We start from the raw sequence: 57,671 nt of genomic DNA on the forward strand, positions 1-57,671 counted from the left end.
CAGAGAGAGTGAACATTCTGAAGCAGGACATGGTAATGGGCTATTCAAGCTATGTGAACGAGAAAGAGAAGCCGGCTTTCATGGTAGATGGCGACGAAAACACAAAGTGGTGTGCTATTGCTGAAATGCCCCACTACGTAGACTTTGATTTGGGCGGTGAAAGAAGCATTAATGGCTGGAAGTTACTGAACGCTGCCGGCGAAAACCATTCCTACGTCACTTCCTCCTGCTTTCTGCAAGGTAAGAGCGACAAGAATGGTGAATGGCGCACACTGGACTATGTTTCTGGTAATGGTAAGAATGTACTGAATCGCACGCTAAATAAGTCTGAAAGTGTTCGCTACCTGCGTCTTTTAGTGACACAGCCCATGCAATCGGCTTCTGGTAAAGATGTGCGCATTTATGAAATGGAAGTATACGAATAAACAGTTATTATATTCCCATTTTTCAGATCCTTGTGTCTGTCACCACAGACACAAGGATCTGATGATTCTCAGGTGTAAGTGCTTAATGTGAGTAAGTTAACAACTCTATTGAAGTAAATTTATTGGAAATAACAAATACCTTGAAAAATGAAAATTAAAATATTTGCTGTTGTATGTTTATTAGCTGCTAATCTCTTTACAATATCTGCTCAAAAGTGGTTTACGCCTGAGGCGGAGAAACAAGTGGATGCTCTTTTGAGCCAGGTAGTAGAAGGAAACTACAAGAATAATCGCTATCCTCTACTCCGTAAGCCCTTAATGGAACTTCCTTTAGGCAGTATCAAACCTAAAGGCTGGTTGCACGAAATGCTGGTTCGTCAGAAAAATGGCGCCAGTGGTCAGATGGATGTTCTTTACCCTTCGGTTATGGGCAAACGCAATGGTTGGTTAGGTGGTGATGGAGACCAGTGGGAACGCGGTCCATACTGGATAGACGGTCTACTTCCTTTGGCGTATATACTGGATGATGATGTCTTGAAAGCCAAAGTGCAACCTTGGATAGAATGGGCTTTGCAGAGCCAGCGTGAGGACGGATTCTTCGGTCCTGAAAAAGATTATCCGGGAGAGCCTGGACTGCAACGTGATAACTCGCAAGACTGGTGGCCGCGTATGGTCGTGCTGAAAATCCTACAGCAGTATTATTCGGCAACGAACGATAAGAGAGTCGTCGCTTTTATGACAAAATATTTCCGTTATCAACTGAATACCTTGCCGCAAAAACCTTTAGGACACTGGAGCAGTTGGGCAGAATTCCGTGCTTGTGACAATTTGCAAGCTGTATATTGGCTTTATAATCTTACGGGGGAGGATTTTTTGCTTGAATTGGGGCATTTGCTGCACCGGCAGAGTTTCAGTTTCATAGATATGGTAGATAGGGGAGACTTGCGCAGACCCTGCACTATACACTGTGTTAATTTGGCACAAGGCATCAAAGAACCGATTATTTATTATCTGCAAGATACCGACCGGAAATATATTGATGCTGTCAAGGAAGGCTTTCGAGATATTCGCCGGTTCCACGGACAGCCGCAAGGCATGTATGGAGGCGATGAGGCTTTGCATGGAAACAATCCTACACAAGGCTCGGAGTTGTGTTCGGCCGTAGAGTTGATGTACTCGCTGGAAAAAATGGTGGAGATTACAGGAGACATAGACTTTGCCGACCATTTGGAACGCATTGCTTTTAATGCTTTACCAGCCCAAATATCCGATGACTTTATGACTAAGCAATATTTCCAGCAACCGAATCAGGTGATGGTAACACGCCATCGTCGCAACTTCGACCAGGATCATGAAGGGACAGACCTTGCTTTTGGCACTCTGACCGGATACCCATGTTGTTTTTCGAATATGCACCAAGGTTGGCCAAAATTTACACAGCACCTATGGTATGCCACACCTGATAACGGCATTGCAGCCATTGTCTATTCTCCGTCGGAAGTAACAGCCAATGTGGGTGATAATGTACCGGTGGTTATCAGTGAAGATACTTACTATCCGATGGATCATCAGATAACTTTTACCATTAAAGAGGTGAGGAATAAGGTGAAACAAGTGAAATTTCCATTTCACCTGCGTGTTCCGAAGTGGTGCAAGCAAGCTGAAATACGGGTAAATGGAAAGATGGAGCAAACTGTCAAAGGTGGGAAAATAGCTATCGTAGACCGTATATGGAAGCGGAATGATAAGATTGAACTGTATCTGCCCATGGAGGTCTTTACTAGCACTTGGTATGAAAACGCAGTATCTATTGAAAGAGGTCCGTTGGTATATGCCCTGAAAATGGAAGAAAATTGGGAAAAGAAAGAGTTTAAGGATAGTTGGTATGGTTCTTATTATTATCAGGTGACTTCTTCGGATCCATGGAACTACGGATTGGTGGATTTTGACCGTAACAGAATGAACGAGGTGGCCCAAGTAAGTATCAATAGCCAAAAACAGCAATTGGACTTTCCTTGGAATCAGGAAAATGCACCGGTTGAAATAAAGATGAAGGCTCGTCTTATCCCTACTTGGACAGTATATAATGAAATGGCAGGGCCCCAGCCTTTCTCTTTCTGTGGCAGTGCCGAAGGAGGAGAGCAAGAAATCACGCTGATACCCTACGGTTGTACAACCCTGCGTATTTCAGAATTTCCAGTTGTTGGGAAATGATGTTTCCGAAGTATGGGGGAAACGGTGTGTCTGTTTTGTGACAAACTTGTTTTAGAATTCTGCCATGTCCGGAATGTGGACGGTTATGTCACGGATTTATAGTTGGCTTTTAACCTTACTGTCTATTTTTGCAATCGTTTTTAATAGGGTTTATATATTATATAAAAGAAGACTCCTGCAACGGAGTGAAAAACAAGTCGAACAATTTAATGCCGTAGAAAAAAGATGAAAAATTCCAAGAAAGCACTCCTCTGCCTATTGGCATGCGCCTTGGCAGTAACCGGATGCAAGACACAGAAAGAACCGGCTGTGGCAGACAACGCAATGCTGGTCAGATCTACACAAACACTTGATTCCTTATATGCTCACTATTCCGCACCGGGCACTTGTCTGTTGCGTGAGAATTATCCTTCGGACGTGGAAGGCTATACCGCTACTTATCTGGCTTCCGAGGAACAGAAGAACCGTCCCAATCTTTACTCTTATTTGTGGCCTTATTCCGGTACCTTCTCCGCAGTGAATGCGTTGATGGAGGCCACTAAAGATAACAAGAAAGATTTCGGGAACTATCAGAAGTTGCTTGATGAGAAAGTGCTTCCGGGACTTGCTGAATATTTCGATACTCGTCGTATGCCCAAAGCGTATGCTTCTTACATCAAGGACGCTCCGTTGTCCGACCGCTTTTACGATGACAACGTGTGGCTCGGCATTGACTTCACAGACGTCTATCTGATGACTAGCCAAGAGAACTATCTGCAGAGCGCCAAGCTTATCTGGAAGTTTATAGAAAGCGGTATGGACGATTGTTTGGGAGGAGGTATCTATTGGTGCGAACAGAAGAAGGAATCAAAGAACACTTGTTCCAACGCCCCTGGTTCCGTCTTTGCCCTGAAACTTTTCAAGGCTACGCAAGACAGCTCCTATTTTGAGAAAGGGAAGAGTTTGTACGAGTGGACTAAAGCAACATTGCAGGACACAACAGACTGCCTTTACTTCGACAACATGCGTTTGGACGGTGAGATAGGACGTGCCAAATTTGCCTATAACAGCGGTCAGATGATGCAGTCGGCTGCTTTGCTCTATCAGCTTACCGGTAATGGGCAGTATCTGAAGGATGCGCAAGCGATTGCTGCTGCTTGTCATAATTATTTCTTCATGGAATTCACCCCCGGACAGGGAGAACCGTTTCATATGCTGAAGAAGGGTGATGTGTGGTTCACCGCCGTTATGTTGCGTGGTTTTATGGAACTCTATCAGGTGGACGGTAACAAGGTTTATCTTGATTCCTTTGCCCGCAGTCTGGACTATGCTTGGACGCATGCCCGTGAAGAGAACGGCCTTTTCAATACTGATTTCACCGGCAAGAGCCGCGACAATCGTAAATGGCTGCTGACACAAGCCGCCATGGTAGAGATGTACGCGCGTTTGGCCGTGTTCGCTAATCAGTCTTTATAATTAAAACGAATCAGACCAAATGAAAAAGAGAAACATTACCTTGTGCGCTGTTGCCATGCTCTGTATGCAAGGCTATGCTAAGGCAGACACTTTTATCCTGAAAGGTGACAACACTTGTGTGGAGAACTATGCTCAGATGACTGCTGCTTACAAGAGCAATCGTCCAAAAATGAAGAAACGCCTTTTCACCTCAAAAGCGGTGGAAGCTGAGATTGTTCGCGTGAAGAAACTGCTTACCAATCCTAAGTTGGCGTGGATGTTTGAGAATTGCTTTCCTAATACGCTTGACACTACTGTACACTTTCGCATGCTGGACGGTAAACCCGATACTTTTGTTTATACCGGTGACATCCATGCTATGTGGCTGCGTGACTCCGGTGCGCAGGTGTGGCCATATGTGCAGTTAGCCAACAATGATGCGCAATTGAAAGAGATGCTCGAAGGTGTCATTCGCCGTCAGTTCCTTTGCATCAACATTGATCCGTACGCCAATGCTTTCAACGACGGACCTACGGGTGGCAACTGGATGACTGACTTGACAGATATGAAGCCCGAACTGCACGAGCGCAAATGGGAGATAGACTCTCTTTGTTACCCGCTTCGTCTGGCTTACCAGTATTGGAAAGTAACTGGTGACAGCAGTATCTTCGACGGTGAATGGATGAAGGCAATTACTGCTATCCTGAAGACTTTCAAGGAACAGCAGCGTAAGGACGGTGTAGGCCCTTACCGTTTCCAACGTAAGACGGAACGTGCTCTGGATACGCTGAATAACGACGGCTTGGGTGCTCCGGTCAAACCGGTGGGACTGATTGTTTCCGCTTTCCGCCCATCGGACGATGCCACTACGCTTCAGTACCTGGTCCCTTCCAACTTTTTCGCTGTCTCTTCTCTGAGAAAGGCTGCTGAAATTCTGACGGAAGTAAACAAGGAAACATCCTTGGCCAAAGAATGCACCGATTTGGCAGCCGAAGTGGAGGCAGCCCTGAAGAAATATGCCACTTACAATCATCCTGAGTTTGGGACAATCTATGCATTTGAAGTAGATGGATTCGGCAATCATCTGTTAATGGACGATGCCAATGTACCCAGCCTTCTTGCTATGCCTTATTTGGGTGATGTGGACGTAAACGATCCTATCTATCAGAATACACGCCGCTTTGTGTGGAGTGGCAGCAACCCTTACTTTTTTAAAGGTAAAGCCGGTGAAGGTATCGGAGGTCCGCACATTGGTTATGATATGGTATGGCCTATGAGTATCATGATGAAGGCATTCACCAGCCAGAATGATGAGGAGATAAAGATTTGTATCAAAATGCTGATGGATACGGATGCCGGTACGGGATTCATGCACGAGTCTTTCCACAAGGATGACCCCACTAACTTTACCCGTGCATGGTTTGCTTGGCAGAATACGCTGTTTGGAGAATTGATTTTGAAATTAGTGAACGAGGGTAAAGTGGATTTGCTGAACAGCTTGTAAAAACAGGAATTATTTAAAATCAATAAAGTGCGCTGGAAGGAGGATTAGGATACAAATTGCATGAATTGGTTGTTCGTTGGTATTATTTGTGTTCTTTTCCTTTTTTTATCGTGATTTATTATAATGTTTAATCTTAAAGAATATGAAAAAGAATCGAGTGTACACAGTAAATTCATTGCTGGCTCGGATAGGTGGGAACTATAAGTTCTGGCTTATTGCCTTGCCTGCTGTGACTATGCTGGCGCAGGCTCCTGCGGTTTATGCACATGCGGAGACTATTACTGTGGTGCAGCAAAACAATGCCACGGTGAGAGGTTCCGTTAAGGATGCCACAGGTGAAAGCCTGATTGGAGTGAGTGTTACTGTTAAGGGTAAAGAAGGTGTGGGTACCATTACAGATGTGGATGGAAACTATTCCATTGTTTGTAGTGCCCAAGATGTTCTCGTCTTTTCCTATGTGGGATATGCCACTCAGGAAATTGCTGTGAAAAATCAAAAACAATTGAATGTTGTCTTAAAGGAGGATACCAAGGTGCTGGATGAAGTTATTGTCATCGGTTATGGTACTACTACCCGCAAGAGTGCCGTAGGTGCTGTAGACCAGGTAAAGGCTTCCATGATCGAAGACCGTCCCGTGGCTAACATGACAGATGCTTTGCAAGGGGCTGCGCCCAACGTGGTTATCCAGCAGCGCAGTAGCAATCCTAATGATCGTAAGACTAACTTTAATATTCGTGGTATCAGCACTGTGAATGACAATAGTCCGCTTTTTGTCATAGACGGATTGGTAGCTGATGGTGGTAGTTTCGATAAATTGAATCCCAATGATATTGAGAACATTTCCATCTTGAAAGATGCCGGTACAGCTGCTATTTATGGTTCACGTTCTTCCAATGGTGTAGTTTTGGTTACTACTAAGAAAGGTAAGAAGAACCAGCGTGCGACAGTTCGGTTAAGTGGTATGATGGGATGGCAGAATCCGGATATCTTGTTTTCTCCGGTGAAAGGCTATCAGAACGCTACTTTGCGCAATTTAGCTGCCACCAATGCTGGAGAGGCTCCTTTGTATACACCCGATCAAATCCGTGACCTGGCTGCCCATCAAAATGAAGAAAGCTGGTTTTTTGATCAGATAGTCCGCACAGCCTTACAGCAGAATTACAATCTAAGCGTATCTGGAGGTAGTGATAAAACTACTTACATGGTGTCCATGGGTTATTATGACCAGGAAAGTAATTATGTGGGCAACAGTGATTTTGGCGTGCAGCGTTATAATTTTCGTACCAATGTTAGCACGGAAGTGGGACGTTTGAAACTGAATGCTATTTTGGCTTATACACGTAATAATAGTGTAAGTACCACCGGTGGGAGTTTGGAAGTGGATGCCGCCCGTGTACCTACTTATTATTATTACAAAATGAAATCGGAAGATGGAAGATATTTGTTAAATGATGTATTGACTGAATTTAACCCATTGGGAGCATTGGAAGCTGGTGGCCGTAACAAGTATCGTAACAATTATCTGAACGCTAATGTCAATGCTGAATTCCGGCTTATTGACGGATTGAAGTTGCGTGGAGTGTTGGGTGCGGATGTGATAAACGACATGCGTTCTACCCGCAATTTGGGCGTATCCTATTACTTGAATGAAGAGGCTACCGAACCACGTCCAGTGAAAGATACTGACTATCGGACCAGTAACTGGAATCATACGGCTTACCTTATTAATAGCCAACTTTTGTTGGATTACAACAAGACATTCGGTAAACACAATGTCAGCGGGCTTTTTGGAGTAACCAATGAATCGTTTACTTCGTCTAGCAATGAGATTGAGAAGAAGGGGGTAGATCCCGACTTGGGTATCGGTACAGACATTACCAATAGTACTGTGGGAAACATCACAGGAAAAACATTTGTAGATGAATCCAACCGTACCAGTCTGACTTCTCTGTTGGGACGTGTGGGGTATTCTTACGCTGACAGATATTATACAGAATTCAGCTTCCGTTATGACGCTTCTTCCAAGTTTCATAAAGACTACCGATGGGGTTTCTTCCCTTCTGTTTCATTAGGCTGGCGTTTGAGCGAGGAGAACTTTATGCAGGCTTACAAGGAACGTGTGGGTGACTTGAAACTGCGTACTTCTTTTGGTATCTTGGGTAACCAGTCTATTGGTACTTATGACCGTTTTACTGTTTACGAACTGTACAACAACTCTTACGCATACAACAACCAGACAGTATCGGGCGCAGGTTTTAAGTTAGGTAAGGATAATTTGACTTGGGAAAAGACCAAAACCTTCAACGTGGGTGTAGACGCTTCGTTCTTCAATAACGCTTTGAATGTGACGTTCGACTATTTCTACAAGCGTACGAGCGACATTTTAATGAAGCCCCTTGTGCCTTCGGTATTCGGTACGGATATGGCGATGGACAACATTGGTGAGATGCAGAATCAAGGTTGGGACCTCTCTATCAACTATCGTTTGAAAACGGGAGCTGCAAATCATAACTTCAACTTCAATCTTGGTGACTCTTGGAATGAAGTGCTGAAGTACCCTGGTCACGAAAGAATCTCACAAATAGAGGAGTTGAGCCGTATCACCCGTGAAGGATGTCCGTTGGAGTCTTACTACGGTTACAAGATGGACGGCTTTTTCCAAAGCTACGAGGAGATTGAGGCATCGGCTATTCCTGTAGGTGGAAAGGTACAGCCGGGTGACGTGAAGTTTGTAGACCGTAACGAAGATGGTGTCATCGACTCGAAGGATAAGTTTATCTTGGGTAATGCCTTCCCTCGTCTTACTTTCGGTTTCAACTACAATGTAGAATGGAAAGGATTCGATTTCGGTATGTTCTGGCAGGGTGTGGGCAAGCGTGACATGATGCTTCGTGGTGAATTGATTGAACCGTTCCACGCCAATTACTCTTATAATATCTATAAGCATCAACTGGATTTCTGGACTCCTACCAACACCGATGCACGTTGGCCGAGACTTACTGCTCCGGGTTCTACTTCCAACAGAAACAACTACGGAAACGGACAAGGTTCCGACCTATTCTTGATGGATGGAAAATACCTGCGTCTGAAGAACTTGCAGATTGGTTACACATTCCCCAAAACATGGAGCCGCAAGGTGGGCATGGAAAAGGCACGTATCTATGTCAACGGACAAAACTTGCTGACTTTCAGTAATAACTCGTTTATTGACCCTGAATCTTCTGAGTTCGACTCTAAGATGGGTAATAGTGGCGCCAATTCTGGTAGAAACTACCCGACGCTCCGTTACTATGGTTTCGGTATAGACATTGAATTCTAAAAACAACAGATAACTATGAGACTAAGAAAATATATAGCTTTTGCCGGAATGGCTGTTCTGATGCTTTGCAGTTGCAACGAGATGGAGAACGCACCGACAAACAAATTTACGGATAACTCTTATTGGACTTCCACCACCAAAGCCCAGTATGTGGTGAACATGGCTTACAGCCAGATGTACAATGCAGGCCGTATGTGGAGCGATGAAAGTTTGAGTGACAATGCTTACGACGGTCGCAGTGTGGACGACCAACGTGCCATTCGCAAAGGTATGGCTACTCCCTCGCTCGACATCTTCAAGAATGAATGGAAAGACCTTTACGGAGGCATAAAGACCTGCCACGTGTTCCTTGAAAAGGTGGATCTGGTACCCAACATGGACGCATCTGTTAAAGCACGTATGATTGCCGAGATACGCTATATCCGTGCAAGCCTCTACTTCCGTCTGACTAACCTTTATGGTGCAGTACCTTTCTTTACGGAGGACATCACGCTGGAAGAATCGCGGAGTGTAAGTCGTACAGACCGCGAAACCATTATCAGCTTCATTCACCAAGAATTGGAAGACATCAAGGATGCGCTTCCCACTCGCGACCAATTGCCCGAAGAAGACAAGGGCAAAATTACTAAAGGTGCCGTTTGTGCTTTGCAGGCTCGTGTCTACTTGATGGATAGCGACTGGAACAATGTGATGCTTTATTGCGACAATCTGATGAACAAACAGGGCGAATATGGTACTTATGCCTTATTTCCTGATTATGCCGGGCTTTTTGATGAAGCCAATGAGTATAATGAAGAGATTATCATGGACCGTTCTTATGTACCCAATTTGATTACTTGGGGTGAGATGGTAGACATGATTCCTTTGTCAAGAGGCGGACGTGCCGTGAACCGTGTGCCGCAACAATCATTGGTAGATACTTATCTGATGCTTAGTGGAAAGACTATCAGTGAAGCCGGGACAGATTATAACCCTGCTTATCCTTACGACAACCGTGACCCACGTCTCACCGCTACTATCATTTATGATGGCTATGACTGGAGTGGCAATGTGGACGATGGCAGTAAAGACGTAGTCATCAACATTCGTCCGGGTTCGGGAACCGATGCCTACGATGGTGGTGGAAACGGCACTTCTACCGGTTATTTCACCCGTAAGTATTATAATCCGCAGGCTTCCGGTGATCAGAATTCCGGTATGAACATCATCACTATGCGCTATGCTGACATCTTGCTGATGTATGCTGAGGCTGTTCACGAAACAAGCGGTATGACTGAAGCGGTATGGAACAAGACCATCCGTCCCATCCGCGAACGTGCCGGATTCACTGCCGATGCAGCCTTGAACTTTCCTGCCGGAAAGAGCAAGGAAGAGATGAGGCAGATTATTCGCGACGAACGTCGTGTAGAAATGGCGATGGAAGGTTTGCGCTGGTATGATATTAAGCGTTGGAAGGCTGGCAACGAATACTTGTCGGGCAAGGTGCGCGGTGCAAGCTTCGTGGACGAGAATAAGCTTGACACTCGCAAGTTCGAAGAGGCAAGAGATTACCTTTGGGCAGTTCCTATCAGTGAAATCAATTTGAATCCCAATCTGGCGCCTAACAATCCAGGATATGGAAATTAACGTGTATCTAAACTCATTAAAAACAATAGAACAATGAAAACAATATTCTCAACAATAGCTCTTTTTTCGGCAGTCCTCTTTGCTACGTCTTGTACGGAAGACATGGAATACAAGGATTCCAAAGTTTCCTCAGTAAATCAGTTGTATGAACCCACTGACGGCAAGGAAGTAGTCTTGCAATCGTCGGCCAGCGCCAGCCTGTTCTTTGAATGGGAGTCGGCCAAGGCTGAAGATAGCGGTGCCCCTCTTTATGAAGTGGTATTTGATAAAGAAGGTGGAGATTTTTCTAAGCCTATTTACAAAGTGCTTTCTGACAATGGCGGTTCTTTGAGCTATGCTACCATCAGCCACAAGACATTGAACAAGGTTGGTGCGGCTGCCGGATTGAACAGTGGTGAGACGGGTACACTTGTTTGGACAGTAATGGCTTCCAGAGGTTTGAATTCTGTAATGGCAAAGGAAAGCAAGAAGCTCACCATCACTCGCTTGGTGGGATTTGAAGAGATTCCGGCACAGCTTTACTTGACCGGAAGTGCTACTGAAGGTGGTATGGATGCTTCTAAGGCCGTGGCGTGTGCTTCACCCGAAAAGGATAAGTTCGAAGTCTTTACGAAGTTGGAAGGCGGAAAGACTTACAAACTGGTAGATAGAGCAGCCGAAGGTGCCAAGGTGTTTTATATCAATGGCAATAAGATTATGGAAGGCGAAGGCGAGACAACCGTAGAAAAGACGGGAGTTTACCGCATTGAGATGGATTTCTCCATTGCATCTGTAACCGTCAGGGAAGTAAGTAAGATGGAATTCTACTTCTGTCCGAGTGGTGCCGCAACTTTTGAATTGCCTTATGTTGGAAACGGTGTGTTCTGCGGTCAGGATAAAATTGAGTTCAAGCAAGAAGGATGGGGGCGCGACCAACGCTATAAGTTCTTGATGACTTATGCTGATGGTAGTATACAGTATTGGGGAACCAAGAATACTACAGACTCTAATCCTGGTGCGGCTACTCCCGAAGATCCTTATTTCTATATTATGGAGACTCCTGATAACCAATGGGATCAGAAGTGGAAACTGAACGATGAATTCGATGGTGCGGCCGATGGCCACAATCCGGGTGCCATCACCAAGATTAGTGTGATATTCAATGTGGAGAACTATACTCATAAAGTGGAATTGGCCAACTAATTTAAGGAGAGATTATGAAAAAAATATTATTTTGTCTGCCCCTGCTTCTTTTGGCACTTCAATCGTGCGAGATAGAAGATGAGTATATGTATGATAAGGGGCTTTACACCATAGATTGGGATGCGGCTGCCGATAGCAGTTCTGTGACCCTGATAGATCGTTTCTGGAATACGGAAGAGAATTATTTCAACTACGGGAATGACGGTTCAATCAAGGATTTCCATTATTGGCCGCAGGCTCATGCTATGGATGTGATGATAGATGCTTACAATCGTACCGGAGATAGCAAGTACAGCGACTTGTTCGACAAATGGTATGTCGGTATCAAGGCAAAGAACGGTGGCAGTTATTGGAACAACTTTTATGATGATATGGAGTGGATTGCTCTCACCATGATTCGCTTGTACGAAGTTACTGATGAAAACAAGTATCTGGAAACTTCTCAAGAGATGTGGAATGAAATCAAGACCGGTTGGAACGATTACGCAGGTGGTGGCATTGCTTGGACTCACGACCAGCTATGGAGCAAAAATGCTTGTTCCAACGGCCCTGCTGCTTTGATTGCTGCTCGTCTTTACCGTATTAACGGGAATCAGGAGGATTTGGATTGGGCTGTCAATATTTATAAATGGGAGCGTGAAAATTTATTTAACCCTGCTACCGGCGCCATCTATGATAATGTGAACGGTGAGACGGGTGAGTTGAGTACACTTTCTCTTTCTTATAACCAAGGTACATTCTTGGGTGCTGCTTACGAACTGTATAAGATCACAGGAGAAGAGTCCTATTTGAAAGATGCTCGTAAGGCTGCCAATTTCGCTATCAGTAATAGCAGCATGATAGATACTGGAAATAATTTACTTCGTGATGAAGGCGATGGGGACGGAGGTTTGTTTAAGGGTATTTTCATGCGTTATTATGTGCAGCTGATTATGGAACCGAATTTGGACCCCATATATAAGAAGAAATTCATCACTTTCTTTAACAATAATGCTGAAATCTTGTGGCGAAAGGGAATCAATAAACTTGATTTGCTGTATAATACTAACTGGGCAATGAACAATAGCGGCAACAACCATCTGACTACGCAGACAAGTGGTTGTACTTTGATTGAAGCCAAAGCTCTCTTTGAAAAGAGCCTGAAATAAGTTAGCAATTAAAAGTGTGTCGAAACTCAATCTGGTTATTGGGTTTCGGCACATTTTTTTTTAGAGCCAGTTTTAATTGGCAGTTATTTTGGAAATAATGTTTTTAGAGACAACAGTTTTTTATATAAAATAAATACAAAAGATGAAACAGAATCAATATTTATTTCTACTGTTCGCCCTGATTGTTCTGACGGGCTGTGGCGGTACGCAGAAGAAATTAACCGAATATGTCAATCCTTTCTTGGGTACGGCTACTTTGTGGGAGCCTGAGGACTTAGGGTATACGCGCAAAATAAAGTCACGTACATGGGGTGCGGAAACTTATCCGGGTGCTACCTTGCCCAACGCAATGGTGCAGCTCAGCCCCGTTACACAGTTTCGTAGCGGTGCGGGCTATCAATATGAGGACACTGTGATTTATGGTTTTTCACATACAGCTAAAGGGCATTGGAACTTGTTGCATGTCCCCATGTTGCCAGTGGTGGGAACTATCGCTCCGGGTAATTATTGCTCCGGGTTTAGTCACGAGAAGGAATCTGCGCATCCGGGGTATTACCAAGTTTATCTGGAACGCTATAAAGTGAATGCCGAGTTGACCAGTACCTTGCGTTGTGCCTACCATAAATATACTTTCGGCAAGGGCGACGATAAGTCATTATTGGTAGACATCCGCCGTTCTAATAATGATGTCCGTGATTGGAAGATTGAGAAGGTTGACGATAATACGTTCACGGGTTATCAAGATGGCGATGGTAAAATCTACTTTTACGCTAAGACCAACTATAAAATAGGCCAAGTGGAAATGGTAAAAGACGACAAACATGAGGTGGCTGTGCTGCGTTTTATCGACAGCAAAGGTGTTGAACCTTTGGAAGTGAAGGCTGGTTTCTCGTTTGTGAGTATAGAGAATGCTCAAATGAATTTGAAGGCCGAAATGTTGAACAAAAGTTTTGCACAAGTGGCAGAAGAAGCCGATGCGGCTTGGGAAGCACTCCTCTCCAAGATTCAAGTTGCAGGTGGCACGGAACGTGAAAAGAGATTGTTTTATTCTACTTTCTTCCATGCTTTTAAATGGCCGGCTTTGCGTAGCGATGTGAATCATGAATATACTGATGTCCGTGGCGAAGTAGTGAATAACGGCTTCCACTATTACACTGACCCTTCTTTTTGGGACGATTATCGCAACAAACTGGTACTCATAGGTATGATTTCTCCCGATGTGACTACTGACATCATTAGGTCTATTATTGACAAAGGTGAGAAGCGTGACGGCTACATGCCCACCTTCTTCCATGGTGATCACGCTTCCACTTTTATTTCTGGTTCTTGGTTGCGTGGTTTGCATGATTTCGATCTGGAGCGTGCTTATAAGTTGATTCTGAAAAATGCTACGGTGCCCGGTAAAGGAGGACGTCGCTATTTGGATGAGTATATGGAGCGAGGTTGGATTGCTGAAAAAGACACAGTGAATGTACCCACATGGGACGAATACAAAGGGGCTGTGACCAAGACCCAGGAATATGCTTACGATGACTATGCCGTAGCCTTGGTAGCCAAGGAGCTGGGAGATGAAGCCAACTACAAACTGATGATGGAACGCTCCAACAACTACAAGACGCTATTCGACCCCTCTACCGGCTTTTGGAGAGGTAAGATTGACGATGGTAGCTGGATTCAGGATTTCGATCCGTATTATCCCTATTACCAGTACATGTACCGTGAGGCCAATGCATGGAACGCCCTCTTCTTCGCCCCCCACGACCCCGAAGGCATGATTAAGCTCTATCCCAGTAAAGAGGCGGTGGAGGCTAAACTGGATTCCTTATTCAGCGAACCGTGGAGAGGTTACGAGGCCCACAACCTGACCGGATTCATCGGAAACTATTGCCACGGAAACCAGCCGGGACACAGCATTCCTTACACCTATTATTTCATAGACAAACAAGAGAAAGCCCAATGCATTCTCGACAGCCTGATGAACCACTACTATGACATGGGTGCCGACAAGCTGGCTTATGCAGGGATGGATGATGCCGGCGAGATGTCTTCGTGGTATGTGCTCAATGCTATTGGACTTTACACTTATTCGCCTGCCGATCCTGAATATATTGTTACTGTTCCCTTGTTCGATAAAGTGACGTTCAATCTGAATGGTCGTCCCTTTACGATTGTGAAGAAAGGAAGCGGCAAGAAGATTATTGACATTACTTATGACGGTAAAAAGATTGACGGTTACTTTATCACCCATGACCAACTGAGGGAGGGCAAGGAACTGGTGATTACTACGGAATAGATAAACAATGGAGTTATGAAAAGAAATATACTGCTTCTATTCACATTCTTTGCTTGCATTACTGTACAAGGGCAGACTCCGGTTCGTTTGGTTGATCTGAGGAGCGAACATCTTGACAGACCTATAGGTTTGGATAATCCCGTTCCACGCCTTTCTTGGCGGATGGAAGATGGTAGGCAGGGAGCTGTGCAGACTTCCTGGCGGATTGTGGTAGACGAAGACTCGTTGAATGTGGTCAATGGCTGTGGCAGGATGTGGGATAGTGGAAAGAACGATTCCCGTAATCAGCTTGTGGCCTATGCGGGCAAAAAACTGCAGCCTTTCACTAGATATTATTGGAAAGTAATCTGCAGCGACATGGAATATAAGGAGACTGCTTCTCCTGTCTCTTACTTTGAAACGGGCATGATGGGGATGCAACATTGGCAAGGTGCTTGGATTGGCGATGGCAAGGATATTCATTATGGGTCTGCCCCTTACTTCCGAAAAGAGTTCAAGACCGGCAAAAAGGTAAAGTCAGCGCGTGCTTATATTGCCGCTGCTGGACTATATGAGCTTTACATCAATGGCGAGAAGATAGGAGACCACTGCCTTGCCCCTCTCTATACCCGCTTTGATCGCCGCAACTTGTATGTGGCTTATGATGTGACTTCACAATTACAGAATGGTGACAACGCTATTGGCGTACTTTTGGGTAACGGCTGGTATAACCATCAATCCAAAGCAGTGTGGGACTTCGACCGTGCCCCTTGGCGCAACCGTCCCACTTTCTGTCTGGACTTGCGCATTACCTACACCGATGGAAGCGTGGAGACTATTCCCACCGATCTCAGTTGGCGGACAGCGTCGGGTGCAATCACTTTTAATAGTATCTATACTGGCGAGCACTACGATGCACGTCTGGAGCAGAAAGGATGGAGCACTCCGGAATTCGATGATTCCAAGTGGCGCGGAGTAGCCTATCGGAGTGTACCTTCTTCCAATGTCACTGCCCAGCAAGTACATCCCATCCGTAATGTAAAGATTTTCCCCGCCGTCTCTTTCCGCAAAGTGGACGAGAAAACATACATCTATGATTTCGGGCAAAATATGTCCGGTGTGACTTGTATTCATGTTTCGGGTGAACGGGGAACGGAGGTCAGAATCAAACATGGCGAACGCTTACATCCAAATGGCCGCCTCGATCTCTCGAACATTGATGTCTACTTTCGAGGCGATAAGGAGAAAGACCCTTTTCAGACGGACATTCTCATTCTGAGTGGAGAAGAGGATGAGTTCATGCCCCGATTTAATTACAAGGGATTTCGTTATGTGGAGGTAGTGGCAGATAAGCCTATTGAGCTTGACCAAAACAGCTTGATTGCTTACTTCATGCACAGTGATGTGCCGGCAGTAGGTAGCTTGGAATCTTCGAGCCCACTGATAGGCAAGCTGCTCCATGCTGCCAATCACTCTTACCTTTCCAATCTGATGGGCTACCCCACCGATTGCCCTCAGCGCGAGAAGAACGGTTGGACTGGTGACGGTCATTTTGCCATTGAGGCAGCATTTTATAACTTTGATGGAATTACCGTTTACGAAAAATGGTTGGCCGACCATCGTGACGAACAGCAGCCCAACGGAGTGCTGCCCGATATTATTCCAACTGGTGGATGGGGATATGGTACAGACAACGGGCTGGACTGGACTAGTACTATTGCCATCATCCCTTGGAATATCTACCTCTTCTACGGTGATAGCAAGCCCTTGAGCGATTGTTACGAGAGCATCAAACGTTATGTGGATTATGTGGAGCGTATCTCTAACAATCATCTCACTACGTGGGGGCGCGGAGACTGGGTGCCGGTGAAGTCAAAATCCAATAAAGAGCTGACTTCCTCGGTCTACTTTTATGTAGATACCAAGATTTTGGCCGCTGCTGCCAAACTCTTCGGCAAACAGGCCGATTACGAATATTATAATGCCTTGTCGGAGGAGATAAAGCAAGCTGTCAATGATAAGTTCCTGAATCGAGAAACAGGCATCTATGCCGAAGGTTCACAAACCGAATTGAGTGTTCCCTTGCAATGGAAGATTGTGCCCGAAGAGTTGATAGGAAAAGTGGCAGCTAACTTGGCACATAAGGTAGAGGAGGACGGTTTTCACTTGGATGTGGGTGTATTAGGAGCTAAAGCTATTCTGAATGCACTCAGCGAAAATGGTTATGCTGAAACAGCTTATAAGGTGGCTGTACAGGACACTTATCCTTCATGGGGTTGGTGGATGGTGAACGGTGCCACTACGCTGCTCGAGAACTGGGATTTGCAGGCTACTCGTGACATCTCGGACAATCATATGATGTTCGGTGAAATAGGTGCTTGGTTCTACAAGGGGCTGGGAGGTATTTTCCCTGATCCCGTGCAACCTGGTTTTCAAAACATTCTGCTCCGTCCCCATTTCATAAAGGGATTGAAACGGTTTGAAGCTCGTCATCGGTCGCCTTACGGTGAAATTGTTTCTCGCTGGGAATGGAAAGGGAAATGTGTGCATTATGAAGTTACAGTGCCCGCTAACAGTACAGCTACACTCACTTTACCTGACAAGGCCGAGAATGTACGGGTGGTGGAACTGGCGGCAGGAAGATATGAGTTTATTGTAAAGTGACCTTGTACTTCATTTATGCTTGCAAATATGTAATTAGCGGGTTTGCCACGTTGTTGTGGCATAACTCGCTAATTTTTATAGTCGGTATGTTAAGGGATGGCTTTTTCATTCTTATAGCCTGATCTTTCCCTCCAACCGTATATCTTCCGATGAAGCCCCTATCAGCAGCTTCACCGTTCCGGGTTCTACAACGAACATCTGCTTTCCTTCGTTCCAATAGCCGAGCTCTTCTTTGGGCACGGTAAGCGTCACTTTCCGGGTTTCGCCGGCCTTGATGGGGATACGCCTGAAGGCGCGCAACTGCTTGGAAGGACGTTCCACTTTGGAGTCCGGATAGCTGGCATAGAGCTGTACGACTTCTTCTCCGTCGCGTCCGCTGGTATTCTTCACTGATACCGTCACGCGGATGTTCTTCTTGTCTTGCTTGACGGATTCAATCTTCTCGTACGTAAAGTCGGAATAGCTCAGACCATAGCCGAAAGGATAGAGCACAGGGCCTTGGTGGTACATATACGTACGTCCGTTGCGGATGTCGTAGTCCATTATGTCGGGTAGGTCGGTGATGTCTTTCACCCACGTCTGTACGGTACGTCCGGCTGGATTTACCTTGCCGAAGAGTACGTCGGCCAGTCCGTTGCCCTGCTCCTGGCTGCAGTGGGTGATGTGGACGATGGCAGGCACGTGCTCCTGGCTCCAGTTGATGGTGTAGGGGAAACTGCTGACGAGCACCAGTATGGTATTGGGATTGGCTTTGAGCACCAGCTTCACCAAGTCTTCATCGGGCAGCATCAGCGATTTGCGGTCCACGGCTTCGCGGCCGTCACTGGGGACGGGAGAGAACTTCCAGTCCGCACGCGTGCCGTAAGGATGGTTTCCTACACACACGATGGCAACGTCGGCGGCTGCAGCAGCCTTTTCTGCCTGGCCCATGCGGTTGTCTTCGGCGTGGATGATTTCGGTTCCTTCTTTCACAGCATTGCGTATGCCACTCAGAATCGTTGTTTCGTAAGGCGGGGTACCACTATACCAGTCTTGCACGATTTTGTCCGAATACGGGCCTATAACGGCTATTTTACGCAGCTTTCCGGCATCGAGTGGCAGGAGTTTTTTGTTTTTCAATAACACCACGGACTTGGCGGTGACTTCCCGTGCCAGCCTGCGGGCTTCTGCTGTCATGAAAGGCGGTGTCTCCGTACTGTTCTTTCCGATAGAGAGATAAGGGTTACGGGAGTTGTCCCCGTCCAGCAAGCCGAGCTTGAGGGCGACGAAGATGTTCCCGCGGATAGCCTTGTCGATGTCGACTTCGGTCAGTAATCCCTTTTCCAGAGCTTCCTTGACGTAAGGAACGTATGCGTCGAGAAATTGTCCTGTGGTGGCTTTTACTACGGCAGCAGCACCCTCCGCAAAGCTCGGAAAACTCTTGTGCGCTTCAATCAGCAGTTTCAGGGCACCGCCGTCCGTACAGATGATACCGTTGTTGCCCCACTGCTTGCGGGTAATCTCTTCGAGGCAGGGATGGATGGACATGGGGATGCCGTTCCAACTGTTGTAGGCGGCCATGAAGGCACGGCTGCCTCCCTCGGTGATGCCTTTATAGAAAGGATAAGCATAGTATTCATGGAACAAGCGCGTGTCGAAGTCGGAGGAAGTGCTGTCCCGTCCGTCCTCGTTGCTGTTGGCAAGGAAATGCTTCATCAGAGAGGCGGTTTTCCAGTAGCGGGGATGATTGCCTTGCAGGCCGCGTACGCTGGCAATGGTGAGTTGGGCGGTGAGGAAAGCATCTTCTCCGAAACTCTCCTCGGTGCGTCCCCAGCGTGGGTCGCGGGCAAGGTCGGCATTCGGAGCGCGCATCACGAGGGCATGACGCTTGTTGCCGGTGGTCTGCATGTAGTAGCGGGCTTCTTCAGCGGCTTGTTCCGCTACTTTCTGCACCAAATCGGTGTCCCATGTGGAGCCCAGACCGTAGGACTGGGGGAATATGGTGGTGGGGCAGTCGGTAGGGACTACTTTCCCGTCTTCCGTTCTTTGGCGTCCACCCCACATGGCAGGACCGCCGAGGGTCAGCCCGTGCAGTCCTTCGTAGTGTCCGCAACGGGGAATGTTGAAGCGGGGGACACCGAGGTCGGTGGAAAGAAGGTTTATCTTTTCATCCAATGTCAGGATGGAGAGAAGATGTTCCACGCGCTGTTCGTCACTGAGCGTGGTATCTTGAAAGGCTTGTGTGTGTTGTGCGCTTGCCTGTAAGCCGAATAGCAGGGGCAAGGCGAGGAACAATAACTTGTTTCGCATGGGGTATTAGGGTTTAATGTGTTTGATATACCGGTTATGGGATTGATATCCGTTGTAACTGTCCGTCCTGCGGCAGGCAGAGCAATCCTTCAGCTTTCTTTTCGTCTGCCAGATACTTCTTCCACGTAATCTTGTCCCATTTCATCTGGTCTGTGCATTGTGCCACGGGGATATGGGGGATGGCCGAACCGTCCTTTACAAGAATGACGATGGGCAGGGTGCCGCACTCGATATGGTTCCATCCCGGAGCATACACCTTTCCGGTCTGGTAGTCTATCCATTTCTGCCGTCCGGGGAGGTAGACATCCCGTCCGCTGCCCTCTTCGAGCATGGGTGCCACGAGGAGGTTGGAGCCGAACATGTACTCGTCCTCTACCAGCCATGCACCCGGGTCGTCGGGATACTCCAGCAGCAGGGCGCGGAGCATCGGCCAGCCGTTCTCGGTGCACTCTTTGGATTGTGCATATACGTAGGGCATCAGTTTGTACTTCAGTTCGGCACAACGGCGGAAATAGTCTGTGAACTCTTTCCCGTAGTACCACGGTTCGGTGGGAGGTGCTCCGTGCACGCGGCTGTGGCTGGTGAGGAAGCCGAAGGGTAACCAGCGGCGGTAGAGGCTTTCGGGGCTTTGGGTCACGAAGCCGCCTATGTCATTGCTCCAGAAGCAGAATCCGCTCAGTCCGATGGAGAGGCCACTGCGGATGGTTCCCTCGAAACCGGTTTCGGTAGTTGCGGCATCACCGCCCCAGTGCAATGGGTAGCGTTGTGAGCCTGCCCATGCGGAGCGTGCCCAGATGATGTTTTCGCCGTGCAGCTTCTTGATGATGTCGGCCACGGTCTTGTTGTAGCGCAGGGGATAGAGGTTGTGTTCGTATAGTCCGCTACGGCCGTTGGCATAGATGGCATCCAGTGGGGCACCTTCGCCGAAGTCTACTTTGATGGCACCTACACCCATTTCAATCAGATTGCCGAGCTTCTCTTGATACCACTGCACGGTTTCGGGATTGGTGAAGTCCAGCACCACGTCCTCGTAGGGAAGCTGTCCTTTGCCGTTGCGTACGTACAGACCGCGTTCCACCAGCTCGGGGAAGAACTTATTCTTCGGGGTAAAGTAGGGGAGTTGCCAGAGGCAGGTACGGAAGCCTTGTGACCTTAGGTCGGTGAGCATCTGCCGGGGATTGTCGAAGCGGTCGGCGGCAAAGGCGTAGTCGCATTGCCAGTCCACGCCGAACCAGCCGGTATCGAAGTGGATGACGTCGCTCGGTATCTTGTTCTCACGCAGTTTCCGGGCTACGTCGCGGCCCTCTGCTTCGCTGAAGTAGGTGATACGGCTCATCCAAGTGCCGAAGCTCCACAAAGGGGGCATTTCGGGCCGTCCTACCAGTGCGGTGTATTCGCTCAGCATCTCCTTTGGCGAGCCCAGAAAGATGAAGATGTCCATCGCCTCGTCTGCCATAAAGAGTTTGGTGGCTCCGATGTAGGAGCGGCCGAAGTCGCAGGTCACGGGGGCGGAAGTGTGCATAAACATGCCGTAGCCACGGTTGCTGAAGAAGAAGGGGATGGGCTTGTACATATCTGGGGTTTCGGGCCCTTGTGGGTCGGTGACAAAGAGGTTGACCTTCTGTCCGGCTTTGTTCAGTGCGGTGGCGGACTCGCCGCAACCGTAGATTTTCTCGTTCGGCGCGAGGCTGAATACGGGATTGATGCTGCGTGAGTTGTCCGAGCCGCGCTTGATGAAGCTGAATGGAGGTACCTTGACCTGCGTGGAGTCGTTGTCGCTCCAGCAACGGGTCTGTGTCAGCAGGCGTCCGTCGGCGTCTTTCAGTACCAGGCGCCAGGGATAGTTCTGGATGAGCAGGCTGCCGTATCGGGAGGTGTACAGCGTACCTTTGTCCGTCTTCTCGGCTTTCCAGAAGGAGCGTCCGTCGGCAGGCTTTCCTATGAGCATGGGGTCGTCGGCATCTTCTTTCGGTACGATGGGCGAGGTAAGCATACGGATGCGGAGGGTACGTTCGCTGACCGGTTCGACGGTGAACGTCAATTGCGGATTGTTGTCGTAGGCCGTCTCCGGGAAGTCCAGCGACTGGAGGGGCTGGTGCAGGTAGGTGTTTGCATTGAATGCCTGGCGGGGCATCAGTTGCTGGCGTTTCCATTGGACAGTCCCCTTGCCGGTGGAGGTGTCGAACGATACCAGGCTGTCGGCAAAGAAATAGGTGTTGCTGAAGTCCAGAAAATCCTGGCTCATGTCTTTCGGCTGGGAAAGCAAGTATTGCACGCCGGCATTTGTTTTCAGTTGGGCATGCGCAGGCAGGGTGGCAGTTGCTGCCAGCAGCATAAAAGCTGCCCCTTTCATCAGTTGTCTCTCTTTCATGATAAATATATGATTTACGGTTACTGTTTCGATGCCGTAAAAGTAGAGAAATCTGCACGGATGAAAGGGGTGGGTATGTTGCTTATGTAGGGCTGAAATGTTTATTTGGAAGCTTTCTTTCCGTAGAAACACATAAAATACACTCCGATAATCACAAACGGGATACTGAGCCACTGGCCCATGTTCAGCGTCATGCTGTCCTCAAAGTTCACCTGGTTTTCTTTCAGGAACTCGATGAAGAAGCGGAAGGTGAATATTTCCGTCAGGCAGAGTCCGAAGAAGAAACCGCGGTGATAGGGCAGGGAGGCTTCGGCCTGCACGGCGGTTGATTTCTGCTTGGTGGTGCTGAAGTCTGTTTCAAGTTTGGTTTCTTGTTTTTTCTGTCCGCGTTTGTATAGCCAGACCATCCCTAAGAAGAAGATGAAGTAGGCGATGGCTTCATAGAGCTGTGCCGGATGGCGGGGTAGTATGTCTTCTCGTTCAAAGATGAATGCCCAGGGTACGTCGGTCGGTTTGCCGATGATTTCGGAGTTCATCAGGTTGGCAAGGCGGATGCAGCAGGCGGTGATGGGGGTGGCAACGGCTATCATGTCGAGCACGTCCATGTAGTGCATCTTCGTCTTGCGGCAGTACATCCAGAGGGCGATAATCAGGCCCAGCGTGCCTCCGTGGCTGGCAAGGCCGGTGTAGCCCGTCATTTTCCAACTGCCGTCCGGCAGGATTTTTATGGGGAGAATCATCTCGAGGAAATGGTCCTGGTAGTAGGCCCAGTCGTAGAATATGCAGTGGCCCAGTCGTGCGCCTATCAGTATGCCGAAGAAGCAATAGAAGAAGAGAGGTTCGAATTTCTTTTCGTCTATTCTGCGGTCGCTATACTGGCGTTGCACGATGAAGTAGGCAAGAGCAAGACCGATAATCCATAACAGTCCGTAGTAGCGGATGGATATGCCGAAGAACTTGAACAGTTCGGGGTCGGGATTCCAGTTGATGGTGAGTAATGATAACATATTTATGAAGAATTAAATTACTGAATTACGGGGTTGTTCGGGACAAAGGTATGAAATTATCTCGTTTGGCAGTTCATCGTGGCAGTTTATTTGAATTTCTCCGCCACCATCCTATACGTCAGCACCTCAATCCCTTGTTCCTCTGCAGCCGTAATCATGTCGAACAACAAGCCTTGTACTTCGCTCTGATGTCCTTTGGCCATATCTTTCTGCATGGAGGCGGTACTTTCAGGGGCGAGTTTGTCTATTACTTTGAGGTTGTACTCCACGATGTCTTCCTTGAATTCTATACCCAATTTTCGGCCCAAAGCTGCGCTCTCTTGTGACAGTCCGATGAAGGTATCGCGCACCTTCCCCGGTTTCTGTACTTCGCCCATAGGCACGTCATAGTAGGCTCCGGTGACTGCCATAGCGGAGATGAACGACCACTTGACGAATGTGTCCCGGTCGATGTCGTCGGAGATGTCGGCTTTGATGCCGCTTTCCTGCAAATCGCGTTGCACGGCTTCCAATGTTTCACGGGAAACAATCGTGCTGCGGTGTGCTCCGTAGACGAGCCGGAAAATCTTTCCCATCTGCGTGATTTCTCCCCGTCCGGATACGAATCCTACGATGTAGATGCAGCCGTCGAGCACCGTGACGCCGGGGACCAACCGCTGGATACGGGGACCGGTTCCGTAAACATTCAGGATGGGGATTACCACTGTACGCTCGTGTGAGGCACGTTTGATGAGTTCCGTAATGGAGTCTACGGAATAACCTTTGACGCAGACGAAGATAACATCCGCTTTGCCTTGGAATTCTTCTGCGGTAAATGCCGCCACTTTCAGACAATGTTCACCTTTCAAATCGGAGTGCAGTTGCAGACCGTTCCCGCGTATGGCGGCAAGGTGTTCGCCACGTGCAATGCAAGTGACGTCTTTGCCGGATAATGAAAGAAAGGCGGCGATGCTTCCGCCTACGCCGCCGGTACCTGCTATGAGGTATTTCAGATTACTGTTTGCCATTTGTTGTGTATGGTTTATTGAACGTAGTTTTCCTTTTCCATATAGTAAAGCCCTTCGCCCCGGTCACCGTTTTCCATGTCTTCCAGCTCTACTTTGAAGATACGGTAGGGAAGGTCTTTTTTGGGATGCTTGGGCATGTCTACTGTCAATAGATAGGCGTTGCCATATTCGTTGCTGTCGAAATATTCTTTTATTTCCTGCTTCATCAGCACGGGGACTTTCTCGCCGTCTATCCAGACGGTGACTTTCAGTTGCCCGGGGCGGGGAGCCATCTGGCATTCTCTGGCTTCTTTGTTTTGTTCTTGTTGCTCAATGTCACTCAGGTTTTCACCGTGTACCAATGACTCGGGCTTTGTTTCTTTCATCCATTGGTAGGTACGTGTCAAGCTCATGGGACGGACGTATATCTGATAAGTAGGCATGGCTCCGGGGATGCAGAAAGCACGCAGGCCATAAGCTTCCATACGATGATAACGTATGTCGAGTGTAGTGTCGCGGTCGGCGATGAAATCCCAGGCCCAGAACTCCAGGCGGTGTTCAGTCTCGGGCAGCCCGCTTTTCATGGCAATGTGCGCATAGGAGGGCAGATAAATAGAGGCTGCACTTTGATATTTCCCTTTGGGTATACGGGCCGTGTAATGCCCGTCTTTGTCGGTTATGGCTTCTATGATGTCATTGAACTGCGGGTTTTGCCACCAGACGCTGGCACTGTCTATCGGCTGTCCGTTGTAATCAGTCACCCGTCCGTGAATGGTTACTGAGTCTTGCTGTTGTGCATAAACGGCAGTACAGGACAATAAGAATAAAAGGAAGATAATCTGTTTCATATTGTTATTGTATGGAGTTTATTAGAAAATGGCAATGTACAAAGAAAGTACATTGCCATCTGGAATGAATATCATTACACATTGAACCTGAAGTGCATGATGTCCCCATCCTGCACCACGTATTCCTTACCTTCCACACCCAACTTTCCGGCTTCGCGCACGGCTGTTTCGCTGCCATACTTGATATAATCCTCATACTTGATGACCTCTGCCCGGATAAACCCTTTCTCGAAATCCGTATGGATAACGCCGGCGCATTGCGGCGCTTTCCATCCCTTGCGATAGGTCCATGCCTTTACTTCCATCTCTCCGGCAGTGATGAAGGTTTCGAGGTTCAGCAGGCTGTAGATAGCTTTAATCAAACGGTTGCAGCCGCTCTCTTTCAGTCCCAGGTCTTCGAGGAACATCTGCTTTTCTTCGTATGTCTCCAGTTCGGCGATGTCGGCTTCGGTCTGGGCGGAGATGATGATGAGTTCCGCATCCTCGCCCTTAATGGCTTCGCGCACCTGCTCTACGTACTGGTTGCCGCTGGCGGCACTGACGTCATCCACGTTGCAGACGTAGAGCACAGGTTTGGTGGTGAGCAGGAACATCTGCTTGGCACATTGTTCCTCGTCGTCGTTCTGTGGGATGACGGTGCGGGCGCTTTGTCCTTGTTCCAGGGCATCCTTGTAGCGGAGCAGGAGTTCGTACTCTATCTTTGCCGCCTTGTCGCCACCCACTTTGGCAATCTTCTCTACACGCTTGATGCGGTTTTCCACCGTGTCGAGGTCCTTCAGTTGCAGCTCTGTGTCGATGATTTCCTTGTCGCGCACGGGGTTCACCGAACCGTCCACGTGGACGATGTTGCCGTTGTCGAAGCAGCGCAGCACGTGAATGATGGCGTCGCACTCGCGGATGTTGCCCAAGAACTGGTTGCCGAGTCCTTCACCTTTGCTGGCGCCCTTCACCAGTCCGGCAATGTCGACGATGTCGCACACGGCAGGTACGATACGCCCCGGGTGAACCAGCTCGGCGAGCTTCGTCAGTCGTTCGTCGGGTACGGACACTTGCCCCATTTGGGCGTCGATTGTACAGAACGGGAAGTTTGCCGCTTGTGCCTTTGCGCTGCTCAAGCAGTTGAAAAGAGTGGATTTTCCTACGTTGGGAAGGCCCACGATACCAGCTTTTAATGCCATAGTGTTATCTTGTTTTTTTAGTTATTGTTCAGTTAATTGGATGCAAAGATAGTGCAAACCGAATGCAGAATAAAATGAACTCGTTCATTTTTTATGCTGAGGTGCAGCCTATCTTCGCTTTTTTAAGCAAAGATAGTGCAAACCGGACAAACTTACTGAAAAATAGCTGATTTTTGCATACACCAACGAAGAAAGGAGGAGATGGGAGAGCCGCCGGAACGGTATTTAGAAATTCGTATTGAACGTGTTAATTTGCATTAAAAGCATGACGATGAAACGATAAATTGATAGTTTTGTCGCAATTATAATTTAAGTATCATTCTATAAATCAATGCGATTATGAAAAACAAAGTAAGAAAAATTCTGATGATTTTATCATGTCTCATCAGCTTGTCTTTTACATTATCTGCACAGAATCCTTATCTGCCGCTTTGGGAATTTATTCCTGATGGTGAGCCCTATGTGTTTGAGGATCCTGACTGTCCCGGCAAGTACCGTGTCTATATTTATGGTTCGCACGACAATCTCAAGTGGATGTATTGCGGACGTGACCAAGTGGTGTGGTCGGCACCCATAGAGGACCTGACCCGTTGGAGATATGACGGCGTGATATTTAAAGTCAATGAGTCGCCCGAGCTGTATAAACTGAATGCTGATGGAACCGACGACGTGCTTTTTGCCCCTGACGTGACAGTAACTACCGATACCGATGGTAAGAAAACTTATTACCTCTTTCCGAATAATCAAGGTAGTGGACGCAATTCCATGATTGCCAAAAGCGACCGTCCCGATGGTCCGTTTACAGTATGCAATTGGAACAAGGAACGTCCTCGCGAGACTTTCGGTTGTTTGGGATTCGACCCCGCAGTGTTTGTCGATGATGATGGACGTGTGTATGGTTATTGGGGATTTGGCATTTCGCATGGCGCGGAGTTGGACCCTGCTACCATGTGCACGGTAAAGCCGGGTACCGAAGTGGTGGAGAACATGATTTCAGGCTATCGGCAGGAAGGTATATTCCGCTTCTTTGAGGCATCCTCCATCCGCAAGATTGAGGATAAGTATGTGTTTATCTATAGCCGTACTACCGCTGAGGGTGAAGATGGCTTGCCGAACGCCAGCAACTATACGCTGGCATACGCTTATAGCGAGCATCCTCTGGGTCCCTGGACCTATGGCGGAACAATCATCGATGCCCGTGCGCGCGAGTATGATGAAAAAGGCAATGTGATAGCTTCGGCCATGCCCGGTGGAAATACGCATGGCAGTATCTGCAAGATAGGAGGGCAATGGTACGTGTTCTATCATCGCCAGATAGGTACTGATTGCTATGCACGCCAGGCTATGGTGTCGGCCATTGATGTAAAGGTGGAAAAAGGAAAAGGTGGGAAAGTCGTGATTTCGCGCGGGGAATTCAACTCTGAGGGTTTCCTTCTTGAAGGGCTCAATCCTATGCAGCGCATCTCGGCCGGGTTGGCTTGTTGGCACACCAATCCCGGAGGTATCAAAGAGGTCTATCCCCATTATGTCTACACGGGGTCTTACATCCGGCCTGTGTACCGGGATAATAATCCCTATGCCGGCGATAACAACCACAAAATCCCGTTCGCTCCGGTGGTGAATAACACAAGTGGGTCGATTGTAGGATATAAATACTTGAATATGAATGCCGTTCCGCGAGATAAGTCTTTGCAGATGCAGTTAAGGTTGAAGGCTGAAGATACCGACGGGCGCATCCGCATCATGCTGGGTAGCCCTTGGACAACAAAAGGCGGTGTAGAGATAGGACTTGTGAATGTGAAGGCTGGCAGCACTTGCAGGGAGTTCTATGCTTCGCTCTCTATTCCGGCAAAGCTGCATAAGGGAAAGCAGCCGCTCTTCTTTGTCTTCGAATCAGAGACCGAAGGCCAGTCCATCTGTGAGTTTTATGATTTCCTCATGTTGGCACGCCCATAAGTCTTTATACTTATGGAGGCGGATACTTATCTTGTGAGACCTTCTAAATAGAGCTATTGTATTAGTTCACAGCACTGAACACTTTGTTACACCCCGTCGGAACAGATTGTTTCTCTTGTATGAAACGACTTGTTTCGACGGGATAAAACGATTTGTTCCGTTATAGGAAACACTTTGTTTCCTTATAGAGAACACTCTGTTCCATTATAGGAAACAAACCGTTTCCATAGTCGGAAATGAAATGGGGCATATGCTTCATTGATACCGCTATTACTTTTCCTCCTCGAATATTCGGTTGAAAACTTGCCGCAGCTGTCCTTCGTCTGCGATAATGGCTTGGAGCTTCTTCAGCTGTTCCGCATTCTTCCCCTCGGGAAACCAGAGCTTCAGATAACCGCCAGGTGCATATTTTGCCATGAGATGCTGATGGAACCGCTGGTAGTGCCACTCCTTGTCGGCGGCAGGATTCTGTTTCAATCCGTACTGCACGGTGCGGCGCAGGGTGATGTCCGGGTCGATGATACGGTCCGCTTCGGCAACAATCTTGCCGTAGATGCTACGAGGTTCGTGGTCTGTAGAGGCCCGGTGGTCCTCTACGGCTTCTTTCATGAGGAGGATTTCCGTGTCGGAGAACCATTGCCGCAGGGTGGAGTCCGCCATCAGTATCTCGCCGGAGACAAGGTGGTGGGTGGCGCGGTCGCGGCACAGTCCCGTGTCATGGTAGGCGGCAATGACGTATGCCAGGCGTTCGTCCGCTTCGGGATATTGCCGGGCGAGGGCAAGGCTTTCTTCGATGACGGTGCGGACGTGTGAGAGGTTGTGTGCTTTGTCAAACTCCTTGTAACGGGGGATGATTGCTGTCTCGATGTAGGTAATGAGGGGCTTGGGTATCATGTGGCATTCCTTTTTCGGGTAAAGGTACGAATAATAACCGATAGCTGAATAACGAGGAGCAGGGAATGGCTCATAATCAGGTACCGATTACTATCTGTCTGTTTACTTAATGTTCCAAAGACTGCTCGTAGCTTTTCCCGTTGGCGTCAGTCACCACGATTTTTATTTTCTTTGCTTTATCGCTCGGTTTTGTAGAGAAAAAGAAATAAGCATTCTTGTTAGCTTGGCGACCACGTTCCTTCATATCCTTTCCCTCTGTGACAGCTTTGCGCTGCAGGAAGAAATCATAATCAGGATCCATGCCTTTATACTGCTTCATTTCGCCTTTCAACTTCCCGTCTTCGTAGTATTCCACTTTCCAGCGGTTATCCCAATTCCATACCTTGACGCAGAGTTCGTCTTCATGGCCGGGTACTGTACCCACGGGATAGTAACGGAACTGATAGTCACGGTCATGTCCTAATGACTTGAAATAATTTGCAATTCCGTTCTTGCCGGATTCGAATACTTGGTAGCCAATAGGGGTACCGTCTTTGCTATAGATGCCGTCCCATAACCACCACGCGCCTCCGATGGAGGCGATATTGTACTCACGAATGTTGTTTCTGATTTGTGTGTTGCATTGTACATGAGTGTGACCACTGAGAATATCTACCTTATAACCCTCGAAAAGGTCGAGTAACTCGGCTACGCGTCCCAACTTGTAGTTCTCGTTATAGAAGTATGCCGGAGCATGCATGCAAACAAACAGATGAGCCCCTTTGGGGACGTACTGCAGATAGCTCTTCACCCAATTGAGCTGCTGATCATTGAGCCCCACTTCATACTTCTTGTTTCCTTTATAAAGGATATTGTCCAAAACGATATAATAGTCTTTTCCAGCATTGAACGCATAGTAAGTGGGTCCAAAGAAATGCCGATAAAGATGTGCACTGGCATCATCGTCGCTCACCTCCTTGTCGTGGTCGTGGTTGCCGATAACCGGATAGATGGGAATTTGGATCTTTGCTATCTCTTGCTTGATGTGGGGAAACATTTCCAGGTTATCCCATAAGATGTCACCCAAGAAGATGGCGAAAGCAGGAATATTCTGGCTCATATATTCAAAGCCCACTTGCTTGAGGTCGGGGAAAGCTTCCGTTTCAAGCCGATGGAATGCGTTCTCTCCGCGCGGTTGTGTATCGGCTGCTGCCATCATGGCGTATTTGCCTCCTACTGTTCCCCAGCGATGGAGCTGGAAATCGTGGCTGTTCTCGTTCAGAGTCTTATAGAAGACGGGAGTACCCCCGTTGCAAGGAGCCATATAGCCTGAAGGTGTCACTACATAGATAAAGTGGGCCTTCTCATCAGCATCAATCATATAGCTTCCGTCTTCACTGGTAAGAGCGAATGCGGTGCCATCGGTTACTACAACTTTGGCCAGCCCCTTGCCGTCGGCCATGACTTTGCCTTTAATCTCTTTAGCTTCTGCCCCTATTGCCATAAGCAGCAATGCGGCGTAAAAAATGTTCTTTTTGTTCATTGCTTTTCTCTTTCAATTATTTGTTGTTTGAATTGAGAGCAAAAATAGGTGAGTGAAATTACTTCGTCGTTTCTATGGGGTTACGTTCAAGTTACATATGTCGGGCTCTCATCCGGTGTCATATCAAAATCACAGAAGTGACACAAGTCTGTAATACAGCATCCATTCTTTTGCAGCCGAAATTAAAATCATCATAGAAACTAATGAAAACAAGAATGATTAAATCCTTTGTGTGTGTATGTGGGCTGCTTGTTTCGTTGAATGTAGTCGCAGCTTCACTGAAACCCGTCAAAGGTAAAGTGGTGGACCGGTTCAATAATCCACTTCCCGGTGCTACAATTCAAGTGACCCATTCTCCCGAGAAAACCATTACCGATGTGGACGGCAACTTCAATTTTGAAACCATCGAAGACGCGGAACTCATCGTATCCTACATCGGCTTCCGTACCCTCAAGCTGAAGACTGCAGGGGAGAACTTCATTCATGTGGTACTGGATGAAGACTCACAATTGCTTAACGACGTGGTAGTGGTAGGTTATAGCACTAACAAGAAGGTTAATCTGTCAGGCTCGGTTTCTTCGCTTAACAGCGAGAAGCTTGCAAGCCGTCGAGTATCAAACGTATCTTCGGCTCTGCAAGGCATGGCTGCAGGTGTAACTGTCACTACACAGAGCGGTGAGCCAGGCGGCAATGGCGGTCATATACGTATACGTGGTATCGGAACCTTCGGTGGTGATAGTGCCGCCCCGTTGGTGTTGGTCGATGGCGTAGAAGGAACCATAGATGAAGTGGATCCTAACATCATCGAGTCAGTGTCCGTCTTGAAAGATGCTGCATCTGCATCCATCTATGGCTCACGTGCTGCCAATGGTGTCATTCTGGTGACTACCAAACGGGGTGGCAGTCAAGACAAGTTCAGCATATCCTATAAAGGATATTTTGGATTCCAAGGCGCAACGATGCTTCCTCAAAAAGTGGATGCATTGGAATATATGCAATTGGAAAATGTGGCAGCAGGTAACGACGGATCCGACCTGCCCTATAGTGATGAATATATAAGGGAATATGTGGCTGGCATGGCTACTGACCCGGACATCTATCCTAATACAGACTGGCAGGACTTGATTCTTACAGAAAACGGATTCAACCATGGGCATACGCTTACTCTGACTTCTTCATCAGAACGTATCAAGACACTTACTTCTATAGGGTATCTGGACCAGACGGGTATAGTGGTCAATTCCTCTTACCGTAAAATCTCTGTACGCAACAATATGGACATCAAGCTTAGCGACCGTCTGGACATGAAGTTTGACATACAAGTAAGCAATGCCAATAAAAATAGTTCTCCCTACGAAGGACATGCCTTCAATTATATGAACACCCGAACCCCGAACATTGTCAATCAATTTACTACTGGTCTTTATAATGGGGCAAATGGTCTGATGGGCAATAACCCCGTGCTGTTGTTGCGTGAAGGCGGTATTGTGAAAAACAATGTTATCCGTGCTACCATGGCGATGGCTCTGACCTATAAGATTCTCGATGGATGGAATGTGTCAGTTCAAGCCACTCCACGTTATATCACCAAGAATAACCATAACTATAAGAATTCTGTCACCACGTATGGTGACCCGGAAGGTACTACCAGCTTCAAGAGCGGCGAAACCTACAACTCGCTTACAGAATCGGCCTATCGTTACTTCTACTGGAACACACAGGCACTGACCAACTATGAGAAACAGCTGGATGACCACTACTTCAAAGTAATGGCAGGTATGGAGTGTCAGACCTATACAGAAAAGACTCTTTCTGCCTATCGTCAAGTATTCAACTTCCCTCAATATGACCAAATTGATGCCGGTAACATTGAGAACATGAACAATGGAGGAGGGGAGTACCAATGGGCCATCAACTCCTTCTTTGGCCGCTTGAATTACAACTACAAGGAACGCTACCTTGTGGAGGCCAATATCCGTACCGACGGTTCTTCCAGATTTGCAGAGGGTAACCGATATGGCGTGTTCCCTTCATTCTCTGCAGCATGGCGCATCAGCGAGGAACCCTTTATGGAATCTATACGCGATAGAGTGGATAATCTGAAATTACGTGCCTCTTGGGGCAAACTGGGCAACCAGAATATCGGAAGTTCCTATTATCCCACTACTCAGCAACTCTCTACGGGCTCTATATCTATGGGAGGTAATCTTTACACGACCTCTGCTGTTACCTCGCTCTCCAATAGGGACCTTACATGGGAGACTTCTACCATGACTGACTTAGGCATAGATCTTTCACTGTTCGGCTGTATCAACATCACTGCCGACTGGTATAGGAAGATAACGGATGGTATCCTGATGAAGCTGGACATCCCCAACCACATTGGTATGGGTGCTCCCTTCCAGAATGCCGGCAAGGTAAGAAACCAGGGATGGGAGCTAAGCGTAGGCTACAGCAAGAAGCTGACGAGGGACTTTTCGCTGGATGCCGCCCTTACGCTGAGCGACGTGAAAAACACCATCACCGACATGCGGGGCACAAGCAGCACAAGCGGTGATATTCGTAACCAAGAGGGGTCTTCCATTAACTCCATTTACGGATTGATATGCGACGGTTTCATCAATTCACAAGAAGAAGCGGACGAAATCAATGCCAACTGTCCCCAATTCGGTACAACCGTATATCCCGGTGACCTGAAATACCGGAATGTCAGCGGAGACAACAAAATTACTACAGATGACAAGACGATTATCGGAAGTACAGTTCCACGCTATAGTTATAGCTTTAATTTAGGAGTGGGATACAAAGGAATTCGTCTTTCGGCTTTCTTGCAAGGAGTTGGCAAGGCCGACGGTTATCTCAATTCCTACTACGTGATGCCTTGCTATCAGGGAGGAACCTACCGCAAGGAACACCTTGACTATTGGACGGAGCAGAATCATGATGCATCCACGCCTCGCCTCTCTTATAAGAGCAGTAACAACACCTATACATCATCCTTCTGGATGAAGAGTGCCGCTTACCTGCGTCTGAAGAACCTGCAGCTGGGTTACGACCTGCCCTCCAAGTGGATGAAAGCCATCGGACTGAAGTCTGCCTACATTTATGCCAATGCTGAGAATCTCTTGACTTTTACTGACTTTTGGGATGGCTATGACCCCGAAGTCAACTATAACGCATCAGCAACAGATGGGGTATCTCTGGGTGCGGCAAACAATTATCCCCAGACGAAAGCCTTCACTTTTGGCGTTGACATCAAATTCTGATTAGCCGGAATAGGGAAACCGTCTGTATTCAAGAAGACATAAAAAGAAAAAATGATATGAAACGAAACAATATTTATACAGCACTCCTTTCGCTGTCTCTATTAGGTCTCGGTGCTTGTTCACTCGACCTTGAACCACTCACTTCACCGTCTTCTTCCTCTTATCCTTCGAGTATGGAAGAGGCGAATTTCGGTTTGAACGCTGTTTACTCATCTCTGACAGCTTATAGTGCCAGCACCACCACCTGGTGGAAGGTGACAGACAATATTACCGATATTGGTGCTACACGTGTCAACACGGCTATGTATACGGAATTAATCACCTCCGGAGCTTCTGCTGAAAACGCGGTGGCAAACAAGCTTTATAATTGCGTGTATAAGACCGTGGCACGTATCAACCAGCTTCTCGATGCGCTGGATAATCTGCGTGGCACAGCCTCTGATACGGATATAGAGAGTATACGGGCAGAGCTGCTGTGCATACGGGCATTCTGTTATGATCAAGCTTGCCAGCACTATGGAGACTTGCCGTATGTGGTCCACACAGCGGGTATAAATGACAGCCAGACCCCACGTACACCGAGAGAGACCATTGTAGAGAATCTGCTTTCGGATCTTAGCGACGAGTGTTTGGCTAACCTTCCACTCCGCCATAAAGCAGAAAGCTATGGCAGTGCACGCATCGGACGGGTAGCAGCGTATGCGTTACGTGCCCGTATTGCCTTGAATTGGAAAAAGTATGACTTGGCTGCCAGTTCGGCCAAACAAGCCTTGAATTTGGCTAAGGAGGCAGGCTTTGAATTGGAATCCATCAATACACAGTATTGTGGAGAAAGTCATGAGGCAGGAGAGCCAACCGGTCAGACGGCTCTGTTTGGTTATGACGGTGAGGCAAGCAATGAGTGGCTCTGGTCCGTGCAGTATGATGCGGTAATATCCAGTAATAAAACCAAGGAGGCATATTACATGGCTCCACGTACACTGGGAGGATGCGCCTATTTTGGTCCTACACAAACATTTGTTGATATGTTTCAATGCAAGGATGGCAAATCGATTACGGAATCTTCTCTGTATGACTGGCAGAACCCTTGGCAAAACCGGGACCCTCGTCTGGATCTTTTCTGTTTGCGACCTGGTTCACGCATATTCAATCTAGAATTCCAGACTTCCACTACCAGTAAAAAGATTCACGACTATAGCACGGGCAAGGACGTGACAAACATGGAGTCACAGGGAACCAAGGGCGTATACGGTGCCAATGGCACTAAAGGTCCTGCTGGATATCTCTGGAGGAAATATTTGGATATAGCCGAGTTGGAAAGAGCTGCAATCTCCAACCATGAAACCAGTGATCTTAATTGCGGCTTGATGCGTTTAGCAGAGGTTTATCTAATAGAGGCAGAAGCCAATATTGAAATGGCTGATGGCAATCTGGAGTTAGCACGAACGGACATCAATATAATTCGTAATCGTGTAGGAATGCCCGATGTGGTAGTTACTTCGCAGAGCGGACTCCGAAAGGCATTACGTTACGAACGTACTGTTGAACTTTGTAATGAAGGTTTTCGTTGGTTTGATCTCCGTCGTTGGGGTATGGCTTCTACAGTGATGACAGGTAAGATTTATGCTCCCAATCAAAAAGGGCTTATGTCCAATGCCAAGCCTTCATTTGATGACAACTGGCATCCGGCATATTCAGAGGGTAGTTCTTGGGATGGGAAAGCACTGAATCTCCGTGTGTATAACACGATGAAGTATATCAAAGGAAAGGATGAACTTTGGCCGCTTCCCCAAAGTGAGATTGATACAAACAGTGCCATTATAGAAAACAATCCAGGATACTAATCGTGTAAGGTTATTGGTATCTGACGGAAAGGATTTGTTTTTCAAGATATAATAAAAGAGCCGGAATGTGCGAATCATTCCGGCTCTTTTATAAAAGGTTTCGGTTATTGTTGTTAGGAATAAGATTTCTTACTTTAAGAGAGAGTTTGTCAATTACATGTTAGGGTTGTCCATGATTACTGTCATCTCGGGAACCAGTATGTATTCGCCTTTCTTGTTGTTCCATTTGTAGTATGTGGTAGTCATCGTCTTGCCTTGGTATGCATAGCGGATGCACATGTCCTTGCCCCATGTATTCTTGGTGCTGTTCCATTTCAGGGCTTCGCTTTCCGTCATGCGGTTCTGGTCGTCGTACTTATAATTGTACTTCATATAGTTGGCAAGCGTGTTTCCGTCCATCTTGTATACGGTCTCTGCCACTTTCATGCCATTTACTTCTTCCGAATTGTAAATGAGGTTGCTCTTATTGTCGGCTGAGGCATTTAATCCGCAAACTAAGAGAAGTGCTGAAACAATCACTGTTTTTAAAGATACTTTTGCTTTCATGGTTTTATGTCTTTTTTAGTTTAACTTTCTATTTTCTATCAATATGTCATTGATTTCGCTGCAAAGGTACGTATTAAATTGACATAAATATAAATATCATATTAAATTTTATCAATATGTCAGTAGTGAGGGCTTCGGTATGCTTTCTTTTTGGCAAGATTGGTGAATAAAAAATATCCGGCAGTGAGGTTGCCGGATATTCTGATGAGCAAACTGTATTTCGAAAGGATTGCTTCTGTTGCTTTCTGATTGTAAGTTAAATAAAGTTATTGGGTGGTTTAGTGTGCCTGCAACCAGTTGTTTCCCCACCCACAATCGGCTTTCAGAGGTACGTGCATGTGATATGCCTGCTCCATCTCTTCGATTACGATTTTCTGTACAAGTTCCTTTTCAGCCTCTGGAACGCTGAAATTTAGTTCGTCATGGACTTGTAAAATCATCTTTGCTTTCAGATTGTAAGCTTGGAAGCGCTGATAGATGTGTGCCATGGCTACTTTTATGATGTCGGCGGCACTTCCCTGGATGGGAGCGTTGATGGCATTCCGTTCGGCATAGCCCCGTACCACCCCGTTTCTTGAGTTGATGTCCGGCAGGAAGCGCTTGCGGTGGAAGATGGTTTCCACATAGCCGTTCTCGCGTGCCACCTGGATGCTTTTATCCATATACTCCTTCACTTGTGGGTAGGTTTCAAAGTAGCCGTCTATCAGCTCTTTGGCTTCCTGGCGGGAAACGCCCATGCGTTCGGCAAGCCCAAAGACGGAGATGCCGTAGATGATGCCGAAGTTTGCCGTTTTTGCCTTGCGGCGCATGTCGGCGGTTACGTCGTTTATATCTATTTTATATATCTTGGCAGCGGTGGCGGCGTGGATGTCGTGTCCGCTGAGGAAGGCGTCTATCATGTTCTTATCTTCGCTGAGGTGTGCCATGATGCGCAGCTCTATCTGCGAGTAGTCGGCAGAGAAGAACTCGCAGCCGGTGTCGGGGATGAACGCCTTGCGGATTTCCTTTCCGTCTTCGTCGCGGATGGGGATGTTCTGCAGGTTGGGATTGCTGGAGCTGAGGCGTCCGGTAGCGGTCACCGCCTGGTTGAAGGAGGTGTGTATGCGACCCGTGCGCGGGTTGATGAGCTGGGGTAGGGCATCTATATAGGTGCTCAGTAGTTTCTTCAGTCCGCGGTATTCCAGTATCTTTCCGATGATGTCGTGCTTGCTGCGGTAGCTCTGCAGCACCTCTTCGGAAGTGACGTATTGTCCGGTCTTGGTCTTTTTGGCCTTCTCCACGATTTTCAGCTTGTCGAACAGCACTTCGCCTACCTGCTTGGCGGAGCTGATGTTGAATGTCTCGCCAGCCATCTCGTAGATTTCCTTCTCAATCTCCTGCAGACGGACGGTGAAGTGTTGGGACGATTGCTTCAAGGCTTCCGTGTCGAGCAGCACTCCGTTGCTCTCTATATTGACAAGTACGGGGACGAGCGGCATCTCTATTTCGTAGAACAGATGTTCGGCACCTTGCTCCTTCAGTTCCTTTTCCAGCACGTTTTTCAGTTTGAGGGTGACGTCCGCATCCTCGCAGGCATAACGGTAGACATCTTCGGGTGGAAGGTCGCGCATGTTCTTTTGGTTTTTGCCTCGCGCTCCAATTAGCTCATCGATGTGGATGGTCTGGTAGTGCAGGTAGATTTCCGCCAGATAGTCCATGTTGTGTCGCAGTTCGGGTTGAAGCACGTAGTGGGCAAGCATGGTGTCGAAAAGTTTGCCTTTCACCTGGACGCCGTAATTTTGGAGGATAATCATATCGTACTTGATATTTTGTCCCACCTTCATGGATTTCTCGTTTTCGAAGAGGGGACGGAACTCGTTTACAATTTTTAAGACTTCCTCTCGTTCGGCGGGAACGGGTACGTAGTATGCACGGTTTTCGGCATCGCTGAAGCTCATTCCTACAAGTTCGGCGTCCATTGGCTCGGTTCCGGTAGTCTCGGTATCTATTGAGAGAATTTCGCTTGTAAGTAACTTTTGAATAATTTCTGCTCTTTTGTCTTCTGTATCAATGAGTTGGTAGTCTACATCGAGCATTTCTAACCGCGTCAGGTTTGAATTTTCAGAAACGCCCGTCCCCTCGCCCGCAAAATTTGCAAACAAATCGCCTTGAATCGGGGCGCTGTTTTCGGGAGTGGAGGTTTGCGGCTGGGCAAACAGAGTCCCGGCAAAGAGGTCGGGTACCGGAGAGGTTGGAGTAGGGGAGGACGAATTGCCGCTTCCCTTTTTGAGTACCCGATCGATGAGTGTGCGGAATTCCAACTCCTCGAAAATCTTGCGGAGTTCCTCTTCGTTCGGTTCTTCGCGGACGAGCGAATCCATGTCGAGCTGAATGGGAACATCTGTTTTGATGGTGGCAAGGAATTTGGAGAAGGTTATCATCTCGCGGTTGGTTTCCACTTTCGTTTTCAGTGCGCCTTTCAGCTGGTCGGTATGTTCCAGCAGGTTTTCGATACTGCCGAATTCGGCAATCAGTTTCTGTGCGGTTTTCTCGCCCACACCCGGACAGCCGGGGATGTTGTCGGAAGCATCACCCATCAGTCCCAGCATGTCGATGACCTGCTCGGTGGTCTGTATGTTGAACTTGGTTTTTACTTCTTCGGTACCCATCACTTCGAATCCGCCGGTGTGCTTGGGGCGGTACATGAAGACGCGGTCCGATACCAGTTGCCCGTAGTCCTTGTCGGGAGTCATCATATAGGTGGTGATGCCCTGCCGTCCGGCTTCGGTGGCGAGCGTGCCTATCACGTCGTCGGCTTCGTAGCCGGATACTTCGAGGATGGGAATGCGGTAGGCGCGGATGATGTCCTTTATAATAGGTACGGAAAGGCGGATGGCCTCGGGTGTCTCCTCGCGCTGTGCCTTGTATTGCTCGTAGGCCTCGTGGCGGAAGGTGGGGCCCGACGGGTCGAAGGCTACTCCTATGTGTGTGGGATTCTCTTTTTTGAGCACTTCTTCCAGGGTGTTTACAAAGCCCAGAATGGCCGAAGTGTTGAATCCTTTTGAATTGATTCTCGGGTTCTTGATGAACGCGTAATAGGCTCGATATATCAGTGCATAGGCATCGAGCAAAAACAGTTTATCGATTGAATTCATACATTTAATCCTTTTTTTCATGGTAAAAGTACAAAAAAATACCGTATTAACCGTTTTATTACTATTTTTGTAGGCAAATAGCGATGCATGGACAACTCATCATTGATAAAATCTCCGATTTCTGAGGAATTGGAGGACTTCAAGAAGCTTTTTGAAAGTACCCTCTCCAGTTCCAACCTTTTGCTGAACAGCGTAATTGCGCATATCCGGCAGAAGAACGGGAAGATGATGCGCCCCATTCTGGTGCTTCTGGCTGCGAAGCTTTTTGGCAAGGTATGTCCTGCAACCCTGCATGCTGCGGTTGCGTTGGAACTTCTTCATAATGCCAGCCTTGTGCACGATGATGTAGTGGACGAAAGTACTGAACGCCGTGGACAACTCTCCGTTAATGCCATTTTCAATAATAAAGTAGCCGTACTGGCAGGCGATTATCTGCTTGCAACAGCGTTGGTGCAAGTGGGCATGACCCGTAACCATGACATTATCGACATCGTCTCCTGCCTGGGGCAGGATTTGGCAGATGGTGAACTTCTGCAGCTTTCCAACGTCAGCAATCTCCATTTCTCCGAGGAAGTCTATTTCGACGTTATCCGCAAGAAGACGGCCGTGCTCTTTGCAGCTTGTACGAAGGCGGGCGCTCTCTCGGTGGGGGCCAGCGATGAAAAGGCGGAATCTGCGCGTCTGTTCGGTGAATATATCGGGCTTTGTTTTCAGATAAAGGATGATATTTTCGATTACTCCGAGAGCAAGGAAATAGGCAAACCTACCGGAAATGATATGGTGGAGGGGAAGTTGACTCTGCCTGCGCTTCATGTGCTCAATACCGTGAAGGATAAAACAGCGGAAGAAATTGCCGTAAAGATAAAGAATGGGGAGGCAACGCCTGGCGAAATAGCCCATTTAATCGAATTTACCAAGCAGAATGGTGGTATAGAGTATGCTTCGCAAGTGATGTATGACTATAAGGAAAAGGCTCTTTCTTTGCTGGCTTCTTTGCCCGATACGGAGGTAAAAGTAGCGCTAGCCGGGTATCTGGATTATGTGGTAGAACGGGAAAAATGACGGACTGTTTCCAGTTGATAATATGAGAAAGCCTGATGGAACCCACTCCATCAGGCTTTATTTATAGGTAAATGCAGCTTCCTCTTAAAAGAATTTCATTTCCTCGCCCTTGATTTCCGAAAGCAGCAGGTTGGCAAGACGACTGGTTCCCAAGCGGAACAGTTCGTTGTTCAGCCATTCTTCGCCGAGCACTTCCTTGACGATGGTGTAATAAATCAGTGCATCGTTCACGCAGTTGATTCCTCCTGCGGGCTTAAAGCCTACCTTGATACCCGTCAGCTCGTGATATTCCTTGATGGCCTGGCACATAACCAGGGCGGCCTCCGGCGTGGCGGCAGGCTGCTGCTTGCCGGTGGAAGTCTTGATGAAATCGGCACCCGAATACATGGAAAGGATGGATGCTTTTTTGATGTTCGAAGCCGTCTTCAAAGCTCCGGTTTCGAGGATTACCTTCATGTGGTGCTCTTTGCAGGTTGCTTTGAGTTCTTGTATCTCCTCGCACATGCCTTCATAGTCTCCCGCCAGGAACTTGCCCACCGAAATAACGATGTCTATTTCATCGGCGCCTTCCATCAGTGCCATGGCAGTTTCTGCCACTTTCACTTCAATGAAAGTCTGGGAGGAGGGGAAACCTGCTGATACACAAGCTATTTTTACATCTTCCACTTCCAGCGTGTCTTTTACGACTTCTGCAAAATTGGGGTATACACAGATGGCTGCCACATTCTTCAGGTCGGGGAACTCTTCGTCGAATTTATTCACTTTCTGGGTGAATTTCATGACGCTTTCATCGCTGTCTTCACTCTTCAGGGTGGTAAGGTCAATGCAGTTGAACAGGAATTTCTTTACCTCCGGTGTATTGTTTGCCGGTACTTTCTCTGCAATGATTCTGGCAGCTTGTGCAGCTATTTCTGCATCATCCAGTTGGGTGTTGTACTTTGCCAGGGCGGCGTCATACTTACTCTGGGTAGGCTCATTCTTCTCCATGGTTTTTCAATTTAGGATTATTGATATGTCTTGTCTGGTCACGTCTGGTTTTCTTCTCGAAGTTGCGGCAGAAGGCGTCTGTCAGGTTCACTCCGGTCTGGTTCGCAAGGCAGAGAAGTACCCAAAGAACATCTGCCATCTCATCGTCGAGATTGTCTTTTTCTCCTTTCTTGAAGGATTGGTCGCCATACTTGCGTGCCATGACGCGGGCGAGTTCGCCCACTTCTTCGGTCAGTATCGCCATATTGGTGAGTTCGCTGAAATAGCGCACTCCGTATTCCTTTATCCAGGAATCCACTTGTTTCTGTGCTTCTTCTAACGTCATTATTCCTTGTTTTTTGTATCTATACAGATGGTCACGGGACCATCGTTCATCAGTTCTACTTTCATATCGGCACCAAATTCGCCGGTACCTATTTCTTTACCTAATGCTAAACTCAGTTCCCGGCAGAATTGTTCGTACAGCGGGACGGATATTTCCGGCCGTGCTGCCCGTATGTAGGAGGGACGGTTGCCTTTCTTGGTGGAGGCGTGGAGGGTGAACTGGCTGATAACCAGTATCTCGCCGTCTGCTTCAAGAATGGATTTGTTCATTACGCCGTTTTCGTCATCGAAAATGCGCAGGTTGACTATCTTCTTGCAAAGCCAGTCGATATCTTCTTTTCCATCGGATTCTTCGATGCCTACGAGTATCATGAGGCCCTTTCCAATGGAGGCTTTGCAGGTTCCGTTGATGGTGACGGAAGCGTGTCCGGCACGTTGTATCACTACTCTCATGTTATTCTTGTCTTTTTGAGGGAACAAAGTTACGAATTAATTCGTTGTGTGCATGGCTTTACAGACGGATTTATCAGTTATTATTTCTCTGAGAAATAGGTCTGGATGATTTTGGCTTTCGCTTCTCCCACCACGGCGGCAAGCTCCTCGGCAGATGCTTCGCGGATACGCTTCACGCTTTTGAACTCCTTGAGCAATGCGCTTTTCGTCTTTTCGCCGATGCCTTTTATCTCGTCCAGTGCAGAGGCAATCTGCCGTTTGCTGCGCTTGTCGCGGTGGAAGGTAATGGCGAAGCGGTGCACTTCATCTTGAATCTGCGTCAGCAGTCGGAAGAGGGGGGTGTTCTGTTTCAATCCGATGGTCTGGGGAGGGTAGCCATACAATAGCTCGGAAGTGCGGTGTTTGCCATCTTTGGCAAGTCCGGCGATGGGGATGTTCAGGCCAAGCTCGTCTATCGCCTCTTTTACGGCGCTCATTTGCCCTTTTCCGCCGTCGGTGATAAGAAGGTCGGGCAGGGGTGCTTTCTCTTCTATAGCGCGCTGATAGCGCCGTTTTACGACCTCTTTCATGGAGGCATAGTCATCCGGTCCCTCTACGGTCTTGATATTGTACTTGCGGTAATCCTTCTTGGAAGGTTTCCCCTTGACGAAGACCACGCACCCGGCCACGGGGTCGGAACCCTGGATGTTGGAGTTGTCGAAACATTCTATCTGCATGGGCAGGCGGTCCAGGTGCAGCTCTTGCTGTATTTCTTTCAGCAGGCGCACGGTCCGTTGCTCCGGATTCAGCTTTTCGGCTTGCTTCAGGCGGTCGGCTTTGTACTGCTTCACATTGAGGATGGAGAGTTCCAGCAGTTTCTTTTTGTCTCCCCGTTGCGGGATGGTAAAGACGACATCTTTCAGCTCCATATCCAGCTCAAAAGGCACGATGATTTCACGAGAAAGGCTCTTGTATCTTTCCCGCATTTCGATGATGCCGAGAGAGAGCAGTTCTTCTTTGCTCTCATTCAATCGTTTCTTGTATTCAAAGGTGAAAGCCTGGTTGATGGCACCGTTCGTAATGTGCAGGTAGTTGACGAAAGCGGACTTTTCATCGCTGTCTTCCTCGATGGAGAACACGTCGATATTGTGCAGCACGTTGCTTACCACTTCCGATTTCGCCCGGTAGTTTTCCAGCAGCAGGTATTTTTCCTTTATCTTCTGTGCTTCTTCAAACTTCATTTCGGCTGCCAGTTCCTGCATTTGCTGGAAAAGCATCCGTTCTATCTCCTGGGTATTCCCTTTGAGTATTTCCTTGATTTCAGCGATGTTTTTCAGATACTCTTCCTGGCTTTGCTTCCCGATGCAAGGTCCTGCACAGTTCTTGATGTGGTATTCCAGGCAGACATTGAACTTCCCGGCACGTATGTTTTCCGGAGAGAGGTTCAGGTGGCATGTACGCAAAGGGTACAGATGCTTGATGAGGTCGAGTAATGCGTACATGGAAGGTATATGGCTGTAAGGGCCATAATAGGAGGAACCGTTACGGATTATCTTCCGGGTTCTGAATACACGTGGAAAGTATTCGTTCTGCACGCAGATGCTGGGATACGTCTTGTCGTCTTTCAACAGTACGTTGTAGCGAGGCTTGTATTTCTTGATAAGATTGTTTTCCAACAATAGCGCGTCTTCTTCCGTATTCACCACGATATATCGGATATCTGCAATCTTGCTGACCAGCACCCTCGTCTTTCCCGGTTCGTGCTCCCGGTTGAAGTAGGAAGACACTCTTCGCTTCAGATTCTTTGCCTTTCCTACATATATAATAGTCCCTTCGGTATTCAGATATTGGTAAATACCGGGACTTTCGGGAAGGTTGGATACAATCCCTTTGAGGTAGTCGTTAGTTCTGAGTTCTTCCATAATACCGACGTTTCACCACAGATTACACAGATTAGCGCAGATTTCTCTTTGATAAAACTGTGTTTTGTGGTGGATAAATAATCTGTGTTAATCTGTGTAATCTGTGGTGAAATATGAAATGGCTAAAGCGACAGCACAGCCTCCACTTCCACATCATCTCCAAACACATCCTTGCCATGAAGCTCTTTCAGCTCGATGATGAAGTTTACATACACTTTCTTGGGGTTCATCTGTTTCACCAGTTTGCAGGCGGCTTCCATTGTTCCACCGGTTGCCAGCAAGTCGTCGTGTAGCAATACTACATCGTCTTCATTGATGGCATCTTTGTGCATCTGCACGGTGTCTTTGCCATATTCTTTATCATAGCTTTCTTCAATGGTTTCTGCAGGAAGCTTTCCCGGCTTGCGGATAGGTACGAAGCCTGCCCTTAGTCTGGTGGCGAGAATGGGGCCCATAATGAATCCTCTTGATTCTATACCCACTACTTTGGTGATGCCTTTGTCTTTATACATCTCGTATAGTGTGTCCGAGAGTTCCTGCAAGGCGGTAGGCTCCTTGAACAAGGTAGTTACATCGTAGAATAGAATTCCCGGAATGGGGAAGTCGGGTATTTCTCGGATGCTTTTGGTAAGAGTTTCTTTGCTCATAATCAGTTTATTTAATACGTTTATTGAATTCTTTGTTTCACGTGGAACTTTGCGCTCTATCGTCCGCAAAGTACCAGTAGCACGTTGATGTCGCTTGGAGATACTCCCGGAATCCGACTCGCTTGGGCTATTGTTTCCGGATCTATCTTCATCAGCTTCTGTCTGGCTTCGGTAGAAAGGGATTGAATGGAATTATAGTCAAACTTACCTTTTATCTTGATGCTTTCCAATCTTGCCAATTTATCCGCAATAATCCGTTCGCGTCCGATGTATCCCTCGTACTTGATGAGTATTTCTGCAGCTTCTACAATTTCTTCCTTTCTATCGGATATTTTATCCAGTTCTCGTTTAAAGGCACTGACGTGTTCGGCAATGTTCTCAATCGTTATCTGCGGACGGTTTATCAAATCTATCAATTTGCATCCCTGGCGCAGTGGAGTTGTGCCGAGCTGCTCCAATACCGGATTGATTAATGCCGGTTTCATCGAGTAATTCCGCGCGAAGTCTATAATCCGGTTCACGGCTTCACGTTTTTCTGTCAGCAGCTTGTACCGCTCTTCCTTGGCGAGTCCCAGCTTCCAGGCTTTTTCCGTGAGTCGCATGTCCGCATCATCCATACGGAGCAGGATGCGATATTCGGCACGGGAAGTAAACATACGGTAAGGCTCGTCCACACCTTTTGTTACCAAGTCATCGATTAAAACGCCGATATATGCTTCATCCCTTGCAAGGGTGAACGGTTCTCCGCCGTGGCAATTGATGTGGGCGTTGATACCTGCCATGATTCCTTGTCCAGCTGCTTCCTCGTAACCGGTTGTTCCGTTTACTTGTCCGGCAAAGAACAGATTCTTTATATTCTTCGTTTCCAGCGTATGTTTCAGTTGGGTGGGGTCAAAGAAGTCGTATTCGATGGCATAGCCCGGGCGGTAGATGACGAGGTCTCTGAACGCCGGTATCTTTTTCAATGCTGCAATCTGGATGTTCATGGGCAATGAAGAAGAGAATCCATTCAAGTAGAGCTCTTGGGTTGTTTCCCCTTCGGGCTCCAGGAAAAGCTGGTGCTGCGGTTTGTCGGGGAAAGTCACAATCTTGGTTTCTATACTGGGGCAATAACGTGGGCCGATACTTTGGATTTGTCCGTTGAAAAGGGGAGAATCCGGCAGACCTTCCTGCAGGATGCGGTGTGCTTCTTCGTTGGTGAAGCAAGTCCAGCAAGGGAGCTGTTTCAAATGGCGTACATGAATGTCCATGAACGAGAACTTGTGGAAGTCACATTCTCCGTCTTGGATTTCCATATCCTCATAATGCACGCTGCGTCCATCTATGCGTACGGGGGTTCCCGTCTTCATGCGTCCAAAGGTGATGCCATGCTTTGCGATGGATTCGGTTAATTGGTAGGATGCAGGTTCTGCCATACGTCCGCCTGGAAGCATGGTACGTCCCACGTGCATCAGTCCATTGAGGAAAGTTCCTGCGGTGAGTACTACACATTTGGCATGGAACGTTACTCCCCATAATGTGACTACTCCCGTAATCTCACCGTTTTCAACGAGGATTTCCTGCACGGTATCCTGCCAGATATGCAGGTTGGGGATATTTTCCAGTATCTCTCTCCATGCCCAGATGAATTTGTTGCGGTCGCACTGCGCGCGCGGACTCCACATAGCGGGACCTTTGGAACGGTTCAGTATACGGAACTGTATGGCTGTCTGGTCTGTCACCAATCCCATATATCCTCCCAAGGCGTCTATTTCGCGTACTATCTGTCCTTTGGCGATGCCTCCCACTGCCGGGTTACAACTCATCTGTCCGATTTTGTTCATATCCATTGTGATAAGACAAGTCTTCGAACCCAGGTTTGCAGCAGCGGCAGCGGCTTCGCATCCTGCGTGTCCGGCGCCGATTACAATAACGTCATACTTAAACTCCATTCGTTCAGTGTATTTTAAAACTGTGCAAAGTTACGAAAAAAGTTGTATGCCGGGACGTGTCATATCTTAAAATCCGGATATATCTTCTTTGGCATTGCTTATATTTCCGTATCCAGCATCATACTTATTGCTTGGAATGCTTAGGTTGTAGACATATTGCTTGTGTTTGGCTTAAAATACAATCAAAATGAAGCTTTTTGAATACTATTGCTTTTCTTTTTGAAAAAGATACATACCTTTGCAGCGTTTGGATATTAAAAAGTGTTTTGATTGACTAATTTTAAGGAAGAGAAGCATGAGAAAGAAATTCTTCTTGTTAATCATTGTCTGCCTGGTTATGGGGGCGGGAGTGATGGCTCAGACGTCTACGGTCTCGGGAACAGTATTTGCCGAGGACAACAATGAGCCGATTATTGGGGCATCGGTATTGGTGAAGGGTACAACGCTGGGGGCCGTGACCGATATCGAAGGTAAATTTACAATCTTGAATGTGCCGGGCACGGCAAAGACAGTGATTGTCTCTTTTGTAGGTATGCAGAAAGTAGAAGCTGCCATAAAGCCTGCTATGAAGGTGGTGCTGAAATCGGATTCGGAACTGCTGGATGAAGTGATGGTGGTGGCTTACGGCACGGCCAAAAAGAGCAGCTATGCAGGTTCGGCTTCTTTAGTGAAAGCGGATGCGCTGAAAGACATTCCGACGACCAGCTTTGAAAACGCGTTGAACGGTAAAGTGGCGGGCTTGCAACTGACGAATAATTCCGGCCAGGCGGGTTCCGCACCGGCCATCCGCATCCGTGGCATAGGTTCTATGAATGCCGGGAATGAACCGTTGTATGTAGTGGACGGTGTTCCGGTCTCTTCGGGCAATACGGGGCAGATGAGCGGTGAGCTCTATTCTACCAACAACATCATGAATACGTTGAACCCGGAAGACATCGAATCTATTTCTGTATTGAAAGATGCGGCGGCCAGCTCGCTTTATGGGTCGCGTGCGGCAAACGGCGTCATTCTGATTACTACCAAAAAAGGACAGATTGGCAAGCCGGTGGTGACGCTGAAAGCCGAAGTGGGCTTCACGCCCTGCTGGGCAACGGACAACTATGAAACGGCCAGCGTACAGGAGAATGTGAATATGCTCTACACCGTATTTCACGATGCCCGTACAAGCGGTAAGGGCGAAACGGACGAAAAGGCGGCAGCCTATGCCATAGGCCAGTTGAACAGCCGTTTCAACAAACATGGCTACCAATTTACCACAAATGGTACGGGAGCTTACGAGAACGTCAATATCCTTGAGTACGACAACTCCGGGCGTGGAGGCAAATACTACGATTGGGACAAGGCATATTTCCGTACCGCCATTTATCAGACCTACGATATGTCCGTCAGCGGTGCTACGCAGAATACCAACTATTACACTTCCCTTTCCTATACCCAGGACGAAGGACGTTTGAAGATGAACAGCTTCGACCGTGTTTCCGGTCGCCTGAACCTCACCCAGAAGGTGGGGAAATTCCTTGAACTGACCACCAATGCCAGCCTGGCGCGTACCAAGAAAAGCGGTTATAATGATACACGCAACACGGGCAGCAATTACTTCATGCAGACCCGTAACTTGCTGTGGGGACTCTACTGGCCCACTGATTACAAGACCGGCGAGCTCTGGACCGAACGTTACGGTAGCTACGCCTACAATGGGCTTTATTATGACAAAGAGTGGGAGAACGGTTCTACCAGTACCAAAATCATGGCTGCGGAGACGCTCACCCTGCATCTGATGCCGGGCCTGGACCTTCGTTCTATCTACTCTTACGACAATACTACTGTAAAAGACCATATCTATTACAGTGCCAATCACTATAAAGGCTCGGCAGACAATGGGAATGTCAACGAATACCGTACTACATACGAGAAGATGGTTACCTCCACTACCGCCAATTATACCGGCACCTTCGACAAACACACAGTTGGCACCATGGTGGGTTTCGAAGCGGAGAAGAACAAGACAGACTATGTGCGTGCCACAGGAAGCAATCTTGCGGTCAGCACCATTCATACAGTTTCTACTGCCGGAACGCAGACTTCTGCCGGATATTCCTGGGGAAACTCGATGGTGTCCGTGCTCTCCAAGTTGGATTATAATTACGATGAACGCTACTTCATTTCCGGTTCTTACCGCCGCGACGGTTCTTCCCGGCTCAGCAAGCAGGAACGTTGGGGAAACTTCTGGTCAGTGGCAGGAGCGTGGAACATCATGCGCGAGGGTTTTATGAGCAAATATTCTTTCCTGAGCAACCTGCGTATACGTGCCTCTTATGGTATTAACGGTACGCTGCCTTCGGACAATTACGGCTATATGAGCTTGATGAGCTATACCAGTAAGTACATGGGTAACCCGGGCGGTACAATCACTACCGTCACCAATGACAAGCTGTCTTGGGAGACGAGCTACAACACGAATGTGGGTATCGACTTCGGCTTCTTCGGCCAGCGTCTGCGCGGTACGGTGGAATACTTCAACCGTGATTCGAAGAACCTGCTCCAGGATGTTCCCATTTCGATGGTTACGGGATTTTCCTCTACGTTGCGGAACGTAGGATGCATCAATAACCATGGGGTAGAGGTGGAGTTGAGTGGTGACATCATTGATAGTAAAGGATGGTTATGGAGTGCCGGTGTCAACGCAACCTTCCTCCGTTCTGAGGTGAAAGAGTTGTATGGCGGTGCGGACATTATCTGGTACGACCCCACCAGTAGCGACAGCCGTGCGCAATATGTATACCGGGAAGGTCAGTCCACGCTGGCTTTCTATGGATACGAATGGGCAGGTGTGGACAAGACCAACGGCAAGAACGTCTACTATGTAAATGACCCCAAGAATGGCAAGGCCGGAGATTTTGAGTATAACGGGCGCGGAGCTACTTATGACTATAACAATGCCAACTACACCATCATCGGTAATGCCGTTCCCAAAGTGTATGGGGGCATCAATACCTCGGTCTCCTACAAAGGCATAGCCCTTTCGTTGGGCTTTACCTATAAGATAGGAGGAGACTTGTACGATGGAGCCTACATGGATGTGGCCGACGACGGTTATTATTGGGAGCGTATCCGTGCTAAAAGCTACTACAACAACCTTTGGACGCCAGACCATACGAACGGTACAGAGCCCCGTATCGAAGGTGTAGACCTCGATGACCCGCAACAATACAGCAGCCGCCACTTGTTCAATGCCAGTTATCTGCGCTTGAAGAATCTCTCATTGGCCTATACGCTACCCAAAGCCATGACCCGCAAGGCTTTCATCGAGAATGCCCGCCTTTTTTTCACTGCCAGCAACCTTTGGACAATAGCCAAATACAAGGAGGCAGACCCCGAAGTGAGTGAATACGGCACACGTGGTTGGGAAACCCCTATCGGAAAAACGTTTGTCGTTGGCGTTGAATTGAAATTTTAATGAACTGGAGGAACTAACAATGAAAAAGATATATCATTTATTGGCACTTGTGATACTTGGTGCCTTTACATTCACTTCGTGTGACGATTTTCTGGATATGCAGCCCACCAACTCCGGAAATGCAGAAGGTGCTGTCGGTACGGTAGCCGATGCGCAGGTGGTTATCAACGGTGTGATGAGTGCGATGACCTCATCGTCCTATTACGGCAGAAACCTTTTTATGTACGGTGATGCCAAGGGCGGTGACCTCACGATTTTTGCTGCCGGACGCGGACTGGATGCATTCTATACGTTCAACCACACTTCCAACAGCAATATTTATTCCGGTTTCTGGAGCCGTGGATATTACTGCATTCTGCAGGTCAACACCTTGTTGAGCAACATTGAGAAGCTGGAAGAATCGGGCAGTATGGAAGACTTTTCCGAAGCCAAAGGGCAGGCGTTGACTCTGAGGGCGCTGTTCTATTTCGATTTGGTCCGTCTCTACGGGCTTCCTTACAATTACAACAAGACCTCTTATGGAGTTCCCAATGTAACCGAGCCGCTTACGGTGAACGCCCAGCCCACCCGTGCTACTGTGGAGGAGAACTATCGCCAGATTCTGCAGGACTTGTCGGACGGGGCGGCCCTGCTTGCCAAGAAGAAGACAAAGCAGAGCGGATATGCGGACTATTACACCAACATAGCCCTGCAAGCGCGTGTGAAACTCTATATGGAAGATTATGACGGTGCTTTGAACGCTGCCCGGGAGATTATAGAAAGCGGTGTGTACAAACTGTATGAGCCTGCCGATTGGACGGCTTCCTGGAGCAAGCAGTTTGGTTCCGAGTCCATCTTTGAGCTGGGCATCACCACTGAGGAATCAGACCTGGGAACTTCTTCTTTGGGCTTTTACCTGATGCGCTACGGACAGTTGAAGAATGCCATGGGCTGGTATCTTGCCAGCGATTATTTCCTGAACCGTCTGGGTGAAGACGAGACGGATGTGCGTTGGGGAATCATGGACAACGATGAATACTGGGTGGACAATGAGATTGAACGCAAGGGAGCCTGCTACAAGTATATGGGCAGTACCACCCTGGCAGGTGACGGCAAGGCAACCAATACAGCCGTCAATATCAAGATAATCCGTCTTTCCGAGATATATCTGATTGCCGCCGAAGCAGCCTTGCACTCCACGAAGCAGGAAGCAGGCGCAGATGCCGCCGCCGGTTACCTGAATGAAATCCGCAGGCGTTCTCCCGGACTGGCACCGGCCACTGCCGCTACCATTACCGATGATATGATTCTGGACGAGCGCAGCAAGGAGCTTTTTGGTGAAGGACAACGCTTCTTCGACATGATGCGTATGGGCAGAACCATCGAATTCAACGACGATTTTCAAGATATTCCGGTGAGTCACCGTGGAAAAACAATCGACCGTACTTTCGAGAAGATTGTGCTTCCTATTTCGCAGGATGAGATAAATGCCAATCCGGCATTGGAGAACCAGCAGAATCCGGGATATTAGTCGTTCCCTGCTGTCTATTGTTTGCTACTCCTTGTATATCAGGGAGGTATTTTGCCAACAAGTTGTCACTGCCTTGGCAAACTTTTGCCACGCCTATGGCAAAGTTTTGCCAACGCGGTGGCAAAGTCTTGCCAATGGGAAGGCAAAACCTTGTCATAGGCGTGGCAAGAAAAGCGGAAAAAGGTGCCTTTGATGAATTTCTTTGATAAAATGAGATGGTAATACCTTGATATTCCACAAAAATACTATTTATTGGTTCGAAATTTCTATTCTTTTTTTCTGAATCGGCTTATCTTTGCTTTCGTAGAAACCAATAAAAAGTTATAATACTATGAGAAGATTTTTCCTCATATCGTCATTCTTGACGTTGTTTGCAATCGGAAGTTCGGCGCAATGGAAGCCGGCAGGTGATAAAATCAAAACGGACTGGGCATCCCAGATTAATCCCGCGAATGTGTTGCCCGAATATCCTCGTCCCATCATGGAACGGAGTGACTGGAAGAACTTGAACGGACTGTGGAATTATGCCGTTATAAATAAAGGTGAGCATCTTCCGGCAGAGTTCGAAGGGCAGATACTTGTTCCTTTTGCCATCGAATCCTCCTTGTCCGGAGTTGGAAAAAGAATCAATGAAAACCAGGAACTGGTCTACCAGCGCAGTTTTGATATTCCTTCCGCCTGGAAGGGAAAACAAGTGCTGTTGCACTTTGGTGCTGTCGACTGGAAAACGGATGTATGGGTGAATGATGTGAAAGTAGGCAGCCATACGGGTGGATTTACTCCGTTCTCCTTCGATATTACTGCCGCCCTTTCTGGCAAAGGCAATAATCAGTTGGTCGTAAAGGTTTGGGACCCGACGGATAAAGGACCTCAACCCCGTGGAAAGCAGGTCAGCAATCCGGAAGGTATCTGGTACACTCCCGTAAGCGGTATCTGGCAGACGGTATGGATGGAGCCGGTTGCCGGAAAACATATCGAGAATCTCCGTATCACTCCCGATATTGACCGTAATCTGTTGACAGTGAAGGCTGAATTGAATAGTGCATGTCCTTCCGACTTTGTGGAAGTGAATGTGTATGACGGCAATCAACTGGTAGCCACCGGCAAAAGTATCAATGCAGAGCCGGTGGAGGTGTCCATGCCCCGGAATGCCAAGTTGTGGAGTCCGGATTCCCCCTTCCTCTATACGCTGAAAGTGACTCTGAAAAGTGGAGGCAAGGTAGTGGATAAGGTGGACAGCTATGCTGCCATGCGTAAGTACTCCACCCGTCGTGACGCGGATGGCATCGTACGCCTGGAACTAAATAACGAGGCTTTGTTCCAGTTTGGACCGCTGGACCAGGGTTGGTGGCCCGACGGACTGTATACAGCTCCCACAGACGAGGCTTTGCTGTATGATGTACAGAAGACGAAAGATTTCGGTTTCAATATGATTCGTAAGCATATCAAGGTGGAACCGGCACGTTGGTACACACATTGTGACCGTTTGGGTATCATCGTATGGCAGGATATGCCGAGCGGTGACCGTAATCCGGAATGGCAGAACCGCCGCTATTTCAACGGAACAGAACTGAAACGCTCCGCCGAATCCGAAGCCTATTATCACAAGGAATGGAAGGAAATAATGGATTGCCTCTACTCTTATCCGTGTATCGGTACATGGGTACCGTTCAACGAAGCCTGGGGGCAGTTCAAGACGGTAGAGGTGGCCGAATGGACGAAACAATATGACCCGACCCGTCTGGTGAATCCGGCAAGTGGCGGTAACCATTATACTTGCGGTGACATGCTCGACCTCCACAACTATCCCCAACCGGAAATGTATTTGTATGATGCACAGCGCGCTACGGTTTTGGGTGAGTATGGCGGCATTGGTCTTGTCTTGAAAGATCATCTTTGGGAACCGAACCGCAACTGGGGATATGTTCAGTTCAACTCTTCCAAAGAAGTGACTGATGAGTACGTGAAATATGCCGATATGCTGTATCAGATGATAAAAAGAGGTTTCTCGGCAGCCGTCTATACACAGACCACGGATGTGGAGGTGGAAGTGAACGGTCTGATGACTTACGACCGCAAGGTGATAAAGCTGGATGAGAAACGCGTGAAAGAGATAAATACACGTATCTGCAATTCACTTAAGAAATAGGGGCATTTACAATTTACCATTTACAAAGTACAATTTGGCTGCGCTGTCATCTGCATAGTTAAATTGTACTTTGTAAATGGTAAATTGTACATTAAAAATGTTGTTATGAAACGATTGATTATAAAGCTTTTCCTTAGTCTGTGCCTATGGGCGGTATTGCCGGTCTGTGCGCAGGATGCTGTTCATTACTATTTCAGAACGATGGATATCCGGAACGGTCTTTCGCAGAACACCGTGTATCAGATTTTGCAGGATAGGAAAGGCTTTATGTGGTTCGGAACCAAGGACGGTCTGAACCGTTATGACGGATTGTCTTTCCGTATTTACAAGAAAGAGAACTCCGGTTTAGGCAAGAATTTCATAACTGCGCTCTACGAGGACTGCCGGGGAAATATCTGGATTGGTACCGATGGGGGAGTCTTTATTTATGACCCGGTACTGGATTCCTTTACCGCTTTCGATGAGGCCAGTGATAACGGCAGTATCATCAGGGATTTCGTCACCATGATTGGAAGTGACGAGGACGATAATATCTGGATATCGGTAGAAAACCAGGGGTTGTTCTGCTATAAACCGGATGAAGGGAGGTTGCTGAACCATCTGCACGATTCGGGACTGCCCAATGTAACCCGCTTTTGGCTGAATGGGAATACGTGTTGGCTGGCCTTGTATGCGGATAATCTTTACTATACGAAAGCTGACTTTGAAACTCCTCTGCAGCCTTTCAAGGATGCGGAAGGAAATGAGATTTTCAAGAATGATATTATCAACTGGCAGGTCAGCGGACCCCATAATTGTGTGTATATCGCTTCGTTGAACGGGCTGACCGAGATAAACCAGACTACAGGCAAGACGCGGAAACTGCTGAACACCTATGTGAGGGCTTTGCAGTTCAAATCTGACAATGAGCTGTGGGTGGGCGCAGAGTCCGGCTTGTATATTTACAATCTGACGAATGACAAGATTACCCATTTGACCGTTCCCGACCAGGATGATTCGTATGCATTGTCGGACAATGCCATTTATTCGCTCTGCTGCGACAAGGAGAACGGCATGTGGATAGGGTCTTATTTCGGTGGAGTGAACTATTGCCCTTATCAGTGGACTTATTTCGAGAAGTTCTATCCGAGAGACAATCTCAGGCATTTCGGCCGTCGTGTACGGGAAATCTGTGAAAGTAATGATGGCACCTTGTGGATAGGTACCGAAGACAAAGGCTTGTTCAATTACAATCCGGAAAACGGAAAGATAGAGCCTTTTGAGCATCCGGCCATTTATCAGAATGTCCACGGTCTTTGCCTGGACGGGGATGATTTGTGGGTAGGTACGTTCTCCGGTGGTCTGAATCGGGTGAATCTTCGGACCAGACAGGTGAAACATTATGCCAAGGGTGAGAGTGAGAATTCCATGGTCGCCAATGACGCCTTTACCATTTGCAGGACCACTACGGGAGACGTGTGGATAGGCACCACGTCCGGTCTGTTGAAGTACAATCGCTCCACAGATGACTTTACCCGGATTCCTCAGCTGAAGAATATGTTTACTTATAACATTCTGGAGGACTTCAACGGAAATCTGTGGTTTGCTACTTTTTCCAATGGAGTGTTCTGCTACAATGTAAGAAGCCAGCAGTGGAGGAATTATCTGTCTAATGAGAATGATTCGACCTCTCTTCCCTACAATAAGGTAATCAGTATCTACGAAGACAGCAGGAAGCGTCTGTGGTTCATGACGCTGGGTGAGGGCTTCTGCCGCTACAATCCGGAAACGGACAATTTTACCCGTTATGACATGTCGAAAGGATTTCCGAGCAACACTATCTACAAGATGGTCGAGGATAAGCGGGGTAACTTATGGATTACTTCCAATTATGGTCTGGTCTGCTTCAATCCCGATACGGAGAGCAAACATGTCTATACCACGGCAAACGGGCTGCTGAGCAACCAATTTAATTTCCAGTCCGGTTACATTGACAAGAAGGGACGCATCTATTTGGGAAGTATCAACGGATTCATAGCCTTTGACCCGGAAACTTTTGTGGAGAACACTTTTCTCCCTCCCGTAGTGATTACAGATTTTTATCTGTTCAACAAACGGCTTTCGGTGGATAGTCCGGATTCTCCTTTGGAGAAGAGCATCACCTATGCGGATGAGATAGAGCTGGATGCCGACCAGAATTCTTTCTCTTTTCAGGTTGCAGCCCTGAGTTACCAGGCACCCGAAATGAATGGTCTTGAATGTAAGCTGGAAGGCTTTGACCGCGACTGGTATACGGTAGGGCGGAATTCCATCATCAACTATTCAAACCTTCCTTATGGAAGCTATACATTGCGTATAAAAGGTTCCAACAGCGATGGCAAGTGGAACGCGACGGAACGTGTGCTCGACATCCATATTCATCCTCCTTTCTATCTCTCCACCTGGGCGTATGCTGTTTATACGGTATTGGCGTTATGCTCACTGGCTGCTGTAATTATCTATTTCAGAAAACGGACCCGGCAGAAGCATCAGCAGGCTATGGACAAGTTTGAGCGGGAAAAGGAACGGGAGTTGTATACTGCGAAGATAGACTTCTTCACGAATGTGGCGCATGAGATACGTACACCGCTTACATTGATAAAGAGTCCGCTCGAGAATGTATTGGCTTCCCGTTCTGTTTCGGATGACATCAGGGATGATTTGGAGACCATGGAACTGAACACTAACCGGCTGCTTGATTTGGTGAACCAGTTGCTGGACTTCCGGAAGACGGAGACGCAAGGCTTCCAATTGAATTTTGTGGAATGTGACGTGTCTGAGCTCTTACAAAAGACGTATAAGCGTTTCAAGCCTTTGGCACGTGAAAGGGGGCTGGCATTGAGTATAGAGACTCCCGAAAGCTTGTATGCTTCGGTTGATAGGGAAGGGCTTACCAAGATTATCAGCAATCTGCTGACCAATGCGATAAAGTATTCGGAGACCTATATATGCATCAGGCTATATTCGGAAGGTGAAAGACTGCTGCTTTCCGTATGCAATGACGGTCTTGTCATTCCGGTAGAGATGCGCGAGGAGATTTTCAAGCCGTTCATCCAGTATAAAACCGGTGCCTTGCGCTCTGTGCCCGGCACCGGTATCGGGCTTGCACTTGCCCGTTCATTGGCCGAACTCCATGAGGGTACGTTGTGCATGGAAGATTCGATGGAGAACAACTGTTTCCTGCTGTCACTTCCGCTGAAGCACGAGCAGACGGTGGCTATGGAGCATAAAGAACCGGTAACGGGCGGGGAATCCTCTGAGGAAAGTGGTGCAGGTACTGCCTTGGAACAGCACCGGTATACTCTTTTGGTGGTGGAAGACAGTCTGGAAATGCAGGCATTTGTTGTGAAACAGCTCTCTTCGGAATATCGTGTGCTGACTGCCGTGAATGGGGTGGAAGCTTTGAAGGTGTTGAAGGAACATACTGTAAATCTTGTCATTTCAGACATTATGATGCCCGAGATGGATGGATTGGAGCTGTGCGAGCATCTGAAGTCCGAGCTTGACTATAGCCATATACCGATTATCCTGCTTACGGCGAAGACGACCCTTCAAGCCAAAATAGAGGGAATGAAGCTGGGGGCTGACGTATATATAGAGAAA

Annotated in this window: 34 protein-coding genes (2 of these 34 cut by a window edge); 18 read left to right on the top strand and 16 right to left on the bottom strand. The window is 47.8% G+C overall.

Annotated elements, in window-relative coordinates:
- The 10 genes from DXD78_RS03815 to DXD78_RS03860 all read left to right on the top strand — a co-directional run.
- Positions 1-425: the final stretch of a glycoside hydrolase family 38 C-terminal domain-containing protein gene (locus tag DXD78_RS03815; RefSeq protein WP_009037477.1), read on the top strand. 3,205 nt of this gene lie to the left of the window's left edge; only the last 425 of its 3,630 coding nucleotides appear in the window; its start codon lies beyond the left edge, outside the window; its stop codon occupies positions 423-425.
- 147 nt (positions 426-572) lie between these two features.
- Positions 573-2,639: a beta-L-arabinofuranosidase domain-containing protein gene (locus DXD78_RS03820; RefSeq protein ID WP_009037476.1), complete on the top strand. Its 2,067-nt coding sequence runs from the start codon at positions 573-575 to the stop codon at positions 2,637-2,639.
- A 225-nt stretch (positions 2,640-2,864) separates the two neighbouring features.
- Positions 2,865-4,094: a glycoside hydrolase family 76 protein gene (locus DXD78_RS03825; RefSeq protein WP_034529194.1), complete on the top strand. Its 1,230-nt coding sequence runs from the start codon at positions 2,865-2,867 to the stop codon at positions 4,092-4,094.
- 19 nt (positions 4,095-4,113) lie between these two features.
- The gene (locus DXD78_RS03830) at positions 4,114-5,577 is read left to right on the top strand and encodes a glycoside hydrolase family 125 protein (RefSeq protein ID WP_005824841.1); all 1,464 of its coding nucleotides are present in this window, start codon (positions 4,114-4,116) and stop codon (positions 5,575-5,577) included.
- Between the two features lie 142 nt (positions 5,578-5,719).
- The gene (locus tag DXD78_RS03835; protein WP_005824843.1) at positions 5,720-8,896 is read left to right on the top strand and encodes a TonB-dependent receptor; all 3,177 of its coding nucleotides are present in this window, start codon (positions 5,720-5,722) and stop codon (positions 8,894-8,896) included.
- A gap of 15 nt (positions 8,897-8,911) precedes the next feature.
- The gene (locus tag DXD78_RS03840) at positions 8,912-10,522 is read left to right on the top strand and encodes a RagB/SusD family nutrient uptake outer membrane protein (RefSeq protein WP_005824845.1); all 1,611 of its coding nucleotides are present in this window, start codon (positions 8,912-8,914) and stop codon (positions 10,520-10,522) included.
- A gap of 33 nt (positions 10,523-10,555) precedes the next feature.
- On the top strand, positions 10,556-11,704 hold the full coding sequence (locus tag DXD78_RS03845; protein WP_005824847.1) for a SusE domain-containing protein: 1,149 nt from the start codon (positions 10,556-10,558) through the stop codon (positions 11,702-11,704).
- Between the two features lie 14 nt (positions 11,705-11,718).
- Positions 11,719-12,852 carry a glycoside hydrolase family 76 protein gene (locus DXD78_RS03850; RefSeq protein WP_005824849.1) on the top strand — a complete coding sequence of 378 codons (1,134 nt, stop codon included), beginning with the start codon at positions 11,719-11,721 and terminating at the stop codon, positions 12,850-12,852.
- Between the two features lie 142 nt (positions 12,853-12,994).
- On the top strand, positions 12,995-15,145 hold the full coding sequence (locus tag DXD78_RS03855) for a GH92 family glycosyl hydrolase (RefSeq protein WP_005833933.1): 2,151 nt from the start codon (positions 12,995-12,997) through the stop codon (positions 15,143-15,145).
- A gap of 15 nt (positions 15,146-15,160) precedes the next feature.
- Positions 15,161-17,788, top strand: coding sequence for a glycoside hydrolase family 78 protein (locus DXD78_RS03860; protein ID WP_009037474.1), 2,628 nt, complete (start codon positions 15,161-15,163; stop codon positions 17,786-17,788).
- 111 nt (positions 17,789-17,899) lie between these two features.
- Here DXD78_RS03860 and DXD78_RS03865 read toward each other — a convergent pair whose 3' ends face one another.
- The 6 genes from DXD78_RS03865 to ychF form a co-directional block, all read right to left on the bottom strand.
- Positions 17,900-20,077, bottom strand: coding sequence for a glycoside hydrolase family 3 C-terminal domain-containing protein (locus DXD78_RS03865; protein ID WP_009037473.1), 2,178 nt, complete (start codon positions 20,075-20,077; stop codon positions 17,900-17,902).
- A 34-nt stretch (positions 20,078-20,111) separates the two neighbouring features.
- Positions 20,112-22,448, bottom strand: a complete 2,337-nt coding sequence (locus DXD78_RS03870) for an alpha-xylosidase (protein ID WP_009037472.1) — start codon at positions 22,446-22,448, stop codon at positions 20,112-20,114.
- Between the two features lie 101 nt (positions 22,449-22,549).
- Positions 22,550-23,455 carry a prolipoprotein diacylglyceryl transferase gene (gene lgt / locus DXD78_RS03875; RefSeq protein ID WP_117652546.1) on the bottom strand — a complete coding sequence of 302 codons (906 nt, stop codon included), beginning with the start codon at positions 23,453-23,455 and terminating at the stop codon, positions 22,550-22,552.
- A gap of 86 nt (positions 23,456-23,541) precedes the next feature.
- A complete protein-coding gene (locus tag DXD78_RS03880) occupies positions 23,542-24,462 on the bottom strand; it encodes a ketopantoate reductase family protein (RefSeq protein WP_005824862.1) in 921 nt (306 codons plus the stop codon).
- 14 nt (positions 24,463-24,476) lie between these two features.
- Positions 24,477-25,289, bottom strand: coding sequence for a carboxypeptidase-like regulatory domain-containing protein (locus DXD78_RS03885; protein ID WP_005824864.1), 813 nt, complete (start codon positions 25,287-25,289; stop codon positions 24,477-24,479).
- 74 nt (positions 25,290-25,363) lie between these two features.
- Complete coding sequence (gene ychF / locus DXD78_RS03890; protein ID WP_005824866.1) at positions 25,364-26,467, bottom strand: redox-regulated ATPase YchF; 1,104 nt, start codon at positions 26,465-26,467, stop codon at positions 25,364-25,366.
- 339 nt (positions 26,468-26,806) lie between these two features.
- On the opposite strand from ychF, the gene DXD78_RS03895 reads away from it, so the two are divergent.
- The gene (locus tag DXD78_RS03895) at positions 26,807-28,423 is read left to right on the top strand and encodes a family 43 glycosylhydrolase (RefSeq protein WP_009037470.1); all 1,617 of its coding nucleotides are present in this window, start codon (positions 26,807-26,809) and stop codon (positions 28,421-28,423) included.
- Positions 28,424-28,693: 270 nt separating this feature from the next.
- On the opposite strand, the gene DXD78_RS03900 is transcribed toward DXD78_RS03895, so the two are convergent.
- Together DXD78_RS03900 and DXD78_RS03905 are read right to left on the bottom strand one after the other, a co-directional pair.
- On the bottom strand, positions 28,694-29,317 hold the full coding sequence (locus DXD78_RS03900; protein ID WP_005833925.1) for an HD domain-containing protein: 624 nt from the start codon (positions 29,315-29,317) through the stop codon (positions 28,694-28,696).
- A 106-nt stretch (positions 29,318-29,423) separates the two neighbouring features.
- A complete protein-coding gene (locus tag DXD78_RS03905) occupies positions 29,424-30,839 on the bottom strand; it encodes a calcineurin-like phosphoesterase family protein (RefSeq protein WP_005833924.1) in 1,416 nt (471 codons plus the stop codon).
- Between the two features lie 215 nt (positions 30,840-31,054).
- Here DXD78_RS03905 and DXD78_RS03910 point away from each other — a divergent pair, with 215 nt between their 5' ends.
- Both DXD78_RS03910 and DXD78_RS03915 read left to right on the top strand, forming a co-directional pair.
- A complete protein-coding gene (locus DXD78_RS03910; protein ID WP_005833923.1) occupies positions 31,055-34,105 on the top strand; it encodes a TonB-dependent receptor in 3,051 nt (1,016 codons plus the stop codon).
- A gap of 56 nt (positions 34,106-34,161) precedes the next feature.
- Entirely contained in the window at positions 34,162-35,949 is a 1,788-nt protein-coding gene (locus tag DXD78_RS03915) for a RagB/SusD family nutrient uptake outer membrane protein (protein ID WP_005833922.1), read from the top strand.
- 153 nt (positions 35,950-36,102) lie between these two features.
- Here DXD78_RS03915 and DXD78_RS03920 read toward each other — a convergent pair whose 3' ends face one another.
- On the bottom strand, positions 36,103-36,495 hold the full coding sequence (locus DXD78_RS03920; RefSeq protein WP_005826180.1) for a DUF3836 domain-containing protein: 393 nt from the start codon (positions 36,493-36,495) through the stop codon (positions 36,103-36,105).
- Positions 36,496-36,773: 278 nt separating this feature from the next.
- Positions 36,774-39,629, bottom strand: a complete 2,856-nt coding sequence (polA, locus tag DXD78_RS03925) for a DNA polymerase I (protein WP_009037468.1) — start codon at positions 39,627-39,629, stop codon at positions 36,774-36,776.
- Between the two features lie 87 nt (positions 39,630-39,716).
- On the opposite strand from polA, the gene DXD78_RS03930 reads away from it, so the two are divergent.
- Positions 39,717-40,691 (top strand): polyprenyl synthetase family protein, encoded by a 975-nt coding sequence (locus DXD78_RS03930; protein WP_008662178.1) that lies wholly within the window; start codon positions 39,717-39,719, stop codon positions 40,689-40,691.
- Positions 40,692-40,775: 84 nt separating this feature from the next.
- Here the strand turns inward: DXD78_RS03930 and deoC are convergent, their stop codons facing one another.
- From deoC to mnmG, 6 genes are all read right to left on the bottom strand, one after another.
- On the bottom strand, positions 40,776-41,678 hold the full coding sequence (deoC, locus tag DXD78_RS03935) for a deoxyribose-phosphate aldolase (RefSeq protein ID WP_009037467.1): 903 nt from the start codon (positions 41,676-41,678) through the stop codon (positions 40,776-40,778).
- Positions 41,665-42,003 carry a nucleotide pyrophosphohydrolase gene (locus tag DXD78_RS03940; RefSeq protein ID WP_009037466.1) on the bottom strand — a complete coding sequence of 113 codons (339 nt, stop codon included), beginning with the start codon at positions 42,001-42,003 and terminating at the stop codon, positions 41,665-41,667. The genes deoC and DXD78_RS03940 overlap by 14 nt, the downstream gene beginning before the upstream one ends.
- Positions 42,003-42,455, bottom strand: coding sequence for a D-aminoacyl-tRNA deacylase (dtd, locus tag DXD78_RS03945; protein WP_005826171.1), 453 nt, complete (start codon positions 42,453-42,455; stop codon positions 42,003-42,005). Before dtd ends, DXD78_RS03940 begins: the two co-directional genes overlap by 1 nt.
- 80 nt (positions 42,456-42,535) lie before the next feature.
- Positions 42,536-44,356, bottom strand: coding sequence for an excinuclease ABC subunit UvrC (gene uvrC, locus DXD78_RS03950; RefSeq protein WP_009037465.1), 1,821 nt, complete (start codon positions 44,354-44,356; stop codon positions 42,536-42,538).
- A gap of 122 nt (positions 44,357-44,478) precedes the next feature.
- Complete coding sequence (locus tag DXD78_RS03955; protein WP_009037464.1) at positions 44,479-45,003, bottom strand: adenine phosphoribosyltransferase; 525 nt, start codon at positions 45,001-45,003, stop codon at positions 44,479-44,481.
- A gap of 56 nt (positions 45,004-45,059) precedes the next feature.
- Positions 45,060-46,934: a tRNA uridine-5-carboxymethylaminomethyl(34) synthesis enzyme MnmG gene (gene mnmG, locus DXD78_RS03960; RefSeq protein ID WP_009037463.1), complete on the bottom strand. Its 1,875-nt coding sequence runs from the start codon at positions 46,932-46,934 to the stop codon at positions 45,060-45,062.
- 295 nt (positions 46,935-47,229) lie between these two features.
- Between mnmG and DXD78_RS03965 the strand changes: the two genes are divergently transcribed.
- The 4 genes from DXD78_RS03965 to DXD78_RS03980 form a co-directional block, all read left to right on the top strand.
- Positions 47,230-50,391, top strand: a complete 3,162-nt coding sequence (locus DXD78_RS03965; RefSeq protein WP_005826161.1) for a TonB-dependent receptor — start codon at positions 47,230-47,232, stop codon at positions 50,389-50,391.
- A 19-nt stretch (positions 50,392-50,410) separates the two neighbouring features.
- Positions 50,411-51,901 carry a RagB/SusD family nutrient uptake outer membrane protein gene (locus DXD78_RS03970; protein ID WP_117652547.1) on the top strand — a complete coding sequence of 497 codons (1,491 nt, stop codon included), beginning with the start codon at positions 50,411-50,413 and terminating at the stop codon, positions 51,899-51,901.
- A gap of 331 nt (positions 51,902-52,232) precedes the next feature.
- Positions 52,233-54,050, top strand: a complete 1,818-nt coding sequence (locus DXD78_RS03975; RefSeq protein WP_009037461.1) for a glycoside hydrolase family 2 protein — start codon at positions 52,233-52,235, stop codon at positions 54,048-54,050.
- 105 nt (positions 54,051-54,155) lie between these two features.
- On the top strand, positions 54,156-57,671 hold the 5' portion of the coding sequence (locus DXD78_RS03980) for a hybrid sensor histidine kinase/response regulator transcription factor (RefSeq protein ID WP_009037460.1). Its footprint extends 438 nt past the window's final position; the window shows 3,516 of its 3,954 coding nt (coding positions 1-3,516); its start codon is at positions 54,156-54,158; its stop codon lies off the right edge, out of view.

The organism is Bacteroides sp. D20, assembly GCF_003436255.1.
GTDB classification, from domain to species: domain Bacteria; phylum Bacteroidota; class Bacteroidia; order Bacteroidales; family Bacteroidaceae; genus Bacteroides; species Bacteroides uniformis.

Coding starts and splice junctions, on each gene's coding strand:
- deoC (WP_009037467.1), bottom strand. CDS start 41,678: ATGGAGAAGAATGAGCCTACCCAGAGTAAGTATGACGCCGCCCTGGCA.
- DXD78_RS03845 (WP_005824847.1), top strand. CDS start 10,556: ATGAAAACAATATTCTCAACAATAGCTCTTTTTTCGGCAGTCCTCTTT.
- DXD78_RS03825 (WP_034529194.1), top strand. CDS start 2,865: ATGAAAAATTCCAAGAAAGCACTCCTCTGCCTATTGGCATGCGCCTTG.
- DXD78_RS03970 (WP_117652547.1), top strand. CDS start 50,411: ATGAAAAAGATATATCATTTATTGGCACTTGTGATACTTGGTGCCTTT.
- DXD78_RS03870 (WP_009037472.1), bottom strand. CDS start 22,448: ATGAAAGAGAGACAACTGATGAAAGGGGCAGCTTTTATGCTGCTGGCA.
- lgt (WP_117652546.1), bottom strand. CDS start 23,455: ATGTTATCATTACTCACCATCAACTGGAATCCCGACCCCGAACTGTTC.
- DXD78_RS03860 (WP_009037474.1), top strand. CDS start 15,161: ATGAAAAGAAATATACTGCTTCTATTCACATTCTTTGCTTGCATTACT.
- DXD78_RS03930 (WP_008662178.1), top strand. CDS start 39,717: ATGGACAACTCATCATTGATAAAATCTCCGATTTCTGAGGAATTGGAG.
- DXD78_RS03910 (WP_005833923.1), top strand. CDS start 31,055: ATGATTAAATCCTTTGTGTGTGTATGTGGGCTGCTTGTTTCGTTGAAT.
- dtd (WP_005826171.1), bottom strand. CDS start 42,455: ATGAGAGTAGTGATACAACGTGCCGGACACGCTTCCGTCACCATCAAC.
- DXD78_RS03905 (WP_005833924.1), bottom strand. CDS start 30,839: ATGAACAAAAAGAACATTTTTTACGCCGCATTGCTGCTTATGGCAATA.
- DXD78_RS03835 (WP_005824843.1), top strand. CDS start 5,720: ATGAAAAAGAATCGAGTGTACACAGTAAATTCATTGCTGGCTCGGATA.
- DXD78_RS03850 (WP_005824849.1), top strand. CDS start 11,719: ATGAAAAAAATATTATTTTGTCTGCCCCTGCTTCTTTTGGCACTTCAA.
- DXD78_RS03915 (WP_005833922.1), top strand. CDS start 34,162: ATGAAACGAAACAATATTTATACAGCACTCCTTTCGCTGTCTCTATTA.
- DXD78_RS03955 (WP_009037464.1), bottom strand. CDS start 45,003: ATGAGCAAAGAAACTCTTACCAAAAGCATCCGAGAAATACCCGACTTC.
- uvrC (WP_009037465.1), bottom strand. CDS start 44,356: ATGGAAGAACTCAGAACTAACGACTACCTCAAAGGGATTGTATCCAAC.
- DXD78_RS03920 (WP_005826180.1), bottom strand. CDS start 36,495: ATGAAAGCAAAAGTATCTTTAAAAACAGTGATTGTTTCAGCACTTCTC.
- DXD78_RS03895 (WP_009037470.1), top strand. CDS start 26,807: ATGAAAAACAAAGTAAGAAAAATTCTGATGATTTTATCATGTCTCATC.
- DXD78_RS03855 (WP_005833933.1), top strand. CDS start 12,995: ATGAAACAGAATCAATATTTATTTCTACTGTTCGCCCTGATTGTTCTG.
- DXD78_RS03885 (WP_005824864.1), bottom strand. CDS start 25,289: ATGAAACAGATTATCTTCCTTTTATTCTTATTGTCCTGTACTGCCGTT.
- DXD78_RS03820 (WP_009037476.1), top strand. CDS start 573: ATGAAAATTAAAATATTTGCTGTTGTATGTTTATTAGCTGCTAATCTC.
- ychF (WP_005824866.1), bottom strand. CDS start 26,467: ATGGCATTAAAAGCTGGTATCGTGGGCCTTCCCAACGTAGGAAAATCC.
- DXD78_RS03975 (WP_009037461.1), top strand. CDS start 52,233: ATGAGAAGATTTTTCCTCATATCGTCATTCTTGACGTTGTTTGCAATC.
- DXD78_RS03840 (WP_005824845.1), top strand. CDS start 8,912: ATGAGACTAAGAAAATATATAGCTTTTGCCGGAATGGCTGTTCTGATG.
- DXD78_RS03900 (WP_005833925.1), bottom strand. CDS start 29,317: ATGATACCCAAGCCCCTCATTACCTACATCGAGACAGCAATCATCCCC.
- DXD78_RS03940 (WP_009037466.1), bottom strand. CDS start 42,003: ATGACGTTAGAAGAAGCACAGAAACAAGTGGATTCCTGGATAAAGGAA.
- DXD78_RS03830 (WP_005824841.1), top strand. CDS start 4,114: ATGAAAAAGAGAAACATTACCTTGTGCGCTGTTGCCATGCTCTGTATG.
- DXD78_RS03865 (WP_009037473.1), bottom strand. CDS start 20,077: ATGCGAAACAAGTTATTGTTCCTCGCCTTGCCCCTGCTATTCGGCTTA.
- DXD78_RS03965 (WP_005826161.1), top strand. CDS start 47,230: ATGAGAAAGAAATTCTTCTTGTTAATCATTGTCTGCCTGGTTATGGGG.
- DXD78_RS03880 (WP_005824862.1), bottom strand. CDS start 24,462: ATGGCAAACAGTAATCTGAAATACCTCATAGCAGGTACCGGCGGCGTA.
- polA (WP_009037468.1), bottom strand. CDS start 39,629: ATGAATTCAATCGATAAACTGTTTTTGCTCGATGCCTATGCACTGATA.
- mnmG (WP_009037463.1), bottom strand. CDS start 46,934: ATGGAGTTTAAGTATGACGTTATTGTAATCGGCGCCGGACACGCAGGA.